The sequence below is a fragment of the Streptomyces sp. NPDC032472 genome, from assembly GCF_040636955.1.
Classification (GTDB): Bacteria; Actinomycetota; Actinomycetes; order Streptomycetales; family Streptomycetaceae; genus Streptomyces.
The window spans coordinates 1-56201 of the sequence record NZ_JBEZVK010000045.1 but is presented as its reverse complement, the minus strand read 5'-3'; the positions used below and the strand labels follow the sequence as shown (position 1 = coordinate 56201).

Sequence of the window (56201 nt, the reverse complement as noted above, 5' to 3'; positions counted from 1 at the left end):
CGCGCCAAGCTCACCGACTCCACCTGCATGGAGCTGCCCGCCCTGCCGTTCGACGAGCTGGTCAAGCGGATGCCGGCCTCCGGGGCCCAGCGGGTGCGGGCCAAGCTCCGCAAGACCGACGCGGCCGGGATCGAGGAGCACGAGGTCACCGAGCACGAGGTGCCGCGCGCTGTACGGACGCTGCTGCGGCTGCACGAGAAGCAGTGGCGCGGCCGTGGGGTGACCCCGGAGCACCTCAAGCCGCGCTTCGCCGAGCACCTGACCCGGGCCACCCGGCGGATGGTCCGGGCCGGCGAAGGACGGCTCACCGAGTTCCGGCTCGACGGGAAGGTGGTCGCCGCCAACGTCACCCTGCTGTCGGGCGCGCTGAGCGGCGGCTACCTCTACGGGGCCGACCCGGACCTGCGGACCAGGAAGGTCGACGTGGCGACGCTGCTGCTGCGCTACGAGGCCGGCCGCGCGCTGGCGGAGGGCCGCCCCGTGGTGAGCTTCCTGCGCGGCAGCGAGCCGTACAAGAACCACTGGCGGCCCGACACGGTCGTCAACCAGCGGTTCCTGATGGCCCGTTCGGCGCTCGCGCCCCTGCTGCGGCTGCACGAGTCGCAGGTCGCGGGGCGCGAGCGGGCGGTGGACGCGCTGCGCGAGGCGCTGCCCGCCGCCCGGGACTGGCGGGCCCGGCTCAACGAACTGCGGGTCCGATGACGGCTCTACCAGGGCCAGAAGCCGGAGTCCGCACCCCAGTTGAGGGTGATGCAGACCGACTGCTTGCCGACCAGCTTGGAGAGCCACTCGCCGACGTTGATCGGCACGCACCACTGCGTGCTGTTGACCGGCGAGGGCCGCTGCGGGCGGGGCGGCGGGGACGGCTGCGGCTGCGGCTTGGGCACGACCGGGCTCGGGACCGGGCTCGGCCTGTGGGGCGAGGCCGACGGCGAGGGCACGGGCGCGGGCTCCGGGGCGGGGTTCTCGGGGCTCGGCCCGACCGGGACCGGCGCCGGCTCCACCGGGGCCCGGCTCGGCTCGACGGGTACGGGCGTCGGCTCCGCCGGGAGCGGGGACACCGGGGCGGGCACCTGGGGAGAGGGCACGGCCTGCGAGGGCTTCGGCACGGGGATCCCGGGCAGCGGGATCTGCGGCGTGGGCACGGCCGGCGTCGGCACGACGGGCGTGGGCACCACCGGGGTGGGCACGACGGGCGTCGGGACCACGGGCGTCGGCACGACCGGCGTCGGGACCACGGGCGTCGGGACCACCGGACCGGGCACCTCCGGCATCAGCCTCTTGCGGAACGCCCACGCCGACTTCGGGTTCTGCTTGCACTGCCACACGCCGTGCGGGCAGTAGTCGGTGATGGTGTGGTAGACCGGCTTCTGCTCGTCGATCCACTGGAGCATGCGCCGCACGTACTCGGGGTTGTCCCCGCGCCGGAACAGTCCCCACTCCGGGTACGAGACCCGCTTGCCGTGTGCTTTCGCGAAGTCGACCTGGTGCTGGAGCCCGTACGGCTGAGTGATCATGTCGTCGAAGGTGCGGCCCGGACCCTGGTCGTACGAATCCATGCCGATGATGTCGACCACGTCGTCGCCCGGGTAGCAGCGGGTCCACCCGATCGCGTCCTGACCGCGGTTGGGGGCGAAATCGAACGAGAACTCCTGCCCGGGAACGGAGCGCATCGTGTTGACGATGCGCCGCCAGTACGCCTTCCAGCGGTCCGGGTCCGGCGCGCAGCGGTGGGTGTAGGTGACCCCGTTCATCTCCCAGCCCAGCACGATCACCGTGTCCGGCACGCCCAGCTGCACCAGCCGCTCGGCGAGCCGCCTGAAGTGGTGGTCGTACTCGCCGTCCGCGCCCGCCCGGATCAGCCGGGCGACCTGGCCGTCGGGCACCCTGCCCTCGTTGCGCTCCTGCATGGGCACGTTGAGGACGAACATCCGGCCCTGCTTGGCCTGGCGCCACTCGGCCCAGTCCTCCAGGAAGCCGACGCCGCCCTCGATGCCGGCCCACCGGTCGCCGGGCAGATACGTGTGGCCGACCCGGATCTCCCGGCCGCCGAGCCAGCTCGACAGGAACGGGATCCGGGCGACCCCGCGGCGCCCGTAGTCGAGGTAGGCGCCCATGGCGGTGTCCGGCGGTGTCTGCGGCTGGTCGTCGTCGGGGGCCGCGAGGGCGGCACCGGTGGCGAGCAGCCCGGCCGTGACCGTACCGATGCAGGTGCTCGCCAGGCGGCGGTGTGGTCTGGGCATGGCATCTCCCGGGCTCTCCTGAATCGGTGTGCTTGTCACAGACGTTAGGCATCACATCCGACGAATGGCCTGTCCGGTGACAGCCCGTGTAGGCCATTCGCAGTTGCGCACCCTCCCCGCTTGGTCCGACTAGGTGAAAGACACCGTTTCCATGTACGAGTTCGCCGGCCACGTGCCCGCTGTTGTGCTCAGACTCGACCGGAATCCGTTCCACCACGGAACCCTCGGCGCCGTCAGATCCCTCGGTCGCAAGGGCGTGGAGGTCCATGCCGTCGTCGAGGCCGGGGGAGGTCCCATGGGGCGCTCGCGGTACCTGCACGCCGTACATCCCGGTCCGTCGGGCGGGTTGGACCCCGAGGCGCCGGAGGCGCTGCTGGAATGCCTGGTCGGGGTGTCCGAGCGGATCGGCCGGCCGGCGGTGCTCGTCGCGATGGACGACCTGAGCGCCATCGCCGTCGCGCGGATCGCGCCGATGCTCGCCGGGCGGTTCCGGATCCCCCATCAGCCCGACGGGCTCCCGGCGCGCGTGGCCGACAAGGCGGAGCTGTCGCTGCTGTGCGCGCGCTGGGACATCCCGCACCCGGAGACCGCGATCCCGGCCGGCGGGGCCGAGGCCGCCGAGGCCGCCTGGCGCCTCGGCCTGCCCGCGGTCGCCAAGTGGAGCCGGCCCTGGCTGCTGCCCACGGAAGCCGGACTGCGCAGCACCACCCTCGTGCACACCGCCGCCGAGGCGCGTCGGCTGTACGAGCGCTCCGCGGAGGCCGGGAGCCGGCTGCTGCTCCAGCGGTTCCTGCCGGCGGGCACCGACACGGACTGGTTCTTCCACGGGGCCTTCGCGCGGGGCGGGCGCCCGCTGCTCGCGGGATCGGGCCGCAAGGAGCTGTCGTGGCCGGTGCGCACCGGGCTGACGGCGGTGGGGCGCTGGCTGCCCGACCCCGCGGTGGAGGAGGCCGGGCTGCGGATCGCCGAACGCCTGGGTTACCAGGGGATCCTGGACCTGGACTTCCGCCGCGACGAGAGCGGCTGCTTCCGGTTGGTGGACTTCAACCCCCGGCCGGGGGCGCAGTTCCGGCTGTTCACCGACGCGGGCGGGCTGGACGTCGTACAGGCCCTCTACCTGGACCTGACGGGGCAGCGGGTCCCGCGGCCGTCCGGCGGGCCCGGGCGGGTGTTCGTCGCGGAGAACTACGCGCTGCTGGCGTCGCTGCGCGGGCGGCAGTGGCCGCTGCAGCCGGTGCGCCGGACGGGGGCGGTGCCGGTCGTACCGGCGGGGCGCCGGCCGGAAGGCGGGCCGGAGCGGGTGCCGGAGCGCGGCGCAGAGCGCACGCCGGAGCGGGTGCCGGAGCGCACGCCGGAGCGCCGGGCGGTGTCCGCGCCGGTGCGCGGGACCGGGCCGCTGCGGGTGGTGCCGCGGGCCGAGCGGGGGCGGGTGGAGCCCGCCTGGTTCGCCGCCGACGATCTGATGCCGTTCCTGGCGATGCTCGCCGCGTTCCTCGGCCGCGGCGCGGGCAAGGGAGCGAGGGTCCTGCGCACGGTTCCCGCGCACGGCCGGCGCACGGCGCGCGCGGTGGTGAGCGCCCCGCGCCAGCGCGTGCGCGACCTGGCCCCGCCCGCCGCGCCGCCAGCCCCCGGCCCGCCGCCGCCCGCTCCCGGACATCCGTCGGCGACCGTGGCGCCGGCCAAGCCCGCCCCGCCGTCGCCGCCGCCGGCCGCGACGGCGCTGCAGGGCCCGCCGGGCCCCGCGGCAGCCGCCGAACCGGACGAGCTGGTGACCCGGTGAGGGGCCGGGAGCCGGTGCGGTGCCCCCTGCGCGCGACACCGGGCCCCGCGGCGTTTGGTGCGCCGGGCCGGGGTAAGCCGGAGGTGACGGCGCGTCCGGCCCCCGGCCCCGTACCGCCGCTGAGACCGGTGGAGTACCCATGAGACTGGAGGGACAGCGGTGACGCGGATGGACGATCTCGTCGTGGTCGGCGCCGGGCCGTACGGGCTGTCGATCGCCGCGCACGCGAGGGCGGCCGGGATCGGCGTACGCGTGCTCGGGCGGCCCATGGCCTCGTGGCGCGACCACATGCCCGAGGGCATGTACCTGAAGTCGGAGCCCTGGTCCTCCAACCTGTCCGCCCCGGGCGGCCGACACACCCTGGCCGAGTACTGCGCCGGCCGCGGGCTGGCCGCCGAGCACGGCCGCCCGCTGCCGATCGACGTCTTCAGCGCGTACGGCCTGTGGTTCGCCCGGCGCGCCGCGCCCGAGGTGGAGGAGGTGACCGTCACCGAGGTCACCCCGCAGGGCGACGGCTTCCGCATCCGCACCGCCGAGGGACCGCCACTGCTCGCCCGCACCGTCGCCCTCGCCGTCGGGGTGATGCCCTTCGTCCGCCACCCCGAGGCCCTGCGCGACCTGCCGGCCGGCCACTACTCGCACAGCAGCGGCCACCGCGACCTCTCCCGCTTCGCCGGGCGGGAGGTCGCCGTCGTCGGAGCCGGGCAGGCCGCCCTGGAGACCGCCGCCCTGCTCGCCGAGACCGGGGCCCGGCCCGTCCTCATCGCCCGGCGGTCCCGGCTGAACTGGAACACCGTGCCCCAGCCGTTGGAGCGGCCGGCCCTGCGCGCCCTGCGCAATCCGCACAGCGGGCTGGGCACCGGCTGGCGCAGCTGGGTGTGGTCCGAGCTGCCGTGGGCGGTGCGCCGGCTGCCCGCGCCGACCCGGGAGCGGATCGCCGCGACCGCGCTCGGGCCCGCCGGGGCCTGGTGGCTGCGCGACCGCTTCGAGCAGCGGGTGCCCGTGCTGCTCGGGCACCGGCTGCACCGGGCGGTCGCGGTGGGGGACCGGACCCGGCTGGGGCTGACCACCGCGGCCGGCGAGTCCGTCGTACTGGACGTCGCCCACGTCATCGCGGCCACCGGCTTCCACCCGGACCTGGCGCGGCTGGGGCTGCTGGACGCCCGGCTGCGGGCCGCCCTGGAGACCGTCGGGGACGGCGGCACGCCGGAGCTCGGCGCCGATTTCGAGTCGTCCTGGCCGGGGTTGTTCTTCGCGGGGCTGTTGACGGCTCCCTCATTCGGCCCTTCCATGCGATTCGTGCACGGTGCGGGGTTCACGGCGGGGAGACTGGTCGCAGGAGTCCGAAGGCGCCTCGGGGCCCGGGGCCGGCCGACCGGCCCCCTGGGGACCGCACGGCCCGTCCGGGCCGGGGCGGGGCATCCGAAGACGTCTGCGCGGTGAGCTGAGAGGGGTCGCCGATGAGTGCGGAGCAGCGAGCACAGGGCCGCGGCTGGGTGCGGATCCCGGCCAGCCGTACGGAGCAGCCCGCGCCCGCGAGGGCCGCACCGTACGGCTCCTCGTACGGGGGCCCGTACGGCCCTCCCGCGCATGCGGCGCCGGACCAGACGACGATCTACCTGTCTCTCGTCGAGCGCTGGCGGGAGGCCGGACGCACCCTCCCGGGGCATCCTGACGAGGAGTGGGAGCGGCTGATCTCCCAGCCGTGCTGGCCCGGCCGTTAGGTGGTGTGACTGGTGGCAGCGGCGGAGCGCGACAGATCCGGACACGGACCGGGGCACGGACCGGTGCAGGGCCACGGGCCCGGTCAGGGGCCGGGCCACGCCCCCGGGCAGGGGCACGGCCCGCGGCCCGGGCCGGCCCGCCACGACCCCGTGACCGGTCCCGGGCAGCGGCTCGCGCTGAACGGCATGGGCAGCTTCGAGTGGGACCTGGAGGCCGGGACCCTGTCACTGGACGCCTCCGCGCACGAGGTCTTCGACCTGGAACCGGAGGAGTTCGACAACACCCCGGACGGGCTCGGCCTGCGGATCCCGTCCGACGACGCGGCGCGCCTGGCCGATTCGGTGCGCTCCGCGCTGGACGGGGGCGCCGAGACGTACGGCTCGTACTTCACGGTGCAGCGGCGCGACGGCGCCGACCAGTGGACCCACACCCAGGGCAGGATCCTGCGCGACAGCGGCGGGCAGGCGCGGCGCATCGTCGGGATCGTGCGGGACGCGACCGCCGAGCTCGCCCACATGACCGTGCTGCGCAAGCTGGAGTCGGCGCGGGCCAAGCAGGCGACGATCGTGCAGCGGACCACCGAGGCCCTGTCCCGGGCGGTGACCGTCGACGACGTCACGGCGGCGCTGACCGGGGCGGGCGCCCTGGAGCGGCTGGGCGCCGACGGGCTGGCGCTGGGGCTGGTCGAGAACGGCGCCATCAAGATCATCGCGCTCAGCGGTGAGTCGCTGGAGATCCTCAGCGAGCGCAGGTTCACCCGGCTCGACGGCTCCCTGCCGCTGTCCCAGGCGGTGATCACCCGCAAGGCCCGGTTCGTCACCTCGCTCACCGCGCTCGCGGGCGAGTTCCCGATGCTCGCGGACTACCTGAACCGGATCCGCTTCGACGCGGCCGCCTACCTGCCGCTGATCGCCCAGGCCAAGGCGATCGGGGGGCTGGTGCTGTTCTACCGGCGGCGCACCGAGTTCAGCCCCGAGGAGCGCAACCTGTGCCTGGGCCTGGCCGGCATCGTGGCGCAGTCCCTGCAACGGGCGCTGCTGTTCGACCAGGAGCGCGAGTTCGCCACCGGCCTGCAGGCCTCGATGCTTCCGCGCCGGATCCCGGAGATCACCGGCGGGGAGATCGCCGTGCGCTACCACTCCGCGTGGAGCGGCCGCGAGGTCGGCGGCGACTGGTACGACGTGATCGCCCTGCCCCGCGACCGGGTCGGCCTCGTCGTCGGCGACGTCCAGGGGCACGACACGCACGCGGCGGCGATCATGGGCCAGCTCCGGATCGCGCTGCGGGCGTACGCGGGCGAGGGGCACCCGCCGTCGACCGTGCTGGCGCGGGCCTCGCGCTTCCTGGCCGAGCTGGACACCGAGCGTTTCGCCACCTGCATGTACGCCCAGGTGGACCTGGAGACCGGCGGCGTACGGGCGGTCCGCGCGGGCCACCTCGGGCCGCTGATCCGGCACACCGACGGCCGGACCGGCTGGCCCAACGTGCGCGGCGGGCTGCCGCTCGGGCTGGCCTCCGTCTTCGAGCAGGAGGACTTCCCCGAGACCCGGCTCGACCTGGTCCCCGGGGAGACGCTGGTGCTGTGCACGGACGGCCTGGTGGAGGAGCCCGGCACCGCCATCACCCAGGGCATGGAGGCCCTCGCCCACGCGGTCCGCAGTGGCCCGCAGGAGGCCGGCGCGCTCGCCGACCACCTCTCGGACCGGCTCTGGGAACGCTGGGGCTCCGGCGACGACGTGGCCCTCCTGGTGCTGCGCCGGGCCCCGGACCCCGGCACCCACCGGGCCCCGCGGATCCACCAGTACATCCACCAGGCCGACCCCGAGGGCCTGTCGGAGGCCCGGTACGCGCTGCGGCAGGCCCTGCGGGACTGGGGCATGCCCGAGCTCGCCGACGACGTGGAGCTCGCGGCCGGGGAACTGCTGGTCAACGCACTGCTGCACACCGACGGCGGAGCGGTGCTGACCATGGAGGTGCTGCCCGAGCCGACCCGGCGGATCCGGCTGTGGGTGAAGGACCGTTCCAGCGTCTGGCCGCGCCGCCGCACGCCGGGGGAGGCGGCCACCACCGGGCGGGGGCTGCTCCTGGTGGACGCGGTGGCCACGCACTGGGGTGTGGAGTCCCGCGGCGAGGGCAAGGCGGTGTGGTGTGAGTTCGACACGGCCGGCAGCGCCCGGAGGGTGGGGTGACCGGGCGCTCACGCCGAGTTGCGGCGGACCTTGGGCGGGGTGACGATGCCCTCCATGAGACCGACGTGCCCGAGCTGTACGGAACGGATCCCCCCGTGCGCCGCCGCCTGAGCCGGCGCACCGCCCCTGCCCTGCTGGCGCTGCTCCTGCTGGCCGCCGGACTGCCGACCGCCGTCGACTGGGCGACGGGCCGCCCGCACGCGGAGCCCGGATGCCAGACGGTCGCGTTCATGTCGATGACGGGCGTGGCGCCCGCCTGCCGGTAGCGGCGGCTACCGGCCGGCACGGGGTGCACGCGGACGCCGTGACCCGGCTCAGGCCACGATCTCGCCCTCCTGGACGTCCTCGGCGGAGACGCTGGTCGACTTCGGCATCAGCCCGGAGAAGCGCACCTCCTGGAGCCGGGCCTCGAACCGGGCCGCCCCGGGGTGGACCTCGCCGGGCAGGCCGAGGCTCTGCGGGAGCCTGCCGGTGGTCTGCCACTCGTGCTGGGCGCCGTCGCAGACGGCCTCGCCGGCGCTGGTGGTCAGGTGCGTCCCCTCCTGCACCACGGTCGCGGAGATCTGCTTCGCCCCCATGGGTGACCCCCCGTCGCAGCGGTAGGTGCCGGAAAGGGTGATCGTGCCGTCCTCGCCGATCTGAGCGAACGGCTGTACGGAAATGGCTGAATTGTTGGGCGCGGCAGCGGCCGGTGCTGTGAATGCGGCAGCGGCGGTCAGAGCGGAAAGAGCGGCCAGGGCCATTCGGCGGCCGGTCGTACCCATCGTTCCTCCAGGTGGATTCGGGCGTCGGAAATCCGTCGGAACGCATTGTGCTGGCAGTCGGGCGCCAACTGGCCGCGCACACCCGTGTCGGTGTGTGCAATTCCCCGCTCGGGCGCGTGAGACTGGCCGGAATACGTCCCCGAAGGTCCCCGAAGGGATCGCGCATGCGCCAGTCCGCCTCCCGCTCCGCCCTTGCCGCCGCCCTCCTGCCCCTCCTGCTGTTCGGCGCCACGGCCTGCTCCGATTCCTCCGACGGCGCCGCGCTCGCCCCCGCGGCGGCGCCCGCCGTCCCGGTGGACGACGGCGCGCCGGGCGCCGAGGACGATCCCGCGGCCGCTGCGGCCGGCGCGGGCCCGGGGCAGGGCGTCGTGAAGGAAGCCCATGTCGGCGACTCCGTGAAGTTCCACGGACGCCAGGTGGGCCGCCACCTCCAGGCCGTGCTCAACGCCTACGTCGACCCCGCGGTCAGCGTCGAGAAGGACTTCTCCCCGCCCGCCGGGAAGCGCTGGGTGGCCGCCTCGATGTCGTTCGTCAACGTCGGCGGCGCCTCGTACGGGGCGCTCGGGCACATGTGGGCGTACGACAGCGCGGGTCAGCGCCACGGCGTGGTGCGGACCGGTGAGCTGACCACCGGCAAACCCCTCGTCTTCGATTCCCTCGCGGTCGGTGAGCGGGCCGAGGGATGGGTCGTGTTCGAAATTCCGCAGAACGCTCGCATTGTGCGCCTGCAGTATCAGGACGCGAACGTCCAGTCGAATTCCGGAGAAGGATTCTGGGCGGTCTAGCCCGCCCGGGTGAAAGGCCGTGAAGGGGTCATCGGCCGGGCGACTAGGGTGCGGCGCATGACTTCAACTCAAGCCGAAATCGACCGGTCCCAGCTCGGCACCCTTTCGGTGCTCGCTTGGATCGGCGACCCCTCCGAGGGCCACGACATCCCGTACCTCCTCGCCTACACGCTGGGCGACGGCCCGCAGGGCAAGGAGGCCGGCGAGGGCGCCGCCCGCGGGCTGCTGGAGGAGATCGGCCTGCCCATCGGCGACGTCGTCATGGACGGCACCCGCAACCCGAACGCCTTCCCGGTGCAGATCGTGCTGGCGGACAGCCAGATCGCCCTCACCATGCCCGGACTGAACGCCACCTGCACCGCCCCGAAGGAGTGGGTGGACGCGGCGAACGAGAGCGGCCAGGCCTACTTCCTGTTCGCCACGCGCGCCTGGCCCGAGGCCGTGCCCGGCCGGCCGGTCGACCCGGAGACCCTCCGGGCCTTCGCCGGCGACGAGGAGGTGCTCACCAGCAGCGCACACTGCGTGCTGTCGGTGCGCCGCCTCCAGTAGCGGCCGGGCCCGGCCCCCCGCCCCGGCCGCCGGGCTCCCAGCCTGCCCGGCGGCCGGCCCCTTGTCCCGCCGCGAGCGCCGCCGACCGCCGGGTGCGCCGCCGACTGCCGTGTGCGCCGGGCCGCGTGCGCTACGGCTGGTCGAACGCGAACCGCAGCGACCGGACGCGGTTGTCGAAGTTCGACCCCGCCAGGTCCGGCAGCCCCACCGCGCGCAGCCCGACCGGCCGCGTCAGCAGCTCCCGGAACAGGGCCTTCATCTCGACCCGGGCCAGGTGGGCGCCCAGGCAGAAGTGCGGTCCGCCGCCGCCGAAGCCCAGGTGGGGGTTGGGAGAGCGGGTGATGTCGAAGGCGTCGGGGTCGGGGAAGACCGCCTCGTCGCGGTTGGCGGAGGCGTAGTAGAGCACCACCTTGTCGCCGGGCCGGAACAGGTGCCCGCCCAGGGTGTGTTCGGCGGCCACCGTCCGGCGGAACTGGATGATGGGCGTCGAGTGCCGGATCATCTCGTCCACCGCCCCGTCCGCGTACGCCTCGAAGTCCTTCAGCAGCAGGTCCCGTTGGTCGGGGTGGTCGGTCAGCAGGGTCAGCCCGTGGGTGATCGCGTTGCGCGTGGTCTCCACTCCGGCGACCATCAGCAGGGAGAAGAACGCCCCGAGTTGGCGGGCCCCCAGCGCCTGCCCGTCCACGTTCGCGCAGACCAGCGCCGAGATCAGGTCGTCGGTCGGGTTCTTGCGCCGCTCGCGGCCGATGCCCGCGACCATCCGCTGCATCCGGGCCAGCGCCCGAAGCCCCCGGCCGGGCATCCGCAGCCGGGAGGCCAGACCCCGCTCGACACCGATGTTCTCGGAGGCGTGGTTGACGCGGTCGGCGATCTCCGGTCGGTGGCGCTCCGGGATGCCCATCATGTTGCAGATGACCTCCAGCGGCAGCCGGGACGCCACCGCCGAGACGAACTCGTCGGGCTCCTCGGCCAGTACGTCGTCCACGATCCGCGCGGCCACCGCGTGGATGTCGGCCTCGGCGGCCGCCAGCAGGCGGGGTGTGAACGCCCGCTGGACGATCTTGCGCAGCTGGGCGTGGTCGGCGCCGTCCAGGTTGACCATCGAGTCCCCGAACAGGGCCCGCACCCACCGGGCCGGCTCGGGCGTGGTCACCCCGGGGGCGCTCGCGAACACCTTCGGCAGCCGGCTCGCCTCCTGTACGTCCGCATGGCGTACGAGCGCCCAGTGCCCGCGGCCCTTGCCCTCCGGCACGTAGACGGGGGAGTCCAGGGCCCGCAGCCGGGCGAAGGCCGCGAGCCGGGCGGCCGGGGGCTGCTGCCAGAACGCGGGGTCGGCGAGCTCCCCGTACTCCGCCACCGCCGAGCCCGTGTTCACGTACCGCTGTACCGGGACGTTCATCGTTTCTTCTTCCTGTCGCCGGCGCGGCTGCCGCGGCCGACGCCGCCCGCGCTCCTCACGCACCAGAACGCTCCCGGTCGGTCAAGGTCACGCCCAACGCGACCGTGGCCGCGGCGACCAGCCCCGTCCACAGCACCGCGTGCGTCCCGGTCCAGGCGCAGGCGAGGATGACCGCCGCGGACACCGGCAGGGTCAGCTGCTGGGCCGCGCCGCGCTTGAAGTGCCGGGAGTGCAGCAGCCACACGAAGGCCAGGAACAGCGCCGCCGGCACGCACACCGCGAGATTGGCGGTGAGCTGCGAGACGTGGGCCTTGCCGACCGTGTGCTCGATCGCCACCTCGATCCCGGCGCCGATGGCGGCGGCCGCCGCGAAGATCACGTAGTGCCCGTACCCCCACGGGATGGCCTCCCGGTTGGTCCGCAGCCGGTCGTGCGCCGGGACGGCGAAGTAGATCCACCAGGCGGCGAAGACCAGCAGCAGCCCGCCCGCCGCGATCGGCAGCAGTTCGCCCAGCGCCTCGTGCTCGTCGATCGCGGACTGGACCGCGACCGTGCTGGCGGCGATCGTCTCGCCGAGGACGATGATGGTGAACAGGCCGTACCGCTCGGCGATGTGGTGCGGATGCCACTGCGTCTGGTGCCCCCGCTCGGCCACCACCGGCACCATCAGCTCCGCCATCACGCACACGACGAACAGCCACCGGCGGCTGCGCTCGGGCGCCGCGAGCAGGGACACCCACGCGGCCTGGCAGACCACCAGCCCGACCGCGTAGGTCAGCGCGCAGCGGCGGGCCGCGCCCTGCTCCCCGGCTGCCGCGCGCAGCCACTGCACCGTGAGCGGCAGGCGCATCACCACGTAGCCGATGACGGCGATGGTCCAGTCGTTGTCGTTGAAGGCGCGCGGGATACCGGCCGAGTAGATGAGCACGCCGGAGATCTGCACCAGGGTCGCCACCCGGTAGGGCACGTCGTCCACGTCGTAGGCGGAGGCGAACCAGGTGAAGTTCATCCAGGCCCACCAGACGCCGAAGAACACGAAGAGATAGCCGCTGACACCACTGCCGACGTGGTCCTCGGCGAGCGCGTGGACCAGCTGCCGGCCGGCCTGCGCCACCGCGACGACGAAGCACAGGTCGAAGAACAGCTCCAGCGGGGTGGAGGCCCGGTGGCTCTCCTCCCGGTCGCGCGCGGTCATCGGTACGTACGTCATACCGCCCAGCACACCAGTCGCGGACCGCCCCGCAGGCAAGGCGCGCAAGTGCCCCGGTGATCCGACCCCGGGGGACGGCGGGGCGTCCACCTTCCGGCAGATCCCGGTGATCTTCCGGGAGCAGCACATGCGCAGGCCGCGGGCCGGGGCCCGCAGGCGCAGGCCGCAGCGCTGAAGCAGTCGGAGATGGAGGCGGGCGCCGTCACCGGCTTCTCCTCCGCCATCGCGGCCTACGGCTTCTTCTTCGTCCCCGCGATGTTCGCGGCGATGGCCGTGACGAGCGCGCTGTGGCTCTTCATCGGCTTCTACGCCACCTGCCTGGCCGTGTGCTGGTGGTTCTACGCCCGCAGGGGCGCCGAGGCACCCAGCTGACCCGGGCCGCGGGGAAGGGCAGGGGCCGGGGCGCCCGTACCCTGGAGGCATGAGCAGCGCCCCCGCCTCCGACCCGCAGCCCGCGTCCGCACCCGTACCCGCGGAGAGCGGATCGCGGGCCGAGTCCGCGGCCGCGCCGAAGCCCCGGCCGCGGCTCGTCTTCGACGACCCGCTGGACCAGCAGTCCGCGGACGACACCGACCGCGGGTGGGGTGAGCGGCCGCCGTCCGCCGGGAGCGCGGCCGACCTGGCCCGCTTCCTCGACGAGAAGCCGCCGCACCACCTCTGACCGGCTAGTGCCGGGATCCGGGGATCCCGGATTCGCCGCTGCGGCGCTGGGTGACCAGCTCGTCCCGGATCTCCTTGAGGACCTCCAGCTCGGTGACCACGACGGTCTCCTGGACGCCCTCCCGGACCTTGCGCCGCTGCTCCATCCGGGCCAGGTACTTCGCCATGGGCAGCACCATCAGGAAGTAGACGACCGCGGCGGTGATCAGGAAGGTCAGTGCGGCGTTCAGCACGGAACCCCAGAGGATGTTGACGCCGATCGCCTCCCCCTTGGCATCGACGCCGCACGGGCCCTTCAGGCAGGAGGAGTAGCCGTCCAGGCTCTTCGTGCCGATGGCGCCGACGAGCGGGCTGATGATCCCCTTCACCACCGAGTTCACGATGTTCGTGAACGCGGCGCCGATCACCACGGCTACCGCCAGGTCGACGACGTTGCCGCGCATCAGGAAGGCCTTGAAGCCCGCCAGGACGCTCTCTTTCTTCTCGCTCACCACTGAGTCTCTCCTCGAATCCGCCCGACATGGAGCCAACGGTTCCGAAAGCTACGGCAGTCGGGGCCCGGCGTGTCCAATCGGCGGCAGATCCGCGGCGACGTGAGAGCACGCCCGTCCGAATCCGCACGACTGTCCGCTTCAGCACAGCGCCACCGCCAGCCGCGCCACCGCACCCGCCCCCACGAGCTCCCGCGCGGTCTCCCGGGGCACCGCCAGGACCACCAGCGCCCCGCCGTCCCCCACGCCCTGCTCCGGTGCGGGCACTTCGGCGACCCGGGCCCCGGCGGCCACCACCCGGGGCGCCCCGGTGCGCTCGGCCGCGACCACGTCCACCCGGTCCCCGGGCCGCAGCAGCCGCACCGTCGCCGCATCGGCGATGCGGACCGGTGCCGACACCATCCGCACCGGCGCGGGCGGCGGTTTCGCCACCGGTGGCGCGGCCCCACGGGACGCCTGGGCGGCCTGGGCGCCGCCCGCCACGGCCAGCGCGGCCGCGGCGACGGCCAGCGCCGCCGAGGCGCCCCGCCGCCGGCGCCGCAGGGCCCGGCGCAGCCGGTCCCCGCCCCGGCCCACCCGCAGGGGCGGAAACGCGGGCACGGGACGGGCGGGAGGACACGGAGAGAGGGAAGCAGGGGCGCAACGGCCCTGCGCGGACCTGGACATGACGACCACCACCGAGCTGGGTAGGTACCGATGCCCGGACCCGGCGTCCGGACACCCCTCACGATCCGCCGCCCCGCCCGCCCCTGTGGACGATCCCCAGCCTGTGGACAACCCCCTCACCCGTCCGGGCTACTCCCCGCCCGTCCCGCCTGCGGTCTCCTCGCGCAGCACCAGCTCCAGCAGCCCCGGAAACCGCGCCTCGAACTCCGCCCGCCGCAGCCGGTTGACCCGCCGCGGCCCCTGGTCGCGCTGTTCGAGCAGCCCCGCCGAGCGCAGCACCGCGAAGTGGTGGCTCAGCGCCGCCTTGCCGACGGGCACGTCGAAGGTGCCGCAGGCCCGCTCCCAGTCGCCCGCCGCCGCGAGCTCCCGTACGAGCCGGAGCCGTACCGGATCGGCCAGCGCGGCCAGCGCGGCCTGCACGGGCACCTGCTCCGGGTGGGTGTGCTCTGGTTCTGCCCGGTGTCCCATCGCGGCTCCTCGCCCCCTTCTCGTCCGCCTGCCCTTGCGGAGTGTTCGATGAAGACCGTACATTCGCACCCCAGAGCAGTGTTCGCTTTTCGTTGAACAGTCTAGTGGCCGGGGGATACAGCCATGCGTGCGATCGAGTTCCAGGAGTTCGGCGGACCCGAGGTGCTCCGGGTCACCGAGGTGCCCGTACCGGAGCCCGGCCCGGGCGAGGTGACCATCGACGTCGCCTACGCCGGGGTCAACTTCGCCGACCTCAAGGCCCGATCGGAGGGCTACCGCGTCCCGGCCCTCCCGTTCCGCCCCGGCCTGGAGGTCTCCGGCCGGATCCGGGCCGTCGGCCCCGGCGTCGAGGGACTCGGCCCCGGCCAGGAGGTCGCCGCGCTCACCGCCCACAGCGGCTATGCCGAGGTCGCCCTCGCCCCCGCCGCGACCGTCTTCGCACTGCCCGAGGGGATCACCCTGCGCACCGGCGCCACGCTGCCGACCGTCCTGCCCACCGTCCAGGCCCTGATCCACGAGGTCGGCCGGCTGCGCGCCGGCGAGAGCGTCCTCGTCCACGGCGCGGCCGGCGGCGTCGGCACCGTGGCCGGCCAGGTCGCCCGGCTCGCCGGAGCGGGCGCCGTCTACGGGGTCGTCTCGCGCCCCGGGAAGGCCGAGGAGGCCCTCGCGTCCGGGTACGACGAGGTGTTCGTCGGCGACGGTTTCCCCGAGGAGGTGCGCCGGGCCACCGGCGGCCGCGGCGTCGACCTCGTCCTCGACCCGGTCGGCGGCGACACCCTGCGCCGCAGCCTCGGCACCCTCGCCCGCTTCGGCCGGCTCGTCTCGTACGGAAACGCCGGCGGGGCCGCGCCCTGGCAGGCCGGCCCGGGCGAGCTGTACCCGCGCGGACTCTCGGTGGCCGGCTTCTCCGTCCTCGCCCTGGCCCAGGACGACCCGGAGGCGCTGCGCGCCATCGCCGCCGCTTCCTTCCGGCTCGCCGCGAGCGGCGCGGTGGAGCTGCCGGTCACCGCGGAGTTCCCGCTGTCCGCAGCCTCCGAGGCGCACCGCCTGATGGACGGCCGCACCACGACGGGCAAGCTGCTGCTGCGCGTGGCGGGCGAGTAAGCCCCGGCCCCGGTACGTGCGCCCCCAGCCGCCCCCAGCCCTACGGCAGCTCGATGCCCAGGTCCCAGCCGTCGTGTGCGTGCGTGCACAGGCAGTCGCGGGAGTCGGTCGGCGGCAGGGCGGCCACCGCGTCGAAGAGCACCTCGCGCAGCCGTCCGACGTTCTCGCCGAACACCCGCAGCACCTCGGTGTGGGAGACGCCCTCGCCGGTCTCCGCGCCCGCGTCCAGGTCCGTCACCAGCGCCATCGACGTGTAGCAGAGCCCCAGCTCGCGCGCGAGGACCGCCTCGGGGTGGCCGGTCATGCCGACGACCGACCAGCCCATGGCCGCGTGCCACTGCGATTCGGCCCGGGTGGAGAACCGGGGGCCCTCGATGACGACCATGGTCCCGCCGTCCACCGGCTCCCAGGCCCGGCCCCGCGCCGCGGCGAGCGCCACCGACCGCCCGACCGGGCAGTACGGGTCGGCGAAGGTGGTGTGCACGACGTTGGGAACGGTCCCGTCGGGCAGCGGCTCCCCGTCGAAGAACGTCTGGGCGCGGGACTTCGTACGGTCGACCAGCTGGTCGGGGACGAGCAGCGTGCCCGGACCGTACTCGGCGCGCAGCCCGCCGACCGCGCACGGGCCGAGCACCTGGCGCACGCCCATGGAGCGCAGGGCCCACAGGTTGGCCCGGTAGTTGATCCGGTGCGGCGGGACCTTGTGGCCGCGGCCGTGGCGGGGCAGGAAGGCGACCTGCCGCCCGGCCAGCTCGCCGAGGAAGAGGGAGTCGCTCGGGGGCCCGTACGGGGTGTCCACCTGGACCTCGGAGACGTCCTCCAGGAAGGAGTAGAAGCCCGAACCGCCGATGACACCGATCTCTGCGTTAGCCATGCCGCCACCCTAACCGGGCGTGCGCGAAGGCCCCGCTGCCCGAGGGGGCGGCGGGGCCTTCGCGAGGAACCGGGTGGTGGGCCGGGTCAGGCGGCCGAGGTGGAGCTCGAGCTGCTGCCCGACGACGAGGCGGCCGGGGCGGCAGAGGCCGTCGACGTGGTGGACGACGCCGGCTTCGAGGAGGAGGCGGGGGTGCTGCTGGACGAGGCACCGCGGCTGTCGTTCCGGTAGAAACCGGACCCCTTGAAGACGATGCCGACCGCGGAGAACACCTTCTTCAGGCGTCCCTTGCAGCTCGGGCACTCGGTCAGTGCGTCATCGGTGAACTTCTGCACGGCCTCAAGGCCCTCACCGCACTCAGTGCACTGGTACTGGTAGGTCGGCACGAATTTCCTCCTGGCACTCTGACTCGATGAGTGCTAACGATGCTCCATGGTGACGTATTCCGGTCGATCAGTCCACCGTCACCGGCACGCGGTGACCGACACCACGCTCGGCGGCGTCCGCCGCTCCCGCGGAGGAGCTGATGATCCGGCTCGGGGCCTTCGGGGCCAGCTTCGCCCGCAGCGCCACCAGGGTGACCAGCGCGAGCGCGGTGGCCGCCATCGGCACCAGGAAGCCGTACGAGGACCCGTGCGCGTCCGTCAGGCGGCCGGCCACGATCACGGCGACGGCCTGCCCGAAGGCGACCGCGCCGGTGAGCCAGGTGAAGGCCTCGGTGCGCGAGGCGGCCGGGACCAGCTGCTCGATCATCGTGTAGCCGGTGATCAGCGCGGGGGCGATGCACAGACCGACGAGCAGGCCGATCGCGCCCATCAGGACCGCCGAGTTCACGGCCCACAGGACCGAGGCGGCCGCGGTCAGGCCGACGTAGCCCAGGATCAGGCGGCGGCGCGGGCCGATCTTCCAGGCGACGGCGCCCATCGTGATGCCGGCGACCATGTTGCCGGCCGCGAAGATGCCGTACAGCAGCCCGTTGGCGCCGGGGTTGCCGATCTCTTCGGCGAAGGCGGTGAGCGAGACCTGCATGCCGCCGAAGACGGCGCCGATGCCGAGGAACGCGACGATCAGGACGCGCAGGCCCGGGAAGGACAGCGCCGAGGCGTGCTTCTCGCCGTGGGCCGTCTGCGGGACGGCGTTCGGCTCGGTGGCGCGCTGCGCGGCGAAGAACAGGCCGCCGAGCAGGGTCAGGGCCGCTTCGGTGGACAGGCCGGCCGCCGGGTGGACGCCGGTGCACAGGGCGGTGGCGAGCACCGGGCCCACGACGAAGGTGAACTCGTCGGTGACGGACTCGAACGCGGCCGCGGTCGGCAGCAGCGGGGAGCCTTCGAGCTTGGCCGCCCAGCGGGACCGGACCATCGGCCCGACCTGCGGGACGGAGGCGCCGGCCGGGACGGCGGCCAGCGCGAGCGCCCACAGCGGGGCGCCGAGGAGGGCCAGCGCGGTCAGGGCGGAGACCGCGGCGGCGTGGACGAGGACGACCGGCACGAGGACGGCGCTCTGGCCGCGGCGGTCGGTGAGCTTGCCCATGACCGGGGCGAACAGGGCCATGGAGACGCCGGTGACGGCGGAGACGATTCCCGCGTCGCCGTAGGAGCCGGTGGCGTGCTGGACGAGCAGCAGGATGCTGATGGTCAGCATGCCGAAGGGCAGGCGGGCGGCGAAGCCGGGGAGGACGAAGGAGAGGGCGCCGGGTGTGCGCAGGAGCTGCCCGTAGCCGGGTCGGGCGGACGTGTCGGTCGTGACCGCGGATGTCACGGCCTGGCCTTTCCGCTGCCTGGTAGAGCATCCCCGTCTGCGGACGGCCGGACGCCTTGTGAGCGACCGCACCCGTACATGTGGGAGCCCCGAGAGCTGTCCTCTTGCGCAGAACCGAGTGATACCTGGGCGCCCACTGCGGGAGGGAGCCACGGCCGCTTTGCGGTCGCGCCAGCTCTGCGTCAGGCAGAGTTGGTTCGATGTGGTGTGCCTTTATCGTACAGGCAGGCCCGCTATCACGCCCTGTGATTCCGGCGACAAGCCATGTCTTCGCCTGGGATTAACTGGAAGTTCGCATTCCAGGGGCCTGCGAATAGGGGCAAACCCCTGCCCAATCCAGCGAAAATCCATGGAAACCCAGCGAAGCAGTCGAATTAGAACGCCGCTCTAAAGTGGAAAGCCGCCGGGGCCGTGGATTCGTGTGGGCGATCAGCGCCGGCCCCCGGGCGCGCCCGGCGCCCCGTTCCCCGTCCCCAGCCAGCCGGCCAGCTTGCCGCCCCGGGCCACGGCCCGCAGCCGCGCCTCGGCCGCGTCCCGTACCGGGTCCGTGGCGACCACCAGCAGCTCGTCCCCGTGCCGCAGCACCGTCGACGGCAGCGGTACGAAGCTCGTCCCCTCGCGGACCACCAGGGTCACCGACGCCCCGGGCGGCAGCCGCAGCTCGCTCACCTCGACGCCGTGCATGCGGGAGGCGGCGGGGATGGCGAAGGACAGCAGGTGTCCGCGCAGCTTCTCCAGCGGCGCCGACTCGATCCCCAGGTCGGAGGCGGTCTCGGCGCCGGTGCCGAGGTTGAGCTTGCGCGCGACCCAGGGCAGGGTCGGCCCCTGGACCAGGGTGTAGACGACGACCAGCACGAAGACGATGTTGAAGACGCGGTCGCTGCCCTCGATGCCGGTCACCATGGGGATCGTCGCCAGGATGATGGGGACCGCGCCGCGCAGCCCGGCCCACGACATCAGGGCCTGCTCCTGCCAGGGCATCCGGAACGGCAGCAGGCTGACGAAGACCTCCAGCGGCCGCGCCACCATCGTGAGCACCAGCCCGATGACCACCGCGGGCCAGAAGTCGCCGACCAGCTCGTGCGGGGTGACCAGCAGGCCGAGCAGGACGAACATGCCGATCTGGGCGATCCAGCCGAGTCCGTCGGCGAACCCCCGGGTCGCCGGCCAGTGCGGGAGCTTCGCGTTCCCGAGCACCATGGCCGCGAGGTACACCGCGAGGAAGCCGGAGCCGTGCGCCAGGGCGCCGGCGGCGTACGCGGCGACGGCGATCGCCATCACGGCGATCGGGTAGAGGCCGGAGGCGGGCAGGGCCACGTGCCGCAGGCCGTACGCCCCGAGGAAGCCCACGGCCAGGCCGACCGCGGCGCCGATGGCCAGCTCCAGGGCGATCTTGCCGATGAGCACGTACCAGGCGTCCACCGGCCCCAGGGTCGAGAAGGCGACGACCAGGATCACCACGGGGGCGTCGTTGAAGCCGGACTCGGCCTCCAGCACACCGGTGACCCGCGAGGGCAGCGGAACCTTGCGCAGGACGGAGAAGACTGCGGCGGCGTCGGTCGAGGAGACGACCGCGCCGATCAGCAGGGACTGGCGCCAGTCCAGGCCGACCAAGTAGTACGCCCCCGCCGCCGTCACGCCCACGCTGACCGCCACGCCGACCAGCGACAGCATGCCCGCCGCCGGCAGGGCCGGTCTGATCTGCTTCCACTTCGTGCCCAGACCGCCCTCGGCGAGGATCACGACGAGCGCCGCATAGCCGATGACCTGCGTCAGCTCGGCGTTGTCGAAGACGACGTTGCCTATGCCGTCCTGGCCTATGGCCACGCCTATGCCGAGGTAGATGAGCAGGCTGGGAAGGCCGCTGCGCGAGGATAGGCGCACTGCCGCCACGGCGGTGAGCAGTACGAGCGAGCAGACCAGCAGAAGTGCATTGAGCGTGTGGACGGTCAGCGGGCGGCCCTCCTCAACGCGCCTGGCGGATCGTTCCTCCCGGCGACAAGATCGGCAAGTACTTCGTTACCTTACCTAATAGTTGACGCTCCCTTTACGTGATAACCACATTGTGAAACGCCTGCTCCGCCCTGTCCTCATCACCTCGACCCCTGGCGGATCAACGAGACGGGTCCTGCGCCTATGGTTGCTCTCAGCACTCCCAGGACCACCCTGCCCCTCTAAGGACAGCGATGCCCGCCAAAGAAACCGCCCCTTCCGCCAAGAAGAAGGGACGACGCGCCCGTCTGATCGTGCTCGTACTGGTCCTGGCGCTCCTCACGGGCTTCGGGTACGGGACCTACTGGGGCCTGGACACCGTCCGGGCCTCGTTCCCGCAGACCAGCGGCACCCTGAAGGTGCCGGGACTGACCGGAGCCGTGGACGTCAAACGCGACTCGCACGGGATCCCGCAGCTCTACGCCGACAGCGAGGACGACCTCTTCCGCGCGCAGGGCTTCGTCCACGCGCAGGACCGGTTCTGGGAGATGGACGTCCGCCGGCACATGACCTCCGGGCGGCTCTCCGAGATGTTCGGCGCCGGCCAGGTCGAGACCGACGCCTTCCTGCGGACCCTCGGCTGGCGCCAGGTCGCGCAGGAGGAGTACGACAAGAAGCTGTCCGCCGACACGAAGAAGTACCTCCAGGCCTACGCCGACGGGGTCAACGCGTACCTGAAGGGGAAGTCCGGCAAGGACCTCTCCGTCGAGCACGCCGCGCTGAAGCTGAGCGACGACTACAAGCCGGAGCCGTGGACCCCCGTGGACTCGGTGGCCTGGCTCAAGGCCATGGCGTGGGACCTGCGCGGCAACATGCAGGACGAGATCGACCGCGCGCTGATGGCGAACCGGCTCACGCCGGCGCAGATCGAGGAGCTGTACCCGCCCTACCCCTTCGACCGGAACAAGCCGATCGTCGAGGGCGGCAAGGTCGACGGCGGCAAGTACACCCCGCAGGGCGCCTCCGCCGCAGCCGGCTCCTCGAACGGCAGCAACAGTGCCAACGGCGCCGCCGGCTCCAACAGCAGCAGCAACACCACCGGCGGCGGCAGCGGCACCAGCGGCTCCCAGGCCTCCACCACCTCGCCCACCGGCCTCGCCGACAACGCCGGCGCCCAGGGCGCGAGCGTGGGCCTGCGCACCTCGCTGACCTCGCTGGCCAAGAGCCTGGACCAGGTCCCGGCGATCCTCGGCCCGAACGGCAGCGGCATCGGCTCGAACTCCTGGGTCGTCTCGGGCAAGTACACGACGACCGGCAAGCCGCTCCTGGCGAACGACCCGCACCTGTCCCCGCAGCTGCCCTCGGTCTGGTACCAGATGGGCCTGCACTGCCGTGCCGCCTCGGCCCAGTGCCGCTACGACGTGGCCGGCTACACCTTCTCGGGCATGCCCGGTGTGGTCATCGGCCACAACAACGACATCGCCTGGGGCATGACCAACCTCGGTGCCGACGTCACCGACCTCTACCTCGAGCAGGTCAAGCCCGAGGGCTACGTCTACGACAACAAGGTGGTCCCCTTCACGACCCGCGTGGAGGAGATCAAGGTCGCCGGCGGCGCCTCGAAGAAGATCACGATCCGCAGCACCAACAACGGCCCGCTGATCTCCGACCGCAGCGACGAGCTGGAGACGGTCGGCACCCGCGCCCCGGTGAACGGCTCCGCCCCCGACCGCGGCAACGGCTACGGCATCGCCCTGCGCTGGACCGCCCTGGACCCGGGCAAGTCGATGGACGCGGTCTTCAAGCTCGACCGGGCCAAGGACTTCGCCTCCTTCCGCGAGGCCGCCCGCGACTTCGAGGTGCCCTCGCAGAACCTGATCTACGCCGACACCAAGGGCAACATCGGCTACCAGGCCCCGGGCCGCATCCCGCTGCGCGGCGCCGGCGACGGCCGCATGCCCGCCCCCGGCTGGGAGTCCAAGTACGCCTGGAAGGGCGGCCGCGACGGCAACACGGGCTACATCCCGCAGGACGAGATGCCGTACGACTACAACCCGTCCCGCGGCTACATCGTCACCGCCAACCAGGCCGTCGTCGAGAACGGCACCGGCGTCGGCAAGTACCCGCACGCGCTGACCACCGACTGGGGCTACGGTGCCCGCAGCCAGCGGATCAACGACCTCATCGAGGCGAAGATCAAGGACAGCGGCAAGATCTCCATGGACGACATGCGGGCCATGCAGATGGACAACAGCAGCGAGATCGCCGCGCTGCTGACCCCGATGCTCGCCAAGATCGAGGTCTCCGACCCGGACGTGCGCGCCGCGCAGAAGCTGCTGGAGGGCTGGAACTACACCCAGGAGCCCGACTCGGCGGCGGCCGCCTACTTCAACGCGGTCTGGCGCAACATCCTCAAGCTGGCCTTCGGCGACAAGCTGCCCAAGGAGCTGCGCATCGAGGGCAGCTGCATGAACGTCCGCGAGGAGACCAGCGGCCCGGCCGACGACCTGGCCAAGACGGTCCGCGAGTGCGGCACCCGAGACGCCGACTCGGCGCAGCCGGACGGCGGCGACCGCTGGTTCGAGGTGGTCCGCCGCCTGGTCAAGGACGAGAAGTCGGCCTGGTGGCAGTCGCCGGCCCTGCGCAACCAGCCGGCGACCACCACCCGCGACCAGCTCTTCGCCCGGGCCATGCGCGACGCCCGCTGGGAGCTGACCGCCAAGCTCGGCAAGGACCAGTCCACCTGGAGCTGGGGCCGCCTGCACCAGCTGACGCTGAAGAACCAGACCATCGGCAAGGAGGGCCCGGGCTTCCTGCAGTTCCTCCTCAACCGCGGCCCGTGGAACCTGGGCGGCGGCGAGGCCACCGTCAACGCCACCGGCTGGAACGCCTCCGGCGGATACGGGGTCACCTGGGTCCCGTCGATGCGGATGGTGGTGAACCTCAACGAGCTGGACAAGTCCCGCTGGATCAACCTGACCGGCGCGTCGGGGCACACGTACCACGACAACTACACGGACCAGACCGACCTGTGGGCCAAGGGCGACCTGCTGGACTGGCCCTTCGGCAAGGAGGCCGTGGAGAAGGCGACGGCCGAGACGCTCACGCTGAAGCCGTGACGCCCGGGGCCAAGCCCTGAGGTTCACGCCGAAGACGTGAAGCGCACCACCCCCGACGGGGTGGCGACCGCCTGAACGGGGTGGTCGTGCGGTTCCTCCGGGACCCGCGCGACCACCTCGTCGTCGTAGAGGAGCACGACCAGCGCCGGATGCGCCCCAGCGCGCTCCAGGCGCGCGAGCACCCGGTCGTACGAGCCCCCGCCGCGCCCGAGGCGCATCCCGCGCCCGTCGACGGCCAGCCCGGGCAGCAGCACGGCGTCGGCGCCGGTGACCGCCTCCGGCCCGAGCCGGGGGCCGGTGGGCTCCAGCAGCGGGATCTTGCCCGGATGGGCGGCCTCGGCGAGGGAGCCCGGGCCCTCGTACGCGGCCCAGTCGAGGTCGTTGTCGGGCAGCAGGACGGGCAGCAGGACCCGCTTCCCGGCATCGCGCAGCGCGTCCAGCAGGTCGCGGGTGCCCGGTTCGGAGCCGACGGAGACGTACGCCGCGACGGTGTGGGCGCCGGCCAGTTCGGGAAGGCCCCGTGCGGCGCGGGCGAGCGCGCGGGCCGCCTCGCGCAGGGAGGCGGGCGGCAAGGACCGGCGGGCGGCCAGGAGTTCCCGGCGGAGCAGCGCCTTTTCGGACGGGTGCGGGGGGTTCTGTGCGTTCCTTACCACAGCTGACTCAGATTTCCTTTCGAAACGGGCCAAAAGCGGATCTAATCACCGGAATCAAACCTGGGGCCACGGCATCACCCACTATGGTTCTGCCCATGACTCAGTTGCACCCCGTGATCAAAAAGGCAGTCATCCCTGCCGCGGGCCTCGGCACCCGCTTCCTTCCGGCGACGAAGGCGACGCCCAAGGAAATGCTCCCCGTCGTGGACAAGCCGGCCATCCAGTACGTGGTCGAGGAGGCCGTCTCGGCCGGACTGGACGACGTCCTCATGATCACAGGGCGTAACAAGCGGGCCCTGGAAGACCACTTCGACCGCAACTACGAGCTGGAGTCCGCCCTCGCGGCCAAGGGTGACGACGACCGGCTCAAGCGAGTCCAGGAATCCAGCGACCTGGCCACCATGCACTACGTCCGCCAGGGTGACCCGCGCGGCCTCGGCCACGCCGTCCTGTGCGCCGAGCCGCACGTCGGCAAGGAGCCCTTCGCCGTCCTCCTCGGCGACGACCTCATCGACCCGCGCGACCCGCTGCTGCGCCAGATGGCCGACGTCCAGCAGCGCACCGGCGGCTCCGTGATCGCCCTCATGGAGGTCCCGGAGGAGAGCGTCCACCTCTACGGCTGTGCCGCCATCGAGGCCACCGACGAGGACGGCGTCGTCCGCATCACCGGACTCGTCGAGAAGCCGAGCGCCGCCGAGGCGCCCAGCAACTACGCCGTCATCGGACGCTATGTCCTCAACCCTGCGATCTTCGACATACTGCGGGAGACCGAGCCGGGCCGCGGCGGGGAGATCCAGCTCACCGACGGCCTGCAGAAGCTGGCCGCCGACGAGACCGTGGGCGGCCCGGTGCACGGCGTGGTCTTCCGGGGCCGCCGCTACGACACCGGGGACCGCGGCGACTACCTGCGGGCCATCGTCCGCCTCGCGTGCGAGCGTGAGGACTTGGGCCCGGAGTTCCGCACCTGGCTTCACCGTTACGTCACGGAGGAGATGTAGGACCTTGAGCAGCCCTGACGCATCGCAGGACACCGGCCGCAGCCGCCTGTGGTCGGTGGACGAGCACCTCGCGGACGTCCTCGCCGCCGTCCGGCCGCTGGAGCCCATCGAGCTCCAGCTGCTCGATGCCCAGGGCTGCGTCCTGGTGGAGGACGTCACCGTGCCCGTCGCCCTCCCGCCCTTCGACAACAGCTCGATGGACGGGTACGCCGTCCGCACGGCCGATGTGCAGGGCGCAAGCGAGGAGTTCCCCGCGGTGCTGACGGTCATCGGGGACGTGGCGGCGGGCAGCGGCGAGCTGCCCGTCGTCGGCCCCGGCCAGGCCGCCCGGATCATGACCGGGGCGCCGCTCCCGCCCGGCGCGGAGGCCGTCGTGCCGGTCGAGTGGACCGACGGCGGCACCGGCGGCGGCGCGGCCGCCGGGATGACCCCCGCAAGCGCCGCCCCCGAGGGAGCGGCCGGCGAGGTACGGGTGCACCGGCCGGCCGAGGCGCGGGCCCACGTCCGCGCCCGCGGCAGCGACGTCCAGGCGGGAGACCTCGCCCTGGCCGCCGGCACGGTCCTCGGCCCGCCGCAGATCGCCCTGCTCGCCGCCATCGGGCGCGGCACCGTACGGGTGCGGCCGCGCCCGCGCGTGGTCGTGCTGTCCACCGGCAGCGAGCTGGTCCAGCCCGGCGAGGCGCTGACCGCGGGGACGATCTACGACTCCAACAGCTTCGCGCTGGCCGCCGCGGCCCGCGACGCCGGGGCGATCGCGTACCGGGTCGGGGCCGTCGCCGACGACGCCGAGACCCTGAAGGCGACCATCGAGGACCAGCTGATCCGGGCCGACCTGCTGGTCACCACCGGCGGCGTCAGCGTCGGCGCGTACGACGTGGTCAAGGAGGCCCTGTCCGCGGCCGGCGCCCCCGCCGGCGAGCCAGGAGGCGGGCGCATGGAGTTCCGCAAGCTCGCGATGCAGCCCGGCAAGCCGCAGGGCTTCGGCACCATCGGCCCCGACCACACCCCGCTGCTGGCCCTGCCCGGCAACCCGGTGTCCTCGTACGTCTCCTTCGAACTGTTCGTGCGTCCCGCCATCCGGGCGCTCATGGGCCTGCCCGACGTCAGCCGGCCGAGCGTGCGCGCCGTGCTGAAGGCGGACAAGGCCCTCGGCTCCCCGGCCGGCCGCCGCCAGTTCCTGCGCGGCAAGTACGACCCGGAGAGCGGCACGGTCAGCCCGGTCGGCGGATCCGGCTCGCACCTGATCGCCGCGCTGGCGCACGCCGACGCGCTGATGGTCGTACCGGAGGAGGTCACCTCCGTGGAGCCGGGGGCCGATCTGGAAGTGGTCCTGCTCGGCTGAACCCCTGCGGGTGCGGGTAGCGTGTTGCACCACACAGGCCCCTGGCGGCCCGGAGCGGGAGCGGCACGTACCCATGAACACGCAGAGCAGGCTGACGCACATCGACGAGGCCGGCGCGGCCCGGATGGTGGACGTCTCGGAGAAGGACGTCACGACGCGGACGGCGCGCGCCAGCGGGCGCGTGCTCGTCTCCCCGCAGGTGATCGAGCTGCTGCGCGGCGAGGGTGTCCCCAAGGGCGACGCCCTCGCCACCGCGCGGATCGCCGGGATCATGGGTGCCAAGAAGACCCCCGACCTGATTCCGCTCTGCCACCCGCTGGCCGTCTCCGGCGTCAAGGTCGACCTGTCGGTCGCCGACGACGCCGTGGAGATCCTCGCCACCGTCAAGACCGCCGACCGCACCGGCGTGGAGATGGAGGCGCTGACCGCCGTCGCCGTCGCCGGGCTGACCCTGATCGACATGGTCAAGGCCGTCGACAAGGGCGCCGTCATCACGGACGTCCGGGTGGAGGAGAAGACCGGCGGCAAGTCCGGCGACTGGACCCGCGCGTGAACGCCCCGCGCGGCGGCGACGCCTTCAGCCACAGCCACGACGCCGGAGCCGCCCAGGCCACCCGGCCCGCCGAGGCGGCGCAGGAGGCCGGCCGCCCCGCCCCGCGCGGGCTCGTGGTCACCGCCTCCAACCGCGCCTCGGCCGGCGTGTACGCCGACAAGGGCGGTCCGCTGCTCGCCGAGGGCCTGCTCGCGCTCGGCTTCACCGTCGACGGCCCGCGCGTCGTCCCCGACGGTGACCCCGTCGAGCAGGCGCTGCGCGAGGGCGTGGCCGCCGGGTACGACGTCATCCTCACCACCGGCGGCACCGGCATCTCCCCGACCGACCGCACCCCGGACGCCACCGCGCGGGTGCTGGACTACGAGGTCCCGGGCATCCCGCAGGCCATCCGTGCCGAGGGCCTGGCCAAGGTGCCGACCGCGGCCCTCTCGCGGGGCCTCGCCGGAGTGGCCGGCCGCACCCTGATCGTGAACCTGCCCGGCTCCACCGGCGGCGTCCGCGACGGCCTCGCCGTCCTCGCGCGGATCCTGCCGCACGCGGTGGACCAGCTGCGGGGCGGGGACCACCCCAGACCGTCCGGGAGCCCGAGCTGAACGCACCCTCCTGGCCGGTGGTGCTGACCGACGGCGACGTCACGCTGCGGCCGATAAAACTGCGCGACCAGAGCGCCTGGCGCGAGGTCAACCGGCGCAACCGCGAATGGCTCCGGCCGTGGGAGGCCACGATCCCGCCGCCCGCGCCCTGGGGGCCGGTGATCCAGCGGCCGACGTACCGGCAGATGGTCCGCCACCTGCGGGCGGAGGCCAATGCGGGGCGGATGCTGCCCTTCGTGATCGAGTACCGGGGCCGGCTGGTCGGCCAGCTCACGGTCGCCGGGATCACCTGGGGCTCCATGTGCGCGGGCCACGTCGGTTACTGGGTGGACCGCGAGGTCGCCGGCCGCGGCGTCATGCCGACCGCGGTCGCGCTGGCCGTGGACCACTGCTTCACCAAGGTGGGCCTGCACCGCATCGAGGTGTGCATCCGCCCGGAGAACGCGCCGAGCCGGCGCGTGGTGGAGAAGCTGGGCTTCCGCGAGGAGGGGCTGCGGCCGCGCTACCTCCACATCGACGGCGCCTGGCGCGACCACCTCGTCTACGCACTGACGGCGGAAGAGGTCCCGGAGGGCCTGCTGCAGCGCTGGCACCGCCGACGGGCCCAGGGAACGACCCCTCAATAAAAATATCGAGTATCTGTTCGAATTCTTGGGACCGGCAGCCGATTCACCCATAACGTGATCCGAAGAATCACAAAAAAAGTCGGTGATATCAGCCGGTTCGTGCGACACACCGGTCCAATTGGCGGATCCCCCCGGCTGCGCCCCTCTACGGTGTGGGGTGTGAGCAGCAGCGGCCTCATCTACGCAGTCATTGTGGGGGCCTGGGCCGCCTACTTGGTGCCCATGTGGCTCCGGAGGCAGGACGAGCTGAACGAGGCCCGTCCGACGGAACGCTTCTCCACTGCCATTCGGCTGCTTTCGGGCCGGGCGGGAATGGAGCGCCGTTACGCCAAGGGGCTGCGTGACCGCGGTGACCACGAGGCGGAGCCCCAGTACCACGCTGATCCGGACGCCGCGACGGAAACGGTGAATTCCGTGGACGCCGACGCCCGGCCCGTCGTCGTGCCCCCGACCAGGGCGGAGTCGCGGTCGGCCCAGGTGGAGCGGCAGCGCCGCGAGCAGCGGCTGCAGGTGCTCGCCCGCCGCCGGCGCACCACCGCGCTCCTCTTCCTGACCTTCACGCTGGGCGCCGTCGTCGCCGCCGTCGGGGGCGTCGCCTACCTGTGGGCGCCGGCCGCGCCCGCCGTGCTGCTGAGCGCGTACATCGCGTACCTGCGCGCGCAGGAGCGCCGGCGCTACGAGTTCACCATGGACCGGCGGCGCGCCGAGGCGGCCGCCCGCCGCCTGCGCGAGAGCCGGCCCCGCCGCCGCGAGGCGGAGGAGGCCGCGGGGACCGAACCGGAGCCCGCGCCACCGGTGTCCCCGCAGGAGGCCGGCAGGCGCGCCCTGGTCGAGCAGACCGACCACGCCGAATGGGTCGACCAGACCCGCGAGCGCGAACGCGGCCCCGTCCGCGGTGACAGCTGGGAGCCGGTCCCGGTCCCGCTGCCCACGTACGTCACCGCCCCGGTCGCCCCGCGCGCCACGGGCCCGGCCGCCCCCGACGCCTGGAGCGCGACCCGCTCCAGCACGGCCGAGCCGACCGACCCCCGCCTGCGCGCCCAGCCCGGCCCCGTGGCCAAGGCCGACCCGAAGCAGGACGCGAAGCCCCAGCCGGGCCGCCCGCGCACCCAGGGCCGCGGCCGCACCCCGCTGTTCGACCAGTACGAGAGCGAGGACCGCCCCCGCGCGGCCAACGAATGACCCCCGCGCGGCCGCTCCCGGCAACGGATTTTGGAGCAGCACCGCGGGGATGCTAATGTTTCACACGTCGCAAGGGCCTGTGGCGCAGTCTGGTAGCGCACCTCGTTCGCATCGAGGGGGTCTGGGGTTCAAATCCCCACAGGTCCACAGACGACAGTTCTCGGATAGCTACCGGGAATCGTCACGAGATCCCGTCAGGTCGAAAGACCGGGCGGGATCTCGGCGTTTCCGGGGTCCTGGCCGAATGGCCCGGCTCCGCCGGGCCGTTGTGGGGGATTCCGGCTCACGGGTGGGTGAGGAGCTTGGCCATGCAGCGGCTGCTTTCGTAGTCGCGGTAGTAGCCGAACTTCTCCGAGGGGGCGTAGCCCGACGAGAGGTAGAGGGCTATCGCCTCCGGCTGCTGGTCGCCGGTCTCCAGGACCATCCGGCTGCGGCCCGCGGCGCGGGCGTCGGCCTCCAGCTCCGCCAGGATGCGGCGGGCCAGGCCGAGGCCGCGGGCCTCCGGTATGACGTACATGCGCTTCAGCTCGGCGTCGCCGTCCGAGTAGCCCTCGTCGTTCTCGTCCTGCGTGCGCCAGCCGCCGCTGGCCACCGGGGTGCCCCCCTCGTCGTACGCGAGCAGGTACAGGCCGTGCGGCGGGACGAACATCGCCGGGTCGAGGGAGGTGGCGTCGCCCTCGCCGCCGTAGCGGGCCTCGTACTCGAGCTGGACCTGGTCCTCGAGCTTGACCGCGTCGGGGTGGTCATAGGGCACTGTGCGGAGCTGGATCCCGTGAGACATCGAAACATCGTACGGAAGGGTCGGGCTATGGTGCTGGGATGCTCACCGTGACCTCCGTGAATGTCAATGGGATCCGCGCCGCCGCCAAGAAGGGCTTCTCCCCCTGGCTGGCCGGGTCGGATGCCGATGTCGTGTGCCTTCAGGAGGTGCGGGCGGAGGAGGCGCAGGTCCCGGACGAGGTGCGCCGGCCCGAGGGCTGGCACACCGTCTTCGCGCCGGCCGCCGCCAAGGGGCGGGCCGGGGTGGCGGTGTACACGCGCCGGGCGCCCGAGCGGGTGCAGGTGGGCTTCGGCAGCGAGGAGTTCGACGCCTCCGGGCGCTACCTGGAGGTGGACCTGCCCGGCGTGACCGTCGCCAGCCTGTACCTGCCCTCAGGGGAGGCCGGGACCCCGAAGCAGGACGAGAAGTACCGGTTCATGGGGGAGTTCCTGCCCTATCTGGCCGCACTGCGCGAACGCGCCGCTGCCGGCGGCCGCGAGGTCGTGGTGTGCGGCGACTGGAACATCTGCCACCGTGAGGCGGACCTCAAGAACTGGCGGACCAACCGCAAGAGCGCGGGGTTCCTGCCCGAGGAGCGCGAGTGGCTCGGGAAGGTCTATGACGAGGCAGGCTACGTGGACGTGGTGCGGGCCCTGCACCCCGACACCGAAGGCCCGTACTCGTGGTGGTCCTACCGCGGCCGAGCCTTCGACAACGACGCCGGCTGGCGCATCGACCTGCAGGTCGCGACCCCGGGCCTCGCGGCCCGCGCCGTCAAGGCGTTCGTCGAGCGGGCCGAGACGCACCCGGAGCGGTGGTCCGACCACGCGCCGGTGACCGCGGTCTACGAGCTCGGCTCCTGAGCGGGGCCCGACGGGCGGGCCGCCGCCAAGAGGCGGTCCATGGCAAGGGAGAGCTCCGCCTCCACCACGCCCTTGGTGAGGGGGCGCAGCCGGGCGACGGCCTCCTCGTCGGGCAGGTGCTCGGCGATGAGCTCGGCGAACAGGGCCGCCATGGCGTCCGCGTGCTCGCGGACCCGGCGGCCGGTCTCCAGGACCGCCGAGAGCGGGACGCCCTCGCGGACCAGGGCCGAGGAGACGTCCAGCAGGCGGCGGCTGACGTGGACGATCGCGTCGCCGTCGGTGGCGAGGTAGCCGAGGTCGAGGGCGGCCGCCAGGTTCTCCGGGGTGGCCTCGCCCTCGAAGTAGTCGGCGAGGGCCTCCGGCGTCAGCCGTACGGGGGTCTCCTCGGACCAGCCGATGCCGAGCAGCTCGCCGAGCTGGCTGACGTCGCGGCCGTTCTCGAAGGCGGCGGTCAGCTCGGCTATGCCGCCGAGGGTGTGGCCGCGCTCCAGCAGGGCGGCGATGGTGCGCAGCCGGGCCAGGTGGTGGTCGTCGTACCAGGCGATGCGGCCCTCGCGGCGCGGCGGCGGCAGGAGCCGGCGCTCGCGGTAGAAGCGCAGGGTGCGGACGGGGATGCCGGCCGCCTCGGCCAGCTCCTCCGTACGGTATTCGCGCACTGTCGTCCCCGCTTCCGTGTCTGCCACGGCCGAAGCCTATGGCGTACCGACGGTAACTTTCCGGGTGCGACCCCTACCCATGGGTACGGAGCTGCTCTACCCTCCCGATTGTGCCAGTGATTGCTGGCAGAGTGGCGCGACGGTGCGATGCGGAGAGGCGGCGGGCATGAGCGGCAGGGGCGGCACGGGCGGGCACGAGCACGTACGGGTGGCGGTGATCGGCTCCGGGTTCGGCGGGCTGGGCGCGGCCGTCCGGCTGCGCCGCGAGGGGATCACGGACTTCGTCGTCCTGGAACGGGCCGACTCCGTCGGCGGCACGTGGCGCGACAACAGCTATCCCGGATGCGCCTGCGACGTGCCCTCGCACCTCTATTCCTTCTCCTTCGCACCCAACCCCGACTGGCCGCGCACCTTCTCCGGCCAGCCGCACATCCGGGCCTACCTGGAGCACGTCGCCGACACCTTCGGCCTGCGCCCGCACATCCGGCTGAACCACGAGGTCCGCACGGCCCGCTGGGACGCCGAGCGGCTGCACTGGGAGATCGACACCACGGGCGGCACGCTCACCGCCGACGTCGTCGTCTCCGCGACCGGGCCGCTGTCCGACCCGAAGATGCCCGAGATCCCCGGGCTCGCCGAGTTCCCCGGCAAGGTCTTCCACTCCGCGCGCTGGGACCACGACTACGACCTGCGCGGCAAGCGCGTCGCCGTGATCGGGACCGGCGCCTCCGCCATCCAGATCGTCCCGGCCATCGCGCCCGACGTGGAGCGGCTCACCCTCTTCCAGCGCACCCCGCCGTGGGTCATGCCGCGCACCGACCGCGCCATCAGCTCGGTCGAACGCTGGCTGCACCGCCAGCTGCCGTTCACCCGGGCGGCCCGCCGCGGGCTGCTGTGGGGGATCCGGGAGCTGCAGGTCAGCGCCTTCACCAAGCGGCCGAACCAGCTCGGGCTGATCGAATCGCTGGCGAAGGCCAATATGGCCCGCTCCATCAAGGACCCGGAGCTGCTGGCCCGGCTGACGCCCTCGTACCGGATCGGCTGCAAGCGGATCCTGCTGTCGAGCGACTACTACCCGGCGCTCGCCCGGCCCAACGTGGACCTCGTCGCCTCCGGGCTGAAGGAGATCCGCGGCACCACCCTGATCGCCGCGGACGGTACCGAGACCGAGGCCGACGCGATCGTCTTCGGGACCGGCTTCCACGTCACGGACATGCCGATCGCGGACCGGGTGGTGGGCGCGGAGGGCCGTACGCTCGCCGACCACTGGAAGGACGGGATGCAGGCGCTGCGCGGGGCGACCGCCGCCGGCTTCCCGAACTGGATGACGATCATCGGCCCGAACACCGGGCTCGGGAACAGCTCGATGATCCTGATGATCGAGTCGCAGCTGAACTACATGGCCGACTACCTGCGCCAGCTGGACCTGTTGGGCGGGCGGGCCGCGCTCGCCGCCCGGCCGTCGGCCGTGAACCGGTGGAACCGGCACGTCCAGGCGCGGATGCAGCGGACCGTGTGGAACACCGGCGGCTGCACCAGCTGGTACCTGGACGCGCAGGGCCGCAACACCACCGTCTGGCCGGGGACCACCGGCGAGTTCCGCAAGCTGACCCGGACGGTGGACCTGGGCGAGTACGAGGTGGTGCGCGTCCGGGACGACGGCCGCGAACGGGTCCCCGCCCAGGCGACGGCGGCGAAGGGTCCGGCCAATACCCCCGGGGAGACCGCCGCCCAGACCGCCGCCAAGGCCGTCGCCGAGGAGGGCGCCGCATGAGCAGCCGTACGAGCCGCCGCCCCGCCCACGCCACCACCGGGCGGTACGCCCCGCCCGCCGCCCGGCGCGAACGGTTCGCCGTCTCCGCCGACGGCGCCCGCCTGCACGTGGAGGAGCACGGCCCCGAGCAGGCCCCGGCCGTCGTCCTCGCCCACGGCTGGACCTGCTCCACCGCCTTCTGGGCCGCCCAGATACGCGAGCTCGCCCAGGACCACCGGGTCATCGCCTACGACCAGCGCGGACACGGGCGCAGCCCGGTCGTCCCCGCCTCCGGCTACAGCACCACCGCGCTCGCCGACGACCTCGTCGCCGTGCTGCGCACCACCCTCGCCCCCGGCGAACGGGCCGTCGTCGCAGGGCACTCCATGGGCGGCATGACGATCATGGCCGCCGCCGGCCGGCCCGAGTTCGCCGAGCACACCGCGGCCGCCCTGCTGTGCAGCACCGGAAGCTCCCGCCTGACCGCCGAGTCCCTCGTGCTGCCCCTGCGCCCCGGCCCGGTACGGACCCGCCTCACCCGGGCCGTCCTCGGCTCCCGGGCCCCGCTCGGACCGGTCACGCCCGTGGCCCGGCAGGTGCTGAAGTACGCCACCATGGGACCCGGATCGGCGCCCGACCGGGTCGACGCCTGCGCCCGTATCGTGCACGCCTGCCCCACCGACGTCCGGTACGGCTGGTCCCGGGTCCTGGCCGAGCTGGATCTGGACGCCGGCCTGGCGGCGCTCACCGCGCCCACCGCCGTCATCGGCGGCACGAGCGACCGGCTCACCCCGATCGGCCACGCCCGCGGCCTCGCCGCGGCCCTGCCCCACTGCGTCGGGCTGACCGAGCTCACCGGAATGGGCCACATGACCCCGATCGAGGCCCCCGAGGCCGTCACCGCCGCCGTGCGCGAGCTGGCCGGCCGGTACCTGACCCCGTCGACGTCCCAGGAGCAGAAGGAGAAGACGCCGTGAGCACCCGCAGGAGTCTGGAAGGCCAGGTCGCCGTCGTCACCGGCGCCGCCCGCGGCGTGGGCGAGCTGCTCGCCCGCAAGCTCTCCGCGCGCGGCGCCCGGGTGGCGCTGGTCGGCCTGGAGCCGGAGGCCCTCAAGGAGGTCTCCGAGCGGCTGCACACCGACAGCGACCACTGGTACGCCGACGTCACCGACCAGGAGGCGATGTCCCGGGTCGCGCAGGAGGTCAAGCAGCGCTTCGGCAAGGTGGACATCGTCGTCGCCAACGCGGGCGTCGCCGCCGGCGGGCCGTTCGCCGACTCCGACCCCGACTCCTGGCGCCGGGTGATCGAGGTCAACCTGATCGGCGGCGCCGTCACCGCCCGCGCCTTCCTGCCGGTGCTCACCGAGAGCCGGGGCTACTTCCTCCAGATCGCCTCGCTCGCCGCGATCACTCCCGCCCCGATGATGTCGGCGTACTGCGCCTCCAAGTCCGGCGTCGAGGCCTTCGCGCACTGCCTGCGCGCCGAGGTCGGCCACAAGGGCGTCAAGGTCGGCGTCGGCTACCTGTCCTGGACCGACACCGACATGGTGCGCGGCGCCGACCGGAACGACGTGATGCGCGAGCTGCGCGGGCGCCTGCCGTGGCCGGCGAACCGCACGTACCCGCTGGGCCCGGCCGTGGACCGGATCGTCGCCGGCATCGAGCGCCGCTCGGCCCACGTCTACGCCCAGTGGTGGCTGCGCGGGATGCAGTCCGTCCGCGGCTACCTCCCGGCGGTCATCGCGCTGGGCGGACAGCGGGAGATGAAGCGGTTCGAACCGCGCCTGGGCGAGAGCCCCAAGGGGCTGGTGGGGGCGGGCGGGGCCGCCGACGAAGCGGCCCGGATGCAGCGCAACTGATCGAAATGCGACCTTTGTCCTGTCGTGCAAGTCTGGTCGAGGCCCGGTCCCCTAGACCCTCCAGGAGGGAAAAGCATGGGCATCAAGGACGAGTCCCAGAACCAGGCGCAGGAGCTCAAGGGCAAGGCCCAGAAGGCCAAGCAGGATGCGTCGCAGCGCTCCCAGCAGGCCAAGGGCAAGGCCCAGCAGGGCCAGGAGCGCGCCCGGCAGAGCGGCCAGGACAAACTGGACGACGTACGCGACGAGCTCGACGACTGGGACGCGTGAGTCGGCGAGGAAGTGACCGAACGGGCCTGACTGCCACCAGGCCTTGACGCACACAGCGCTGAGGGGCGCGACCCGTACTCTTCTCCGGGTCGCGCCCCTCCTGCGTTGTGCTGTTCCTTCTGTCCTGCTCGTCCGCTACCGCGGCGGCAGCTTCGGGCGCCGCAGGTCCGGCACGTCCTCGTAGCCGGGCGGTACGGCGGCCGGGTCCTGCTCCAGCAGCTCCAGCGCCAGGTGCACGGCGTCGTCCAGTTGGGCGTGCCGGCCCTCCGCCCAGTCGAGCGGGGTCCGCAGGATCTCCAGGTCCGGCTCCACGCCGTGGTTCTCCACCGACCAGCCGTACTCCGGGAACCAGGCGGCGTTCATCGGCACCGTGATCACCGTGCCGTCGCCCAGGGTGTGCCGGCCCGTCATGCCGACGACCCCGCCCCAGGTGCGCTGGCCCACCACCGGGCCCAGGCCCAGCAGTTTGAACGCCGCGGTGATCATGTCGCCGTCGGAGGAGGTCGCCTCGTCGGCCAGCGCCACGATCGGGCCGCGGGGCGCGTTGGAGGCGTAGCTGACGGGCTGGGCGTTGCGGGTGAGGTCCCAGCCGAGGATCGAGCGGGTCAGCTTCTCGACCACCAGCTCGCTGATGTGCCCGCCCGCGTTGCCGCGCACGTCCACGATCAGGGCCGGCCGGGACATCTCCATGCGCAGGTCGCGGTTGAACTGCGCCCAGCCGGAGCCCCCCATGTCGGGGATGTGCAGGTATCCGCACTTGCCGCCGCTGACCTCGCGGACGACGGCGCGCCGCTTGGAGACCCAGTCCTGGTAGCGCAGCGGCCGCTCGTCGATCAGCGGGACCACCGCCACCCGCCGGGCGCGGCCCTCCCCTTCGGCGGGTGTGAAGGTCAGTTCGACGGTGGTGCCGCCCGCCGCCGCGAGCAGGGGGTAGGGCCCGGCCACCGGGTCGACGGGCCGGCCGTCCACGTGCGTGAGGACCGCGCCCTCGCGGATCCCGGTGCCGGCGAGCGGGGAGCGGGCCTTGGAGTCGGAGGACTCGCCGGGCAGGATCCGCTTGACCACCCAGCCCTCGTCCCGCGGCACGAGGTTGGCGCCGAGCAGACCGATGGGCCGCTGGTAGTGCGGCGGGCCCTCGTTGCGGCGGGCGGGGGAGACGTACGCGTGGGAGGTGCCGAGCTCGCCGAGTACCTCGCGCAGCAGGTCGGCGAACTCGTCGGGGGAGGCGACCCGTTCGACGAGCGGCCGGTACTGGGCGAGGACGCCGTCCCAGTCGATGCCGCACATCTTCGGCTCCCAGAAGTACGCCCGGATCAGCCGGCCCGCCTCCTCGAAGGCCTGGCGCCACTCGGCGGCCGGGTCCACCTCGTGCCGGATGCGCCGCAGGTCCAGGTAGACGGTGGAGTCGCTGTCGCCCGACTCGGTGGCCGGGACCGCCCGCAGGTCGCCGTCGTCGTTGAGGACGAGCCGGGTGCCGTCGCCGCTGACCGCGAACCAGTCCAGCCCGGAGGCCAGTTCGCTCTTGCGGGCCTTGGTGATGTCGAAGTGCTCCAGGGTGGGCTTGCCGCTGATGTCGGCGGGGTTGGCGAAGGTCTCGCCGAGCGCCCCGGAGATCGGCCAGCGCAGCCACACCAGCCCGCCGCCGTGCACCGGGTGCAGGGCCGAGTACTTCGAGGCCGCCACCGGGAACGGGGTGACCCGGCTCTCCAGGCCCTCCACCTCCACGATCACCGAGCCGTCGCCGTCCCCGGACTCCCCCTCCACCGGGTCGAGCCCGCCCGCCGCGGGACGGCCCTCGGGGGTGAGGGCGAAGGGCGAGGGCGTCGCCGAGGACAGCGGCACCAGGTACGGGCGGCAGCCCAGCGGGAAGGACAGGTCGCCGGTGTGCACGTCGTACACGGGGTCGAAGCCGCGCCACGACAGGAAGGCCAGGTAGCGGCCGTCGCGGGTGAAGACCGGGTGGTCGTCCTCGAAGCGGCCGTTGGTGACGTCGACGACGGCGCGCGGGCCCGGGCCGGAGATCCGGGCCATCTTGATCTGCCGCAGCGAGCGCCCGATGCCCGGGTGCGACCAGGTCAGCCAGGCCCCGTCCGGCGAGAACGCCAGGTCGGTGACGGGCCCGTTGACGGACCGGATGAGCTCGGTGACCTCTCCGCCCGACTCCTCGGTGGCGTCGATGAGCAGCAGCCGCCCGTCGTGGGAGGCGATCGCGAGGCGCTCGCCGTCCGGGTCGGAGAGCAGCTCCAGTACGCGGCCCAGCTGCCCGGAGGCCAGCCGCCGGGGCTCGCGGTCGCCGGAGGCCCGCGGCAGGGAGGCGATCTCGATGGCGTCCTCGCCCTCCGCGTCCGTCACGTACGCGATCTGCCCGCTCGTGCCGAGCATCTCGGGCAGCCGCACCCGCACCCCGGGGGTGTCGGCGATGGTGCGGGCGGGCCCGTCGCGGTGGGTGAGCCAGTACAGGCTGCCGCGGATGACGACGGCGCTGGCCCGCCCGGTGGTGTCCACGGACAGCGAGTCGACGTGGTGGGCGGCGGGCACCTGGTAGTGGCGCCGGCCCGCGCGGGGGCCGCCGAGGCGGACGTCGAGCCGGCGCGGGACGGCCTCGGGCGCGAGGGACTCGACGAGCCACAGCTCCCCGGCGCACTGGTAGACGACCCGCGCGCCGTCGCTGGAGGCGTGTCGGGCGTAGAACTCCTCGTGGTCGGTGTGCCGGCGCAGGTCGGTGCCGTCGGGCAGGCAGGAGTACAGGTTGCCGATGCCCTCGTGGTCGGAGAGGAAGGCGATCCGGCCGTCCACGAACATCGGGGCGTCGAGGTGGCCGTCGATGTCCTCCAGCAGCCGCTTGCCGTGCAGCCAGAGCCGGCCGGTGGCGCCGCCGCGGTAGCGCTTCCAGGCGGCGGGCTCGTGCGGCGGCTTGCCGGTCAGCAGCAGGGTGCGCCGCTCGCCCACCCCCTGCCCCTCGCCGTCCTCGTGGACCGCGATGTCCGAAACCGGACCCCACGGCAGCCGGCCGCCGGGAGAGCCGTCGGTGGGCAGGCAGTAGGCCCAGGCGAAGTAGGAGAAGGGCTGCCCGTGCGAGGACACCGCCAGGATGTCGCTGCGGCCGTCCTTGTCGGGCGGGGTCCAGCCGCAGACCCGGGTGTCGGTGGCGCCCCAGTAGCTGAGCTGGCGGGCCGCGCCGCCGTCGACCGGGGCGAGGTGGACCTCGGGGTCGAGGCTGCGCCAGGTGGTGAAGGCGATGTGACGGCCGTCGGGGGAGAAGCGGGGGTGGCCGATGCGGGTGCGGTCGACGGTGATCCGCCAGGCGCGGCCCGGGGTCTGGCCTTCCGGGACCAGCGGGGCGACCCACAGGTCGTCCTCGGCGGCGAAGCACAGGAGGTCGTCGTGCAGATGCGGGAAGCGGAGGTACGCGACGTCGTGACTCACCCCACAATGCTTTCCGCGCCGAGGGGGCGCGGCAACTCGTACAGGTGATCCACGCCACCCCTCGAAACGAAACGGAACGGTTTCGTTTCGCTTGCCTGAGGGGTATCGTCGTCGGTGTACGCAACGGTTTCGCCCGGACGGGAGGTGTCGGACATGCCCGAGGAGGTCTCCTCACGGCGCACCCGCATCACCCCCGAGCGGGAGGCCGAACTCCACGGGGCGGTCCTCGACCTCCTGCGCGAGGTCGGCTACGAGGCGCTGACCATGGACGCGGTCGCCGCCCGTACCAAGTCCAGCAAGGCCACCCTCTACCGCCAGTGGGGGAGCAAGGCCGAGCTGGTCGCCAAGGCCCTGCGGTGCACCCAGCCGGTCTCCCTGGCGGAGATCGACACGGGCAGCCTGCGCGGGGACTTCGGGCTGATGGTCCAGCGCTCCGACGACGCGCAGATGGCTAAGGACACCGCCCTGATGCGGGGTCTGGCCCACGCCGTCCACGAGAGCCCGGAGCTCCACAAGGCGCTGCGGGACCTGCTGGTCGACCCGGAGATCACCGGACTCCAGGTGATGCTGAGGCGAGCCGTCGACCGGGGGGAGATCGCCCCCGACTGTCCGGCCCTTCCGTTCGTACCGCACATGCTCATCGGGGCGTTCATCTCGCTCCCGCTGATCGAGGACCGGTCCGTCGACCGGACCTTCCTCGGCCAGTTCATCGACGCCGTGGTCTTCCCCGCCCTCGGCGTCTGAGCACCCGTACAGCGCACCGCACCGCACTGCACCGCCCTGCTGCTCCTGACACGCCGCTCTCGTCGTCGGGCCGGCTCTCCACGCCCTGATCCGTCCCATCCACGACGGATCCACCACGACCTGAACGGGAGAACCGCCTCCGTGGCCACCTTCCTCTACAGACTCGGCAGGGGCGCCTTCCGGCGCCGCGGCCTCACCGCCCTCATATGGGTGGCACTGCTCTTCGCCGCCGGCTTCGGCGCGGCGTCGGCGGGCGCGCCCACCTCCGGCTCGTTCTCCATGCCCGGTACGGAGGCCCAGAAGGCCTTCGACGTGCTGGACGAGAAGTTCCCGGGCATGTCCGCCGACGGCGCCTCCGCGCGCATCGTCATCAAGGCGCCGCAGGGCGCGAAGATCACCGACCAGGCCAACAAGGACCAGGTCGAGAAGATCGTCTCCGGCATCAAGGACGGCGAGGGCAAGGCCCAGGTCGCCTCGGTCGCCGACCCCTTCCAGGTGCAGGCCGTCAGCCAGGACGGCTCCACCGCGTACATCAGCGTGAAGTACACCGTCAGCGGCATGGAGCTGAAGGACGACACGCGCGACGCGCTCAAGGAGTCCGGCACCGCCGCCAAGGCCGCCGGGCTGACCGTCGAGATCGGCGGCGACGCCCTGATGACCGCGCCCGAGCAGGGCTCCGGCGAGATCATCGGCATCGTGATCGCCGCGATCGTGCTGGTCATCACCTTCGGTTCCCTGGTCGCGGCCGGGCTGCCGCTGCTGACCGCGCTGATCGGCGTCGGCATCGGCGTCTCCAGCATCACCGCGCTCGCCAACGTACTCGACCTCGGCTCCACCACCTCCACCCTCGCGATGATGATCGGCCTCGCGGTCGGCATCGACTACGCCCTCTTCATCGTCTCCCGCTACCGCGTGGAGCTCGCCGAGGGCCGCGACCGGGACGAGGCCGCGGGCCGGGCCGTCGGAACCGCCGGCTCCGCCGTCGTCTTCGCCGGTCTGACCGTGGTCATCGCCCTGGTGGGCCTGGCCGTCGTCAACATCCCGATGCTGACCAAGATGGGCGTCGCCGCCGCGGGCACCGTGGTCATCGCCGTCCTCGTCGCCCTGACGCTGGTCCCGTCCATCCTGGGCTTCGCCGGCAAGAAGGTCCTGCCCGCCGGCACCAAGAGCAAGCTGTTCGGCAAGGGCCGCCCGGCCGGCGCCGAGCCCAAGGCCAACGGCGGCACCCGCTGGGCCCGCTTCGTGCTGCGCCGCCCGGTGCTCGTGCTCCTCGCCGGCGTGATCGGCCTCGGCGCGCTCGCCATCCCGGCGGGCAAGCTGGAGATGGGCCTGCCCGACGACGGCGCCCAGCCCGTCTCCACCACCCAGCGCAAGGCCTACGACCTGCTCTCGGAGGGCTTCGGCCCCGGCTTCAACGGCCCGCTGCTCGTGGTCGTCGACGGCGACAAGAAGCTCGCCGACCAGACCGAGGCGCGGATCAAGGGCCTGCAGGGCGTGGCGGTGGTCACCCCGCCGACCCCCAACAAGGACGGCGACGCCTCGATCATCACGGTGATCCCGAAGGACCGCCCGGCCTCCGCGGAGACCGAGGCCCTGGTCCACGAGATCCGCGAGGGCAGCCCGGACGAGGTCCTCGTCACCGGCGCCACCGCGATGAACATCGACTTCTCGCAGAAGATGAACGACGCGCTGCTGCCCTACCTCGGACTCGTCGTCGGCCTCGCCTTCCTGCTCCTGATGGTGGTCTTCCGCTCGGTCCTGGTCCCGCTCAAGGCGGCCCTCGGGTTCCTGCTGTCGGTCGTCGCGGCCCTCGGCGCGGTCGTCGCGGTCTTCCAGTGGGGCTGGCTCGGCTCGCTCTTCGGGGTGGAGCAGACCGGCCCGATCATGAGCATGATGCCGATCTTCATGGTGGGCGTCGTCTTCGGCCTGGCCATGGACTACGAGGTCTTCCTCGTCACCCGGATGCGTGAGGCGTACGTCCACGGCGAGCGCCCGGGCCAGGCCGTGGTGACCGGCTTCCAGTACAGCGCCCGCGTGGTCGTGGCCGCCGCCGTCATCATGATCGCGGTGTTCGCCGGCTTCATCGGCGCGAGCGAGCAGATGGTGAAGATGATCGGCTTCGGCCTGGCCGTCGCCGTCTTCTTCGACGCCTTCATCGTCCGCATGACCATCGTCCCGGCGGTGCTCGCCCTGCTCGGCCACAAGGCCTGGTGGCTGCCGCGCTGGCTGGACCGGCTCCTGCCGAACGTGGACGTGGAGGGCGAGAGCCTGCGCCGGCACCTGGAGTCCGAGGGCGGCTCCGCCCAGGACCACGGCCCGGACAAGGACCGCGAGCTGGTCAGCGCCTGACCCGCACGCCCTGTCCGTACGCCCTCGTGGGTACGTACGACCGGCCCCGCACCCGAATCCCGGGTGCGGGGCCGGTCCCGTTAGGCCGACCGGGTGACGGCGGCGTACGTACGGCGCAGGAAGCGGCGCAGCGCGGCGCTGTCGAACTGGATGACCGCGACGCCCTCGGGCGAGTGGAACTCGACGACCGCCTGCGCGCGGCCGCAGGGCCAGACGCGCACGTCGCCGGTGCCGCTCGGGCCCTGCAGGCCGGCCTCGAGCAGGGCCCGGGGGAAGACCCACTCGTTGTCGGTGCCCTCGGGGGAGAGGCCGGCGGGGAAGACGATGCGCACGGCCAGCGGCTCGGCGGCGGCGAAGCGCAGGGCGACGGGGATCTTCCGGTAGAGCGGATCGTCCGTGACGACGCGGGCGGTGACGCGCTCCTCGACGGCCGCCGCGAGTGCGGTGGCGGTCGCCGTGGCGGTGCCGGCGGTGGTCGCCGTGGTCGTCGCGGTGGCGGTCGTGGGGGGATCCTCGGCGGTGGCTGACATCGACAAGCTCCCTCTCATCGGGACATATGAGTCCGTATTCCCCTCAGCCTCGCACAATCCCACGAAATCGCGCGCTGTTGTTTGTGGCGCCGCCGCTCTTGCCAATCGTTTGCAAGTAAGCCCTATTCTTGAACGGATAAAGATTTTGTACGTTCAAGGACCGCAGGAAGCGGAGCCAGCTCATGCACGTGCCCGATGGATTCATCGACGCCCCCGTCTCCGTCGCCGCAGGCGCCGTCGCCGCCACGGCGGTCGCCGTCAGCCTGCGCGGCGCCCGCCGGGAGCTCGACGAGCGCACCGCGCCGCTCGCCGGCCTCGTCGCCGCCTTCATCTTCGCCGTGCAGATGCTGAACTTCCCCGTCGCCGCCGGCACCAGCGGACACCTGCTCGGCGGCGCCCTCGCCGCCATACTCGTCGGCCCGTACACCGGGGTGCTCTGCGTCTCCGTCGTCCTGCTCATGCAGGGCGTGCTCTTCGCCGACGGCGGCTTGACCGCCCTCGGCGTGAACATCACCAACATGGCCGTGGTCACCGTGGTCGTCGCCTACGCCGTCTTCCGCGGCCTGGTGAAACTGCTGCCCCGCACCCGCCGCTCCGTCACCGCCGCGGCCTTCGCGGGAGCCCTGCTGTCCGTGCCCGCCGCGGCCGGCGCCTTCACCCTCCTCTACGCCCTCGGCGGCACCACCGACGTGCCGATCGGCAAGGTGACCACCGCCATGGTCGGCGTGCACGTGCTCATCGGCCTCGGCGAGGCGGCCATCACCGCCGCCACCGTGGGCGCCGTACTGGCCGTCCGGCCGGACCTGGTGCACGGGGCGCGCGGGCTGACCGCGCCGCTGAAGCTGCGCGTCGGCGGCGAGCTCGTCGACGCCCCGGCCGCGGCGCCCGCCGCCGCGCCCGCCGCCGCCCGTTCCACGAAGAAGGTGTGGGCCACCGGCCTGGTCACCGCCCTCGTCCTGGCCGGCTTCGTCTCCTTCTACGCCTCCGCCAGCCCCGACGGCCTGGAGAAGGTCGCCGCCGACCAGGGCATCGACCGGAACGCGCGCGAGCACGCCGCCGCCGGCTCCCCGCTCGCCGACTACGGCGTCAAGGACGTCGACGACGCCCGCCTCTCCGGCGGCCTCGCCGGCGTCATCGGGGTCGGCGCGACCATCGCCGTCGGCACGGGCGTCTTCTGGACCGTGCGCCGCCGCCGCACCGACGGCCCGGCCGCCGCCGCCCCCGCAGCCGCCCCCTCGGTCCGCTGACGTGGGAGCGGGCCACGCCCACAAGCTCTACCGGCACGGGCACTCGCCGGTCCACGCGCTGCCGCCGCACTGCAAGCTCGCCGCGGCCTTCGCGTTCGTCGTGGTCGTCGTGTCCACCCCGCGCGAGGCGGTGTGGGCCTTCGGCCTGTACGCCGTCCTGATCGCGGCGGTCACGGCCGTCGCCCGGATCCCGGCGGGCTTCCTGCTGCGCCGGCTGCTGATCGAGGTCCCGTTCGTCCTGTTCGCCGTGCTCATGCCGTTCGTGGCGCAGGGCGAGCGGGTCGAGGTCCTCGGCATGTCGCTGAGCGTCTCCGGCCTCTGGGGCGCCTGGAACGTCCTGGCCAAGGGCACGCTCGGCGTCGCCGCTTCCGTCCTGCTCGCCTCGACCACGGAGCTGCGGGCACTGCTGCTCGGGCTCCAGCGGCTGAAGCTGCCGCCGCTGCTCGTGCAGATCGCCTCCTTCATGATCCGCTACGGCGACGTCATCACCGACGAGCTGCGCCGGATGTCCATCGCCCGCCGCTCGCGCGGCTTCGAGGCCCGCGGCATCCGGCACTGGGGCGTCCTGGCCAAGACCGCCGGGGCCCTGTTCATCCGCTCGTACGAGCGCGGCGAGCGGGTCCACCTCGCGATGGTCAGCCGCGGCTACACCGGCTCGATGCCGGTGATCGACGACATCGCGGCCACCCGCGCCCAGTGGGCGCAGTCGGCCGTACTCCCGGCGACGGCGCTCGCCGTCTGTGTGATCGGATGGATGCTGTGACCGCACCTGTGGACTCCCCTTCCCCGTCTCTGGAGGTCTCCGGCCTCGCCTACGCCTACCCGGACGGCCACCAAGCGCTCTTCGGTGTGGACCTGAGCGTCGGGCGCGGCGAGCGGGTGGCCCTGCTCGGGCCCAACGGCGCCGGCAAGACCACGCTGGTGCTGCACCTGAACGGCATCCTCGGCGGCGGCGTCGGCACCGTGGCGGTCGCCGGCCTGCCCGTGGAGAAGCGGAACCTCGCCGAGATCCGGCGCCGCGTCGGCATCGTCTTCCAGGACCCCGACGACCAGCTGTTCATGCCCACCGTCCGGGAGGACGTCGCCTTCGGCCCGGCCGCGGCCGGGCTGCGCGGCGCCGAGCTCGAAGCCCGGGTCACCGAGGCCCTGGAGCTGGTCGGGATGGCGGGCTTCGCCGACCGGCCCCCGCACCACCTGTCGTTCGGGCAGCGCCGGCGCGTCGCGGTGGCGACCGTCCTCGCCATGCGGCCGGAGATCCTCGTCCTGGACGAGCCGTCCTCCAACCTGGACCCGGCCTCGCGGCGCGAGCTCGCCGACATCCTGCGCTCGCTGGACGTGACCGTGCTGATGGTGACGCACGACCTGCCGTACGCGCTGGAGCTGTGCCCGCGGTCGGTGGTGCTCAGCGAGGGCGTCATCGCGGCCGACGGGCGCACCCAGGACCTGCTGTGCGACGAGGAGCTGATGCGGGCCCACCGCCTGGAGCTGCCCTTCGGCTTCGACCCGCGCTCGGTGTCCGTGGCATAACCACGGGCCCGGCGTGGTTGGACCCCTCGTGAACATCCAAGGTCAGGTGGCGGAGGGCTTCGAGCCCGTCCGGGACGCCTTCGTGCGCAATTTCGAGGTACTCGGCGACCGGGGCGCGGCGGTGGCCGTGTACCGGGACGGCCGACGGGTGGTGGACCTGTGGGCGGGCCCGCGGGACGTCGACGGCGCGGACGGCTCCGAGCCGTGGGCGGCCGGTACGGCCCAGGTGGTGCGCTCGGCCACCAAGGGCGTGGCCGCCGTCGTACCGCTGCTGCTGCACCAGCGGGGGCTGCTGGACCTGGACGCGCCGGTGGCGGAGTACTGGCCGGAGTTCAAGGCGGGCGGCAAGGAGCGGACCCTGGTGCGGGACCTGCTCGCGCACCGGGCGGGCGTGCCGGCGCTGGACGTGCCGCTGACCCTGGCGGAGGCGGTGGACGGGCTGTCGGGGGCGCGGGCGGTCGCCGGGCAGCGGGCGTTCTGGGAGCCGGGCACCGCGCACGGCTACCACGCGCAGACCTTCAGCTGGCTGCTGTCGGAGCTGGTGCTGCGGGTGACGGGCGCCTCGCTGGGGCAGTGGCTCGCGCAGGAGGTCACGGGGCCGCGGGGGCTGGACTTCTGGATCGGGCTGCCGCAGGCGGTGGCGGACGCGGGCCGCGTGGGGCGGGTCGGGCCCGTGGAGGCGCCGGAGCCGGCGGCGGGGCTGCGGACGCGGCCCCGCAGAAACGTTTCGGAGGCCTGGGCGGATCCGGAGTCGCTGACCCGGCGCGCCTTTGCCGCGATCACCCCGCTCGCCGACGAGAACGACCCGGAGTTCCAGGCCGCCGAACTCCCGGCCTCGGCCGGCATCGGCACCGCCCGGGGGCTGGCCGGCCTGTACGCGGCGCTGCTGGGCGACACCGAGGACGGGGCCCGGCTGTTCACGGCCGAGACCGCCGCCCTGGCGGGTACGGAGCTGTCGGCCGGTCCGGACCGGGTGCTGGTCGTCCACACGCGCTTCGGGCCGGGGTACATGCTGCACAGCACGGCCTCGCCGCTGCTGTCCCCGGCCTCCTTCGGGCACCCGGGGCGGGGTGGCTCGCTGGCCTTCGCGGACCCGGAGGCGGGTGTCGGCTTCGGGTACGTCACCAACGCCCACGCCAAGTCGGTCACCGCCGACCCGCGGGCCCAGGCGTTGGTCCGGGCCCTGCGGTCCTGTCTCTGACGGGGGCGGGGAGGGCGCGGTCGGCAGCCGGGCCCTGCGGGGGCTGACCCTGCGGGGGCGTTCCCCTACCCGCCCCTTCCCGAAACCGTGGCCTGCGGCCCCGGCCCCCGCTCGCCTCAATCGCCGGCGGGGCTGAAGGGTCGTGGCTCCGCCCCCGGTATGCCTGCGCCTCAATCGCCAACGGGGCTGAAGGGTCGTGGCTCCGCCCCCGGCATGCCCGCGCCTCAATCGCCGGCGGGGCTCAAAGATCGGGGCTCCGCCCCGGACCCCGCGCCTCAAACGCCGGCGGGGCTGATTTTCGCCGGGCGGGGATGGAATTGCCGCACAGCGGCACGATCCAGCCCGCGGCGTTTGAGCGCACGGGGCTCGGCGTCACTGCGCGCTGCGGTCCGGCCATTCCAGCCCCGCCGGCGTTTGAGGCGCGGGGGTGCGGGGGCGGAGCCCCCGAAGCGGTGCCGCGCCCGGCAGCGGGGCTTCCGGCGAGCCGGGCCGGTGCAGTGTGACGGGGCCGGAGAATCCAGCCCGCCGGCGTTTGAGGCGTGGGGTGTCGGCCGCAGGGCGGGTCGGTCAGGAGTTGAGGACCGCGGCGACGATGGGGCCGGCCGCGTCGCCGCCGTGGCCCCCCGCTTCGACCATGGCGGCCGCGGCCACGTCGCCGCTGTACCCGGTGAACCAGCTGTCCGGGCTGCCGGCGCCGTCGACCTCCGCCGAGCCGGTCTTCGCACCCTTGTCCGAGCCGCGTACCCCGCTCATCACCTCCGCCGCCGTCCCGTCCGCGGCCGTCTGGCGCATCATCCGGACCAGCTGCTGCGCCACCGACGGCTTCATCGCACGCGCCGCCTGCGCGAGCGGCCGCCCGTCGAGGTCCGCGGGGACCAGCACCGGCTGCCGGAAGACGCCGGTGCGGGCCGTGGCCGTGATCGAGGCGACGTTGAGCGGGTTCATGGTGATCTGGCCCTGCCCGATGTACTCGGCCGCCGCCCCCGCACCCGTCGCCTCGGGCACCTTGCCGTCGGCGGACCGGATGCCGGTCTTCCAGTCCAGCCCGATCCCGAAGACCTCCCGGGCCTCCTTCGACAGCGCGGCGTCGTCGTTCACGTCGTCGATCCGCTTGATGAAGGCGGTGTTGCAGGAGCGGGCGAAGGCCGTCGCGAACGGCGCGTTCCCGGGCAGGTCGAAGTGGTTGAGGTTGTGGAAGGAGCGGCCGCCCCAGGAGGCCTCCTTCGTGCACTGCGCCGGCTGGTCGGCCGCCGCCCGGCCGCGGTCGATCAGCATGGCCGCCGTCACGATCTTCATCGTGGAGCCGGGGGCGCGGGCGCCCTCCATGGCCGCGTTGAAGCCGTCCTTGCGGTGGTTGGCGACGGCCAGGATGTGCCCGTTGCTCGGTTTGACCGCGACGACCGAGGCCTCGGGGTAGCGGGCGACGGCCTTCTCGGCGGCGGCCTGGACGTTCGCGTCGAGGGTCGTCTTCAGGGTGCTCGGCTCGCCCTCCGCCAGGGTCAGCAGCGTCCGTCGGGGCCCGGCCGGCACGGCCGGCTCGATCCACAGCTCGGCGCCGCCCTTGCCGCCCGCCTTCGCGCCGTACGTCTGGCGGAGCTGGTCGAGGACCGGCCCGAGCGAGGGGTACTTCTCGGCGGTGAGCTCCTCCCCGTTGCGGTCGACGGCCTTGACCGGCGGGGCGGCGGGCGCGCCCGCGCGCAGCTTCTCGTCCTTGCCGAGCTGCGGGTGGATCACCGACGGCTGCCAGTCGACCAGCGCCTTCCCGCTGGTCGCGCCGCGTACGACGGTGAGTCGGGAGCTGTACGCGAGGGGCTTGGTCACGCCCTCGTACGTGATCTCGGCGGCCACCGTGAACGGGACGGTCGTCCCCGTCGGGGTGCCGGGCGTGATCACGGCCTTCGAGACGTGGGCCGCTGCCCGGTAGTCGGCCACGGCGCTCTGTGCGGCCTGGGTGTTGTTGGTGAGCCCGGCGGCCTCGCGGTCGTTGCCGGCGGCCCAGGCCGCGAGGAAGGCCTTGGCGGTGCGGGCGGCCTCCTCGTCGGTGACCGGCCCGCTGCCCTTCGCGGCGCTCTTCGCGGTGGCGCCGTCGGCGCTCGCGCGGCCGCCGCCGTGCCCGCTGCCGGCGTTGTCGACCAGCGTGTACACCCCGTACCCGGCCCCGCCGACCATCGCGAGGAACACCCCGCCGATGACGGCGCCCTTGGCTGCCCCGTTCACGTACAGACCCTCCCCAGGATCCCCCCGATCTCTGAACGTGTTCAAAGATCTCCTGGAGCGGACCTTACGCGCCGCCCGCATGTAATGCACACGCTGTCTGTCGAATGACCGAAAAGCGACTACTGCACGGGAGATTCGGGGTCCGGCAGCCGGTAGCCGCGCTCCCGCTCCACTTCCTCGACGCCGTCAGCCGCGCTCAGGGCGGCCAGCGCCCCCTCGGGGACGGTGCCCACGGCGGTGCCGATGCCCCGCTGCTCGGACTCGATGATCATTCCGGCGCGCCGGGCGGCCCCGGCCGCCTCGTCGAAACGGTCCGGGTCGAGCGCGACGACGACCCTGACCCGGGGGGCCTCATCGCCCACGGTGCGCGCGTCGCCGGTCGCATGGCCCATGTCGCCCTCCAAGATGGTTCGTCAATCTCCTACCCCTAGGGTGCCTGCACCAGTCCCCGACCGGCATCCGACACCGGGAGGCCGAGCTGCTTGGCCCCCGAGCGCAACAGCGTCACGATCTGCGCGGCGGTCGCGTTCGGGTTCTGCTCCCAGAGCAGCGCGGTGACACCGGCAACGTGGGGCGTGGCCATGCTGGTGCCGTTCAGCCGACGGTATCCGCCGTTCGGCCAGGTGGACAGCACGCCGACGCCCGGCCCCGCCAGGTCGACCTCGCCGCCGACCGGGTTGAGGCCGGCGCACGAGAACGGGGCGATGCCGAAGTCCGGTGCGACCGCGGCCACCGCGAGGATCGACGGGCAGTTCGCGGGCGTTCCCACCGGCTGCAGGTCCAGCGGGCGCCGGCTCTCGTTGCCCGCGGCCGCGACGATCACCTTGCCGTGCCTGAGGCAGCGGCGGGCGGCGCGCTCGTAGATGCGCGAGAAGCCGGCGCCGAGGGCCACCGCCCCGCCCAGCGACATCGAGATGACCCGGACCCCCTCCTGGGCCAAGGCCCAGTTGATGCCGTCGAGGATCATGCCGTCGCTTCCGCGGCCCTGGTTGCTCAGGACCTTCCCGGCGTAGATGTCGGCCTCGCACGCGACGCCGTAGCGCGGCCCGGTGGCCGGGTTCCTGGGGCCGCACGCGGTCCCGGCGCAGTGGGTGCCGTGCCCGTGGCCGTCGTCGACCGCCTGTCCCGGGACGAACGACGCCGACCCCTTCACCCGGCCCGCCAGGTCCGGGTGGGACGCGTCGATGCCCGTGTCCAGGATCGCGACCCCGACGCCCCTGCCCGTGAGGGCCGTCTCGGTGGCCAGGATGGCCTGCAGCCCCCAGGTCGCCTGCGCCTCGCCGAACAGGAGACCGGCCGCGGCCCGCGCCCGTACCGCGCCGGCCTGGCCGTTCCCGCGTACGCGCTCGACGAGGTCGGCCACACCGTGCAGATACCCCTCGAAGTACTCCGGCGGATGGGCCGCCGTTTCCTCCTTGTACGCGTGGAGCACCCGCTCCGGCTCCGCGCCCACCAGGGCCCGGGTCGAGGCGACGGTGGCCTCCAGGGCCAGCCGCTGGTCCCCCTGGACGGCCTCGACGATGGCCACGCCCAGGGCGTCGAGCACCACCGTCCCGCCCTGTTCGAGCGCCGGGCCGGCGGAGTCTCCGGCCCGGATATGTTCGGCCACCGACACTCCGGCCCGGGATTGCAACGCATCGAGCCCCGCTTTGGGATCGTCCTGATCGAGCAGGACCAGGTATCTGCCCGTGTACTCGACGTCCTTGGCCACGTTTTCGTCGGCCATCGCGCTCGCGCCGTACCGGTCGTCCATGCCGTTCCGGTCGTTCGTCCCGTACTGGTCGCTCATGGTCTTGGTCCTCTGCTCCAAGCGGGCAGGCCCTGCCCGGCGAGATGGATGGAAAGCAGAAGGGCAACCGCTCGGAGCACTGGCCCCTTTCCACCGTTTTCGACCATAGGGACGGGCCTTTCCCGGCGCCCGGGCTGCAGGCCATTCGGACCAGTACGCCGACGGGCCCGGCGCGCCACCGCACGCCGGGCCCGTCGCCACACCCGCTACACCCAGCTGTCGAGCCACATCCGGCCGCGCCAGGAGTCCATCGGGATCGTCTGGCCCGTGTAGATCGGCCAGAAATAGATGAAGTTCCAGATGATCAGCAGCACCAGCACGCCAGCCGCGATCGCGCCCAGCGCGCGTCTGCGCTCCGAGGAGCCCGCCGGGCCCAGCAGTGCGCCGATCATCATCGCCACCGCCAGGCACAGGTACGGGACGAACACCACCGCGTAGAAGTAGAAGATGGTCCGCTCCTGGTAGTTGAACCAGGGCAGCAGGCCCGCACCCAGGGCGCACGCGATCGCACCCGCCCGCCAGTCGCGGCGGAAGAACCACCGCCACAGCACGTACAGCAGCGCGAAGCAGCCCGCCCACCACAGCAGCGGCGTGCCGAGCGCCAGCACCTCGCGGGCGCACTTGCCGGCCGCGGTCGCCGGGCAGCCGTCCGTGCCGGGCTCGGGGGACTCGTAGAAGTAGGAGACGGGCCGGCCCAGGACCAGCCAGCTCCACGGGTTCGACTCGTACGTGTGCCCGGAGGTCAGGCCGACGTGGAACTTGTAGACCTCGGTCTCGTAGTGCCACAGGCTGCGCAGCCACTCCGGCAGGAACGACAGCGAGCTGTGCTGGTCCTGCTTGGCGGCCCAGTCGCGGAAGTACCCGCCCCGGCCGTCGTCCGGGCTCAGGATCCAGCCTGTCCACGAGGCCACGTACACCGCGATCGCCACCGGCACCGTCGAGACGAAGCCGGGCAGCGCGTCCCGGCGCAGCATCGCCGCGTACGGGGCGCCCGCGCCCGCGGTGCGCCGCGCGGCCGCGTCCCACAGCACCGTCAGCACCCCGAAGAAGGCCAGCGCGATGGCCCCGTTCCACTTCGTGCCGAAGGCCAGGCCCAGGCAGACGCCCGCCAGGATCCGGTACGGGCGCCAGCCCAGCCGCAGCGTCTCGGCGATCACCGCGTCCGGGCGGGTCCGCCCCTCGGCGTCCACCGGCAGGGCCGCCGCGAGCCGCGCCCGCGCCCGGTCCCGGTCGATCAGCAGCGAGCCGAAGGCGGCCAGCACGAAGAACATCAGCACCAGGTCGAGCAGCGCGGTGCGGCTCATCACCAGGTGCAGGCCGTCCACCGCCAGCAGTGCGCCCGCCAGGCAGCCCAGGAAGGTGGAGCGCAGCAGGCGGCGCCCGATCCGGCACAGCATCAGCACCGACAGCGTGCCGAGCACGGCGGTCACGAAGCGCCAGCCGAACGGGTCGAAGCCGAACATCCACTCGCCGAGCCCGATCACCCACTTGCCGACCGGCGGGTGCACCACGTACCCGGGGTCCGCGGGGAGCGCGACGCCGTCCGGGTTGGCGAGGATCGCCTTGTCGATGTCCTTCGGCCAACTCGCCTCGTAGCCCTGCCGGATGGTGGCCCAGGCGTCCTTGGCGTAGTACGTCTCGTCGAATATCACGGCCTTCGGGCTGCCCAGGTGCACGAACCGCAGCACCCCGGCCACCAGCGCCACCGCCACCGGCCCCGCCCAGGCCATGACGCGCTGCCAGGTCCCGGCCGCCGAGACCGGGATGCCGAGCGCCGCCCACAACTGCGCGGAGGGGCGGGCGTACGGGGGCACCAGGCGGGCGCGGACGTCGGGCCGCCGGGCGCCGGCGGGCGGCGCATAGCCGAAGCTGCGCAGGCGGCGCAGCCAGGTGGACGGCTGTTCTTCGCGCCCCGCGAACGGTGCGGGCGGGGCCCCCGCGGGGCTGGGCGGAGGCGTCGCGGTACTGGTCACCGGGTCATCGTAGGGAACGCAGCTGTGCGAACCCCAGCGCCTGGCCCCGGGGCCGAACCCCGGCGCCGAGCCCCCGCCGCCTGCCTCGGTGCTGCGGACCGCCCGGGCACATGACGGCGGAGGGCTGAGAGGATGGACGGGTGACGACTGACCAGCCCGCCCCCTCTGCCTCTTCCGGCTCCTCCGGCCCTTCCGGCTCCGCCGCCTCCGCAGGCGTCCTCGTGCTCGCCGGCACCCCGATCGGCGACCTCGCCGACGCCCCGCCCCGGCTCGCCGCCGAGTTGGAGCGGGCCGACGTCGTCGCCGCCGAGGACACCCGGCGGCTGCGCCGGCTGACCCAGGGGCTCGGCGTGCACACCACCGGGCGCGTGGTGTCGTACTTCGAGGGCAACGAATCGGCCCGCACCCCGGAGCTGGTCGAGGCGCTGCGCGACGGCAAGCGCGTCCTGCTCGTCACCGACGCCGGCATGCCGTCCGTCTCCGACCCCGGCTACCGGCTCGTGGCCGCCGCCGTCGAACAGGACATCAAGGTGACCGCCGTGCCCGGGCCGTCCGCGGTGCTGACCGCGCTCGCCCTGTCCGGGCTGCCCGTCGACCGGTTCTGCTTCGAGGGCTTCCTGCCGCGCAAGGCCGGCGAGCGCCTCGGCCGGCTGCGCGAGGTCGCGGCCGAGCGGCGCACGCTCGTCTACTTCGAGGCCCCGCACCGCCTCGACGACACCCTCGCCGCGATGGCCGAGGTGTTCGGCCCCGACCGGCGGGCGGCCGTCTGCCGCGAGCTGACCAAGACGTACGAGGAGGTCAGGCGCGGCGGCCTCGGAGAGCTGGCGGCCTGGGCCGCCGAGGGCGTGCGCGGCGAGATCACCATCGTGGTGGAGGGCGCCCCGGCCGCCGCGCCCGGCGATGTGGACGCCGGGGAACTGGTGCGCCGGGTGCGGGTGCGCGAGGAGGCCGGGGAGCGTCGAAAAGAAGCCATTGCGGCGGTCGCGGTCGAGGCCGGAGTACCCAAGCGGGAGGTGTTCGACGCGGTGGTGGCGGCAAAGAATTCGGCTGAAAAGATGCTGTAAGACGGTAAAGAGCTAACCTGAAAAGCAAAGCTCAGACCGCGCACCGGGCGCTTTGGGAATGAGTCGCCCAAAGACCGTCCAACAGTAGACAGGGCCTGATGCGCTCCTGCCCGCAGAGGCGTCCACTGGCAATGGCACCAGTGGAACAAGAGGAGCTGGCATGAGTGAGATCGCAGACACCTCGGCACCCGTCCCCGCTTCCGCAGTACCCGCCGTCTCCACCACACCCGGGGTGGAGATCGTGCACGAGGCCTACTCCTTCGCGTGCATGAAGTGCGGGTACTCCTGGGAGCAGGGCTACGAGATCGAGCACCACATCGACGGCAAGGGCCAGCCCTTCATCATGTACAAGGCCGGCGGCGAGCGCGTGCCGTCGCCGCTGTCGAACCCGACCTGCCACAACTGCGGCGGGCACGTGGTGCGGATCATGCGCGAGGGCCAGGTCTCCTCGGTACTGGGCATGATCGACAAGCTCTACCACCACCGCATCGCCCCCGGGATCGCCGGACCCGTACCGGCCGGCGCGAACGAGCCACGGCCGCCCAAGCAGCGCAGGGCCCCGCTGCACGACGCCCCCGGGCCCGTCCCCGTGGACGCGGAGGAGGAGCGCAGGGGTCCGCTCGCACGCCTGCTGAGGTGGCTGCGCCGGTCATAAGATCGGCCGTATGAGCGCTCCCTCGAAGGCCCCCCGGAACGGCCGGAACGACCGGAACGACCGGGACACCCCGCCGCCGCTGCCCGAACCCCTCCGGGTGGCGGTGGCCGACTCGCACACCCACCTGGACATGCAGTCCGGCACCGTCGAGGAGGGCCTGGCCAAGGCGGCCTCGGTCGGCGTGACCACCGTCGTCCAGGTGGGCTGCGACGTGAAGGGGTCCCGCTGGGCCGCCGAGACCGCCGCCGCGTACGACAACGTCCACGCGGCGGTGGCCCTCCACCCGAACGAGGCCCCCCGCATCGTCCACGGGGACCCCGACGGCTGGTCCCGGCAGGGAGCGAGGGCCGGCGGCGGCCAGGCCGCGCTCGACGACGCGCTCGCCGAGATCGAGGCGCTCGCCGCCCTCGGCCACGTCAAGGCCGTCGGCGAGACGGGCCTGGACTTCTTCCGCACCGGGCCCGAGGGGATGGCGGCGCAGGAGCGTTCCTTCCGCGCCCACATCGAGATCGCCAAGCGGCAGGGCAAGGCCCTTGTCATCCACGACCGCGACGCCCACGCCGACGTCCTGCGCATCCTGCGCGAGGAGGGCGCGCCCGAGCGGACGGTGTTCCACTGCTACTCCGGGGACGCCGACATGGCCCGCGCATGCGCCGCCGCCGGCTACTACCTCTCCTTCGCCGGGACCGTCACCTTCAAGAACGCCCAGCCGCTGCGCGACGCCCTCGCCGTCGCCCCGCTGGAACTGGTCCTCGTCGAGACCGACGCCCCCTACCTCACCCCCGCGCCGTACCGCGGACGGCCGAACGCGCCGTACCTCATTCCGCTGACGGTGCGGGCCATGGCCGCGGTCCGGGGGATCGACGAGGACGCGATGGCCACCGCCCTGGCGGCGAACACGGCGCGCGCCTTCGACTACTGATCCGGGGCGCCTGCCTGGGCCGTTCGACACATTGGGTGACGGCTCGGATCTGGCGAGTGACGGAACCTTTCGCTAGGGTGCCGTGCCCGAACCGAAGCCCGGCCCGGAGCAGTGGAGCGAGCGTCGTGAGCGAGAGTCCTTACCCCGGACCCTACGGGGCCGACCCCGACCCCCGCCTGCCCTCCTGGCCGCAGGCCGGATACGACGCCGCGCCCGAGGGCCCGGCGCCGGAGCCCCACCCGGATTACGCCGGGGTGGCGGCGGGCTCCGGGGCGGCCGCGGAGCCGTACCCGGCCTACGCGCCGGGCCCGCCACCCGCCGCCCCGGCCGCCGACCCCTACCCCAGATTCGGCTCGCCCCCGCGCGGCGGGGCAGCGGACGCGGGCGCGGCCCCGCACCTCGGGCCGGCCGCGGACTCGTACACCTACGGGTACGCGGAGGCCGGCGAGAGTCCGGGCCTGCTCCCCGGCCCGGCCCCGCTCGCCGGAGCGGGCCACCCCGCCGGCCCGCCGCCCGCCGGGGCGGTGGCCGATGCGGAGCCCGGACCGGGCGAGCCCGGCGTGCCCGCCCCCCGCGCGCCCGGGGAGCGGCGGGCGGGCCGCCGGCGCCGCGCAGCCGAGCCCGCGGCGGCACCCGAGCAGGGCGCGGCGGATCTTCCCCGTCAGCAGTCCGTTGGCGAGCGGGAAGTACGGCAGGACGCCGAGGCCGTAGTGGCGGGCGGCCGGGACGAGCTCCGC

Annotated in this window: 53 protein-coding genes, 1 tRNA gene and 1 pseudogene (1 of these 55 running past the window's edge); 34 read left to right on the top strand and 21 right to left on the bottom strand. The window is 73.3% G+C overall.

Features of this window, described 5'->3' with window-relative positions; genetic code table 11:
* On the top strand, positions 1 to 702 hold the 3' portion of the coding sequence (locus AB0F11_RS26680; protein WP_362178592.1) for a GNAT family N-acetyltransferase. It extends 441 nt beyond the left edge of the window; only the last 702 of its 1143 coding nucleotides appear in the window; its start codon lies beyond the left edge, outside the window; the stop codon is at positions 700 to 702.
* Positions 703 to 707: 5 nt separating this feature from the next.
* Here the strand turns inward: AB0F11_RS26680 and AB0F11_RS26675 are convergent, their stop codons facing one another.
* Complete coding sequence (locus AB0F11_RS26675; RefSeq protein ID WP_362178589.1) at positions 708 to 2243, bottom strand: glycosyl hydrolase; 1536 nt, start codon at positions 2241 to 2243, stop codon at positions 708 to 710.
* 151 nt (positions 2244 to 2394) lie between these two features.
* Between AB0F11_RS26675 and AB0F11_RS26670 the strand changes: the two genes are divergently transcribed.
* The 5 genes from AB0F11_RS26670 to AB0F11_RS26650 all read left to right on the top strand — a co-directional run bounded on the left by AB0F11_RS26670 (position 2395) and on the right by AB0F11_RS26650 (position 8203).
* Complete coding sequence (locus AB0F11_RS26670) at positions 2395 to 4023, top strand: ATP-grasp domain-containing protein (RefSeq protein WP_362178587.1); 1629 nt, start codon at positions 2395 to 2397, stop codon at positions 4021 to 4023.
* Between the two features lie 168 nt (positions 4024 to 4191).
* Positions 4192 to 5466: an NAD(P)-binding domain-containing protein gene (locus AB0F11_RS26665; protein ID WP_362178585.1), complete on the top strand. Its 1275-nt coding sequence runs from the start codon at positions 4192 to 4194 to the stop codon at positions 5464 to 5466.
* A gap of 17 nt (positions 5467 to 5483) precedes the next feature.
* Positions 5484 to 5747, top strand: coding sequence for a hypothetical protein (locus tag AB0F11_RS26660; protein WP_362178582.1), 264 nt, complete (start codon positions 5484 to 5486; stop codon positions 5745 to 5747).
* Positions 5748 to 5933: 186 nt separating this feature from the next.
* Positions 5934 to 7937 carry a SpoIIE family protein phosphatase gene (locus tag AB0F11_RS26655; RefSeq protein ID WP_362178610.1) on the top strand — a complete coding sequence of 668 codons (2004 nt, stop codon included), beginning with the start codon at positions 5934 to 5936 and terminating at the stop codon, positions 7935 to 7937.
* A 65-nt stretch (positions 7938 to 8002) separates the two neighbouring features.
* Complete coding sequence (locus tag AB0F11_RS26650; RefSeq protein ID WP_362178580.1) at positions 8003 to 8203, top strand: hypothetical protein; 201 nt, start codon at positions 8003 to 8005, stop codon at positions 8201 to 8203.
* A 48-nt stretch (positions 8204 to 8251) separates the two neighbouring features.
* Here AB0F11_RS26650 and AB0F11_RS26645 read toward each other — a convergent pair whose 3' ends face one another.
* Positions 8252 to 8701 (bottom strand): DUF6299 family protein, encoded by a 450-nt coding sequence (locus tag AB0F11_RS26645; RefSeq protein WP_362178578.1) that lies wholly within the window; start codon positions 8699 to 8701, stop codon positions 8252 to 8254.
* A 164-nt stretch (positions 8702 to 8865) separates the two neighbouring features.
* Between AB0F11_RS26645 and AB0F11_RS26640 the strand changes: the two genes are divergently transcribed.
* Positions 8866 to 9486 (top strand): hypothetical protein, encoded by a 621-nt coding sequence (locus tag AB0F11_RS26640; protein WP_362178575.1) that lies wholly within the window; start codon positions 8866 to 8868, stop codon positions 9484 to 9486.
* A gap of 57 nt (positions 9487 to 9543) precedes the next feature.
* Positions 9544 to 10035, top strand: coding sequence for a DUF5949 family protein (locus tag AB0F11_RS26635; protein ID WP_362178572.1), 492 nt, complete (start codon positions 9544 to 9546; stop codon positions 10033 to 10035).
* A 130-nt stretch (positions 10036 to 10165) separates the two neighbouring features.
* Here the strand turns inward: AB0F11_RS26635 and AB0F11_RS26630 are convergent, their stop codons facing one another.
* Complete coding sequence (locus AB0F11_RS26630) at positions 10166 to 11434, bottom strand: cytochrome P450 (protein WP_362178570.1); 1269 nt, start codon at positions 11432 to 11434, stop codon at positions 10166 to 10168.
* Between the two features lie 55 nt (positions 11435 to 11489).
* Positions 11490 to 12644, bottom strand: a complete 1155-nt coding sequence (locus tag AB0F11_RS26625) for a low temperature requirement protein A (protein WP_362178567.1) — start codon at positions 12642 to 12644, stop codon at positions 11490 to 11492.
* A gap of 186 nt (positions 12645 to 12830) precedes the next feature.
* On the opposite strand from AB0F11_RS26625, the gene AB0F11_RS26620 reads away from it, so the two are divergent.
* Positions 12831 to 13016 (top strand): hypothetical protein, encoded by a 186-nt coding sequence (locus tag AB0F11_RS26620; protein WP_362178564.1) that lies wholly within the window; start codon positions 12831 to 12833, stop codon positions 13014 to 13016.
* Positions 13017 to 13065: 49 nt separating this feature from the next.
* Positions 13066 to 13305 (top strand): hypothetical protein, encoded by a 240-nt coding sequence (locus tag AB0F11_RS26615; RefSeq protein WP_362178561.1) that lies wholly within the window; start codon positions 13066 to 13068, stop codon positions 13303 to 13305.
* A 4-nt stretch (positions 13306 to 13309) separates the two neighbouring features.
* On the opposite strand, the gene mscL is transcribed toward AB0F11_RS26615, so the two are convergent.
* From mscL to AB0F11_RS26600, 3 genes are all read right to left on the bottom strand, one after another.
* Positions 13310 to 13795 (bottom strand): large conductance mechanosensitive channel protein MscL, encoded by a 486-nt coding sequence (gene mscL / locus AB0F11_RS26610; protein WP_362178558.1) that lies wholly within the window; start codon positions 13793 to 13795, stop codon positions 13310 to 13312.
* Between the two features lie 141 nt (positions 13796 to 13936).
* Positions 13937 to 14395 carry a hypothetical protein gene (locus AB0F11_RS26605; protein ID WP_362178555.1) on the bottom strand — a complete coding sequence of 153 codons (459 nt, stop codon included), beginning with the start codon at positions 14393 to 14395 and terminating at the stop codon, positions 13937 to 13939.
* 195 nt (positions 14396 to 14590) lie between these two features.
* Positions 14591 to 14929 carry a helix-turn-helix domain-containing protein gene (locus AB0F11_RS26600; protein ID WP_362178553.1) on the bottom strand — a complete coding sequence of 113 codons (339 nt, stop codon included), beginning with the start codon at positions 14927 to 14929 and terminating at the stop codon, positions 14591 to 14593.
* Between the two features lie 123 nt (positions 14930 to 15052).
* Between AB0F11_RS26600 and AB0F11_RS26595 the strand changes: the two genes are divergently transcribed.
* On the top strand, positions 15053 to 16033 hold the full coding sequence (locus AB0F11_RS26595; RefSeq protein WP_362178550.1) for a zinc-binding dehydrogenase: 981 nt from the start codon (positions 15053 to 15055) through the stop codon (positions 16031 to 16033).
* A gap of 40 nt (positions 16034 to 16073) precedes the next feature.
* On the opposite strand, the gene AB0F11_RS26590 is transcribed toward AB0F11_RS26595, so the two are convergent.
* The 4 genes from AB0F11_RS26590 to AB0F11_RS26575 form a co-directional block, all read right to left on the bottom strand.
* The gene (locus tag AB0F11_RS26590) at positions 16074 to 16907 is read right to left on the bottom strand and encodes an S-methyl-5'-thioadenosine phosphorylase (RefSeq protein WP_362178547.1); all 834 of its coding nucleotides are present in this window, start codon (positions 16905 to 16907) and stop codon (positions 16074 to 16076) included.
* A gap of 86 nt (positions 16908 to 16993) precedes the next feature.
* On the bottom strand, positions 16994 to 17293 hold the full coding sequence (locus tag AB0F11_RS26585) for an FmdB family zinc ribbon protein (RefSeq protein ID WP_362178544.1): 300 nt from the start codon (positions 17291 to 17293) through the stop codon (positions 16994 to 16996).
* 67 nt (positions 17294 to 17360) lie between these two features.
* A complete protein-coding gene (locus AB0F11_RS26580) occupies positions 17361 to 18665 on the bottom strand; it encodes an MFS transporter (protein ID WP_362178542.1) in 1305 nt (434 codons plus the stop codon).
* 429 nt (positions 18666 to 19094) lie between these two features.
* Positions 19095 to 20591 (bottom strand): potassium/proton antiporter, encoded by a 1497-nt coding sequence (locus AB0F11_RS26575; RefSeq protein WP_362178607.1) that lies wholly within the window; start codon positions 20589 to 20591, stop codon positions 19095 to 19097.
* Between the two features lie 260 nt (positions 20592 to 20851).
* On the opposite strand from AB0F11_RS26575, the gene AB0F11_RS26570 reads away from it, so the two are divergent.
* Positions 20852 to 23716, top strand: coding sequence for a penicillin acylase family protein (locus tag AB0F11_RS26570; RefSeq protein ID WP_362178540.1), 2865 nt, complete (start codon positions 20852 to 20854; stop codon positions 23714 to 23716).
* A 23-nt stretch (positions 23717 to 23739) separates the two neighbouring features.
* Here the strand turns inward: AB0F11_RS26570 and AB0F11_RS26565 are convergent, their stop codons facing one another.
* Complete coding sequence (locus AB0F11_RS26565; protein ID WP_362178537.1) at positions 23740 to 24369, bottom strand: 5-formyltetrahydrofolate cyclo-ligase; 630 nt, start codon at positions 24367 to 24369, stop codon at positions 23740 to 23742.
* Between the two features lie 95 nt (positions 24370 to 24464).
* Here AB0F11_RS26565 and galU point away from each other — a divergent pair, with 95 nt between their 5' ends.
* From galU to AB0F11_RS26530, 7 genes are all read left to right on the top strand, one after another.
* Positions 24465 to 25367, top strand: a complete 903-nt coding sequence (galU, locus tag AB0F11_RS26560) for a UTP--glucose-1-phosphate uridylyltransferase GalU (protein WP_362178534.1) — start codon at positions 24465 to 24467, stop codon at positions 25365 to 25367.
* Between the two features lie 4 nt (positions 25368 to 25371).
* Positions 25372 to 26709, top strand: a complete 1338-nt coding sequence (gene glp, locus AB0F11_RS26555; RefSeq protein ID WP_362178532.1) for a gephyrin-like molybdotransferase Glp — start codon at positions 25372 to 25374, stop codon at positions 26707 to 26709.
* A 73-nt stretch (positions 26710 to 26782) separates the two neighbouring features.
* Positions 26783 to 27262: a cyclic pyranopterin monophosphate synthase MoaC gene (gene moaC / locus AB0F11_RS26550; RefSeq protein WP_362178529.1), complete on the top strand. Its 480-nt coding sequence runs from the start codon at positions 26783 to 26785 to the stop codon at positions 27260 to 27262.
* 113 nt (positions 27263 to 27375) lie between these two features.
* On the top strand, positions 27376 to 27855 hold the full coding sequence (locus tag AB0F11_RS26545; protein WP_362178605.1) for a MogA/MoaB family molybdenum cofactor biosynthesis protein: 480 nt from the start codon (positions 27376 to 27378) through the stop codon (positions 27853 to 27855).
* 17 nt (positions 27856 to 27872) lie between these two features.
* On the top strand, positions 27873 to 28481 hold the full coding sequence (locus AB0F11_RS26540) for a GNAT family protein (protein WP_362178526.1): 609 nt from the start codon (positions 27873 to 27875) through the stop codon (positions 28479 to 28481).
* Positions 28482 to 28640: 159 nt separating this feature from the next.
* Entirely contained in the window at positions 28641 to 29663 is a 1023-nt protein-coding gene (locus tag AB0F11_RS26535) for a hypothetical protein (RefSeq protein WP_362178523.1), read from the top strand.
* Positions 29664 to 29736: 73 nt separating this feature from the next.
* Positions 29737 to 29810: transfer RNA gene (locus AB0F11_RS26530), tRNA-Ala, on the top strand.
* A gap of 136 nt (positions 29811 to 29946) precedes the next feature.
* Here AB0F11_RS26530 and AB0F11_RS26525 read toward each other — a convergent pair.
* Entirely contained in the window at positions 29947 to 30444 is a 498-nt protein-coding gene (locus tag AB0F11_RS26525) for a GNAT family N-acetyltransferase (RefSeq protein WP_362178520.1), read from the bottom strand.
* Positions 30445 to 30482: 38 nt separating this feature from the next.
* On the opposite strand from AB0F11_RS26525, the gene AB0F11_RS26520 reads away from it, so the two are divergent.
* On the top strand, positions 30483 to 31286 hold the full coding sequence (locus AB0F11_RS26520) for an exodeoxyribonuclease III (protein WP_362178517.1): 804 nt from the start codon (positions 30483 to 30485) through the stop codon (positions 31284 to 31286).
* Here AB0F11_RS26520 and AB0F11_RS26515 read toward each other — a convergent pair.
* Complete coding sequence (locus AB0F11_RS26515) at positions 31268 to 31969, bottom strand: MerR family transcriptional regulator (RefSeq protein WP_362178514.1); 702 nt, start codon at positions 31967 to 31969, stop codon at positions 31268 to 31270. The two genes, AB0F11_RS26520 and AB0F11_RS26515, sit on opposite strands and share 19 nt — an antisense overlap.
* A 139-nt stretch (positions 31970 to 32108) precedes the next feature.
* Here AB0F11_RS26515 and AB0F11_RS26510 point away from each other — a divergent pair, with 139 nt between their 5' ends.
* From AB0F11_RS26510 to AB0F11_RS26495, 4 genes are all read left to right on the top strand, one after another.
* The gene (locus tag AB0F11_RS26510; RefSeq protein ID WP_362178512.1) at positions 32109 to 33716 is read left to right on the top strand and encodes an NAD(P)/FAD-dependent oxidoreductase; all 1608 of its coding nucleotides are present in this window, start codon (positions 32109 to 32111) and stop codon (positions 33714 to 33716) included.
* Positions 33713 to 34672, top strand: a complete 960-nt coding sequence (locus AB0F11_RS26505; RefSeq protein ID WP_362178510.1) for an alpha/beta hydrolase — start codon at positions 33713 to 33715, stop codon at positions 34670 to 34672. Before AB0F11_RS26510 ends, AB0F11_RS26505 begins: the two co-directional genes overlap by 4 nt.
* Positions 34669 to 35553, top strand: a complete 885-nt coding sequence (locus AB0F11_RS26500) for an SDR family oxidoreductase (RefSeq protein WP_362178507.1) — start codon at positions 34669 to 34671, stop codon at positions 35551 to 35553. The genes AB0F11_RS26505 and AB0F11_RS26500 overlap by 4 nt, the downstream gene beginning before the upstream one ends.
* A 75-nt stretch (positions 35554 to 35628) precedes the next feature.
* Complete coding sequence (locus AB0F11_RS26495; protein WP_362178505.1) at positions 35629 to 35820, top strand: hypothetical protein; 192 nt, start codon at positions 35629 to 35631, stop codon at positions 35818 to 35820.
* 135 nt (positions 35821 to 35955) lie between these two features.
* Here AB0F11_RS26495 and AB0F11_RS26490 read toward each other — a convergent pair whose 3' ends face one another.
* Entirely contained in the window at positions 35956 to 39246 is a 3291-nt protein-coding gene (locus AB0F11_RS26490; RefSeq protein WP_362178502.1) for a S41 family peptidase, read from the bottom strand.
* Entirely contained in the window at positions 39243 to 39401 is a 159-nt protein-coding gene (locus AB0F11_RS26485) for a hypothetical protein (RefSeq protein WP_362178499.1), read from the bottom strand. Before AB0F11_RS26485 ends, AB0F11_RS26490 begins: the two co-directional genes overlap by 4 nt.
* Between AB0F11_RS26485 and AB0F11_RS26480 the strand changes: the two genes are divergently transcribed.
* Both AB0F11_RS26480 and AB0F11_RS26475 read left to right on the top strand, forming a co-directional pair.
* Entirely contained in the window at positions 39400 to 39990 is a 591-nt protein-coding gene (locus AB0F11_RS26480; RefSeq protein WP_362178496.1) for a TetR/AcrR family transcriptional regulator, read from the top strand. The two genes, AB0F11_RS26485 and AB0F11_RS26480, sit on opposite strands and share 2 nt — an antisense overlap.
* Before the next feature lie 141 nt (positions 39991 to 40131).
* A complete protein-coding gene (locus AB0F11_RS26475) occupies positions 40132 to 42339 on the top strand; it encodes an MMPL family transporter (RefSeq protein ID WP_362178493.1) in 2208 nt (735 codons plus the stop codon).
* An 80-nt stretch (positions 42340 to 42419) separates the two neighbouring features.
* On the opposite strand, the gene AB0F11_RS26470 is transcribed toward AB0F11_RS26475, so the two are convergent.
* Positions 42420 to 42869, bottom strand: a complete 450-nt coding sequence (locus AB0F11_RS26470) for an SsgA family sporulation/cell division regulator (protein ID WP_362178490.1) — start codon at positions 42867 to 42869, stop codon at positions 42420 to 42422.
* Positions 42870 to 43051: 182 nt separating this feature from the next.
* Between AB0F11_RS26470 and AB0F11_RS26465 the strand changes: the two genes are divergently transcribed.
* Genes AB0F11_RS26465 through AB0F11_RS26450 form a run of 4 tightly spaced genes read left to right on the top strand, consistent with a single transcriptional unit; the run spans position 43052 to position 46844 of the window.
* Positions 43052 to 44116, top strand: a complete 1065-nt coding sequence (locus AB0F11_RS26465; protein WP_362178487.1) for an energy-coupling factor ABC transporter permease — start codon at positions 43052 to 43054, stop codon at positions 44114 to 44116.
* Between the two features lies 1 nt (position 44117).
* Positions 44118 to 44879 (top strand): cobalt ECF transporter T component CbiQ, encoded by a 762-nt coding sequence (cbiQ, locus tag AB0F11_RS26460; RefSeq protein WP_362178484.1) that lies wholly within the window; start codon positions 44118 to 44120, stop codon positions 44877 to 44879.
* On the top strand, positions 44876 to 45643 hold the full coding sequence (locus AB0F11_RS26455; RefSeq protein ID WP_362178481.1) for an ABC transporter ATP-binding protein: 768 nt from the start codon (positions 44876 to 44878) through the stop codon (positions 45641 to 45643). Before cbiQ ends, AB0F11_RS26455 begins: the two co-directional genes overlap by 4 nt.
* A 28-nt stretch (positions 45644 to 45671) precedes the next feature.
* Positions 45672 to 46844 carry a serine hydrolase domain-containing protein gene (locus tag AB0F11_RS26450; RefSeq protein WP_362178478.1) on the top strand — a complete coding sequence of 391 codons (1173 nt, stop codon included), beginning with the start codon at positions 45672 to 45674 and terminating at the stop codon, positions 46842 to 46844.
* Between the two features lie 567 nt (positions 46845 to 47411).
* Here AB0F11_RS26450 and AB0F11_RS26445 read toward each other — a convergent pair.
* From AB0F11_RS26445 to AB0F11_RS26430, 4 genes are all read right to left on the bottom strand, one after another.
* Entirely contained in the window at positions 47412 to 49061 is a 1650-nt protein-coding gene (locus AB0F11_RS26445; RefSeq protein ID WP_362178476.1) for a penicillin-binding transpeptidase domain-containing protein, read from the bottom strand.
* A gap of 119 nt (positions 49062 to 49180) precedes the next feature.
* A complete protein-coding gene (locus AB0F11_RS26440) occupies positions 49181 to 49453 on the bottom strand; it encodes a hypothetical protein (protein WP_362178473.1) in 273 nt (90 codons plus the stop codon).
* A 35-nt stretch (positions 49454 to 49488) separates the two neighbouring features.
* On the bottom strand, positions 49489 to 50850 hold the full coding sequence (locus AB0F11_RS26435; protein WP_362178470.1) for a S8 family serine peptidase: 1362 nt from the start codon (positions 50848 to 50850) through the stop codon (positions 49489 to 49491).
* 206 nt (positions 50851 to 51056) lie between these two features.
* Positions 51057 to 52736 (bottom strand): phospholipid carrier-dependent glycosyltransferase, encoded by a 1680-nt coding sequence (locus tag AB0F11_RS26430; protein ID WP_362178602.1) that lies wholly within the window; start codon positions 52734 to 52736, stop codon positions 51057 to 51059.
* Positions 52737 to 53044: 308 nt separating this feature from the next.
* Between AB0F11_RS26430 and rsmI the strand changes: the two genes are divergently transcribed.
* From rsmI to AB0F11_RS26410, 4 genes and pseudogenes are all read left to right on the top strand, one after another.
* Positions 53045 to 53887: a 16S rRNA (cytidine(1402)-2'-O)-methyltransferase gene (rsmI, locus tag AB0F11_RS26425; RefSeq protein ID WP_362178599.1), complete on the top strand. Its 843-nt coding sequence runs from the start codon at positions 53045 to 53047 to the stop codon at positions 53885 to 53887.
* Between the two features lie 268 nt (positions 53888 to 54155).
* On the top strand, positions 54156 to 54542 hold the full coding sequence (locus AB0F11_RS26420) for a hypothetical protein (protein ID WP_362178596.1): 387 nt from the start codon (positions 54156 to 54158) through the stop codon (positions 54540 to 54542).
* A 10-nt stretch (positions 54543 to 54552) separates the two neighbouring features.
* Positions 54553 to 55464, top strand: a complete 912-nt coding sequence (locus AB0F11_RS26415; protein ID WP_362178469.1) for a TatD family hydrolase — start codon at positions 54553 to 54555, stop codon at positions 55462 to 55464.
* A 125-nt stretch (positions 55465 to 55589) separates the two neighbouring features.
* A pseudogene (locus AB0F11_RS26410) lies at positions 55590 to 56201 on the top strand (hypothetical protein); the annotation flags it as partial.

Excerpts from the sequence above, each read along its gene's own strand:
- AB0F11_RS26440 (WP_362178473.1), bottom strand. The coding sequence starts at position 49,453 with ATGGGCCATGCGACCGGCGACGCGCGCACCGTGGGCGATGAGGCCCCC.
- AB0F11_RS26655 (WP_362178610.1), top strand. The coding sequence starts at position 5,934 with ATGGGCAGCTTCGAGTGGGACCTGGAGGCCGGGACCCTGTCACTGGAC.
- AB0F11_RS26520 (WP_362178517.1), top strand. The coding sequence starts at position 30,483 with ATGCTCACCGTGACCTCCGTGAATGTCAATGGGATCCGCGCCGCCGCC.
- AB0F11_RS26485 (WP_362178499.1), bottom strand. The coding sequence starts at position 39,401 with ATGTCCGACACCTCCCGTCCGGGCGAAACCGTTGCGTACACCGACGAC.
- AB0F11_RS26510 (WP_362178512.1), top strand. The coding sequence starts at position 32,109 with ATGAGCGGCAGGGGCGGCACGGGCGGGCACGAGCACGTACGGGTGGCG.
- AB0F11_RS26670 (WP_362178587.1), top strand. The coding sequence starts at position 2,395 with ATGTACGAGTTCGCCGGCCACGTGCCCGCTGTTGTGCTCAGACTCGAC.
- AB0F11_RS26480 (WP_362178496.1), top strand. The coding sequence starts at position 39,400 with ATGCCCGAGGAGGTCTCCTCACGGCGCACCCGCATCACCCCCGAGCGG.
- AB0F11_RS26465 (WP_362178487.1), top strand. The coding sequence starts at position 43,052 with ATGCACGTGCCCGATGGATTCATCGACGCCCCCGTCTCCGTCGCCGCA.
- AB0F11_RS26635 (WP_362178572.1), top strand. The coding sequence starts at position 9,544 with ATGACTTCAACTCAAGCCGAAATCGACCGGTCCCAGCTCGGCACCCTT.
- AB0F11_RS26435 (WP_362178470.1), bottom strand. The coding sequence starts at position 50,850 with ATGAGCGACCAGTACGGGACGAACGACCGGAACGGCATGGACGACCGG.
- AB0F11_RS26675 (WP_362178589.1), bottom strand. The coding sequence starts at position 2,243 with ATGCCCAGACCACACCGCCGCCTGGCGAGCACCTGCATCGGTACGGTC.
- AB0F11_RS26595 (WP_362178550.1), top strand. The coding sequence starts at position 15,053 with ATGCGTGCGATCGAGTTCCAGGAGTTCGGCGGACCCGAGGTGCTCCGG.
- AB0F11_RS26630 (WP_362178570.1), bottom strand. The coding sequence starts at position 11,434 with ATGAACGTCCCGGTACAGCGGTACGTGAACACGGGCTCGGCGGTGGCG.
- AB0F11_RS26505 (WP_362178510.1), top strand. The coding sequence starts at position 33,713 with ATGAGCAGCCGTACGAGCCGCCGCCCCGCCCACGCCACCACCGGGCGG.
- AB0F11_RS26525 (WP_362178520.1), bottom strand. The coding sequence starts at position 30,444 with ATGTCTCACGGGATCCAGCTCCGCACAGTGCCCTATGACCACCCCGAC.
- AB0F11_RS26640 (WP_362178575.1), top strand. The coding sequence starts at position 8,866 with ATGCGCCAGTCCGCCTCCCGCTCCGCCCTTGCCGCCGCCCTCCTGCCC.
- AB0F11_RS26615 (WP_362178561.1), top strand. The coding sequence starts at position 13,066 with ATGAGCAGCGCCCCCGCCTCCGACCCGCAGCCCGCGTCCGCACCCGTA.
- moaC (WP_362178529.1), top strand. The coding sequence starts at position 26,783 with ATGAACACGCAGAGCAGGCTGACGCACATCGACGAGGCCGGCGCGGCC.
- AB0F11_RS26415 (WP_362178469.1), top strand. The coding sequence starts at position 54,553 with ATGAGCGCTCCCTCGAAGGCCCCCCGGAACGGCCGGAACGACCGGAAC.
- AB0F11_RS26645 (WP_362178578.1), bottom strand. The coding sequence starts at position 8,701 with ATGGGTACGACCGGCCGCCGAATGGCCCTGGCCGCTCTTTCCGCTCTG.
- AB0F11_RS26590 (WP_362178547.1), bottom strand. The coding sequence starts at position 16,907 with ATGGCTAACGCAGAGATCGGTGTCATCGGCGGTTCGGGCTTCTACTCC.
- AB0F11_RS26420 (WP_362178596.1), top strand. The coding sequence starts at position 54,156 with ATGAAGTGCGGGTACTCCTGGGAGCAGGGCTACGAGATCGAGCACCAC.
- AB0F11_RS26665 (WP_362178585.1), top strand. The coding sequence starts at position 4,192 with ATGGACGATCTCGTCGTGGTCGGCGCCGGGCCGTACGGGCTGTCGATC.
- AB0F11_RS26600 (WP_362178553.1), bottom strand. The coding sequence starts at position 14,929 with ATGGGACACCGGGCAGAACCAGAGCACACCCACCCGGAGCAGGTGCCC.
- AB0F11_RS26495 (WP_362178505.1), top strand. The coding sequence starts at position 35,629 with ATGGGCATCAAGGACGAGTCCCAGAACCAGGCGCAGGAGCTCAAGGGC.
- AB0F11_RS26625 (WP_362178567.1), bottom strand. The coding sequence starts at position 12,644 with ATGACGTACGTACCGATGACCGCGCGCGACCGGGAGGAGAGCCACCGG.
- AB0F11_RS26660 (WP_362178582.1), top strand. The coding sequence starts at position 5,484 with ATGAGTGCGGAGCAGCGAGCACAGGGCCGCGGCTGGGTGCGGATCCCG.
- AB0F11_RS26620 (WP_362178564.1), top strand. The coding sequence starts at position 12,831 with ATGGAGGCGGGCGCCGTCACCGGCTTCTCCTCCGCCATCGCGGCCTAC.
- AB0F11_RS26470 (WP_362178490.1), bottom strand. The coding sequence starts at position 42,869 with ATGTCAGCCACCGCCGAGGATCCCCCCACGACCGCCACCGCGACGACC.
- AB0F11_RS26570 (WP_362178540.1), top strand. The coding sequence starts at position 20,852 with ATGCCCGCCAAAGAAACCGCCCCTTCCGCCAAGAAGAAGGGACGACGC.
- galU (WP_362178534.1), top strand. The coding sequence starts at position 24,465 with ATGACTCAGTTGCACCCCGTGATCAAAAAGGCAGTCATCCCTGCCGCG.